General features: G+C 52.3%; 58 protein-coding genes, 1 tRNA gene and 1 pseudogene (1 of these 60 only partly in view). 19 read left to right on the top strand and 41 right to left on the bottom strand.

All coding sequences use genetic code 11. From position 1 onward, the window contains the following. The 16 genes from G556_RS0106260 to G556_RS10430 all read right to left on the bottom strand — a co-directional run. On the bottom strand, positions 1-581 hold the 5' portion of the coding sequence (locus G556_RS0106260; protein ID WP_155941766.1) for an AAA family ATPase. Its footprint begins 673 nt before the window's first position; only the first 581 of its 1,254 coding nucleotides appear in the window; it begins with the start codon at positions 579-581; its stop codon lies off the left edge, out of view. Beyond that, a complete protein-coding gene (locus G556_RS0106255; protein WP_028822163.1) occupies positions 574-891 on the bottom strand; it encodes a hypothetical protein in 318 nt (105 codons plus the stop codon). Before G556_RS0106255 ends, G556_RS0106260 begins: the two co-directional genes overlap by 8 nt. 337 nt (positions 892-1,228) lie before the next feature. Beyond that, positions 1,229-1,459: a helix-turn-helix domain-containing protein gene (locus G556_RS10450; RefSeq protein WP_036916131.1), complete on the bottom strand. Its 231-nt coding sequence runs from the start codon at positions 1,457-1,459 to the stop codon at positions 1,229-1,231. A gap of 264 nt (positions 1,460-1,723) precedes the next feature. After that, the gene (locus tag G556_RS0106240) at positions 1,724-2,434 is read right to left on the bottom strand and encodes a hypothetical protein (protein ID WP_028822161.1); all 711 of its coding nucleotides are present in this window, start codon (positions 2,432-2,434) and stop codon (positions 1,724-1,726) included. Between the two features lie 16 nt (positions 2,435-2,450). Then, positions 2,451-3,518, bottom strand: coding sequence for a tyrosine-type recombinase/integrase (locus G556_RS11880; protein WP_420806060.1), 1,068 nt, complete (start codon positions 3,516-3,518; stop codon positions 2,451-2,453). 53 nt (positions 3,519-3,571) lie between these two features. After that, a complete protein-coding gene (locus G556_RS0106230; protein WP_155941765.1) occupies positions 3,572-3,934 on the bottom strand; it encodes a hypothetical protein in 363 nt (120 codons plus the stop codon). Then, a complete protein-coding gene (locus tag G556_RS11080) occupies positions 3,931-5,544 on the bottom strand; it encodes a site-specific integrase (RefSeq protein ID WP_081675534.1) in 1,614 nt (537 codons plus the stop codon). The genes G556_RS0106230 and G556_RS11080 overlap by 4 nt, the downstream gene beginning before the upstream one ends. Before the next feature lie 134 nt (positions 5,545-5,678). Beyond that, a tRNA-Glu gene (locus G556_RS0106220) sits at positions 5,679-5,751 on the bottom strand. A 639-nt stretch (positions 5,752-6,390) separates the two neighbouring features. Continuing rightward, entirely contained in the window at positions 6,391-7,740 is a 1,350-nt protein-coding gene (gene mgtE, locus G556_RS0106215; RefSeq protein ID WP_028822159.1) for a magnesium transporter, read from the bottom strand. Between the two features lie 323 nt (positions 7,741-8,063). Beyond that, positions 8,064-8,870 carry a hydroxymethylpyrimidine/phosphomethylpyrimidine kinase gene (locus G556_RS0106210; protein ID WP_028822158.1) on the bottom strand — a complete coding sequence of 269 codons (807 nt, stop codon included), beginning with the start codon at positions 8,868-8,870 and terminating at the stop codon, positions 8,064-8,066. Between the two features lie 142 nt (positions 8,871-9,012). Further along, entirely contained in the window at positions 9,013-10,161 is a 1,149-nt protein-coding gene (locus G556_RS0106205; protein ID WP_028822157.1) for an ABC transporter permease, read from the bottom strand. After that, the gene (locus G556_RS0106200) at positions 10,148-11,074 is read right to left on the bottom strand and encodes an ABC transporter permease (RefSeq protein WP_267878595.1); all 927 of its coding nucleotides are present in this window, start codon (positions 11,072-11,074) and stop codon (positions 10,148-10,150) included. The genes G556_RS0106205 and G556_RS0106200 overlap by 14 nt, the downstream gene beginning before the upstream one ends. 12 nt (positions 11,075-11,086) lie before the next feature. After that, a complete protein-coding gene (locus G556_RS0106195; RefSeq protein WP_028822155.1) occupies positions 11,087-11,377 on the bottom strand; it encodes a hypothetical protein in 291 nt (96 codons plus the stop codon). A 2-nt stretch (positions 11,378-11,379) separates the two neighbouring features. Then, on the bottom strand, positions 11,380-11,757 hold the full coding sequence (locus tag G556_RS11720; RefSeq protein WP_233418198.1) for an ATP-binding protein DrrA1-3 family domain-containing protein: 378 nt from the start codon (positions 11,755-11,757) through the stop codon (positions 11,380-11,382). A gap of 78 nt (positions 11,758-11,835) precedes the next feature. Continuing rightward, complete coding sequence (locus tag G556_RS11715; protein WP_233418197.1) at positions 11,836-12,318, bottom strand: ABC transporter ATP-binding protein; 483 nt, start codon at positions 12,316-12,318, stop codon at positions 11,836-11,838. Positions 12,319-12,673: 355 nt separating this feature from the next. Beyond that, the gene (locus G556_RS10430) at positions 12,674-12,886 is read right to left on the bottom strand and encodes a hypothetical protein (protein WP_028822154.1); all 213 of its coding nucleotides are present in this window, start codon (positions 12,884-12,886) and stop codon (positions 12,674-12,676) included. A gap of 42 nt (positions 12,887-12,928) precedes the next feature. Between G556_RS10430 and G556_RS11635 the strand changes: the two genes are divergently transcribed. Together G556_RS11635 and G556_RS0106170 are read left to right on the top strand one after the other, a co-directional pair. Further along, complete coding sequence (locus tag G556_RS11635) at positions 12,929-13,153, top strand: hypothetical protein (protein WP_028822153.1); 225 nt, start codon at positions 12,929-12,931, stop codon at positions 13,151-13,153. A 334-nt stretch (positions 13,154-13,487) separates the two neighbouring features. After that, positions 13,488-16,631, top strand: coding sequence for an AAA domain-containing protein (locus G556_RS0106170; RefSeq protein ID WP_028822152.1), 3,144 nt, complete (start codon positions 13,488-13,490; stop codon positions 16,629-16,631). 540 nt (positions 16,632-17,171) lie between these two features. Here the strand turns inward: G556_RS0106170 and G556_RS11875 are convergent. Genes G556_RS11875 through G556_RS0106160 form a run of 3 tightly spaced genes read right to left on the bottom strand, consistent with a single transcriptional unit; the run spans position 17,172 to position 18,313 of the window. Continuing rightward, positions 17,172-17,537: a DDE-type integrase/transposase/recombinase gene (locus tag G556_RS11875; RefSeq protein WP_420806059.1), complete on the bottom strand. Its 366-nt coding sequence runs from the start codon at positions 17,535-17,537 to the stop codon at positions 17,172-17,174. Further along, positions 17,538-17,945, bottom strand: a complete 408-nt coding sequence (locus G556_RS11870) for an IS3 family transposase (RefSeq protein WP_155941764.1) — start codon at positions 17,943-17,945, stop codon at positions 17,538-17,540. It lies immediately after the preceding gene. 53 nt (positions 17,946-17,998) lie between these two features. Then, positions 17,999-18,313 (bottom strand): hypothetical protein, encoded by a 315-nt coding sequence (locus tag G556_RS0106160; protein ID WP_028822151.1) that lies wholly within the window; start codon positions 18,311-18,313, stop codon positions 17,999-18,001. Positions 18,314-18,539: 226 nt separating this feature from the next. Here G556_RS0106160 and G556_RS11075 point away from each other — a divergent pair, with 226 nt between their 5' ends. Further along, a complete protein-coding gene (locus G556_RS11075) occupies positions 18,540-19,013 on the top strand; it encodes a LytTR family DNA-binding domain-containing protein (protein ID WP_051176737.1) in 474 nt (157 codons plus the stop codon). Positions 19,014-19,054: 41 nt separating this feature from the next. Next, entirely contained in the window at positions 19,055-19,498 is a 444-nt protein-coding gene (locus G556_RS0106150) for a DUF3021 domain-containing protein (protein WP_028822150.1), read from the top strand. Between the two features lie 201 nt (positions 19,499-19,699). Here the strand turns inward: G556_RS0106150 and G556_RS0106145 are convergent, their stop codons facing one another. From G556_RS0106145 to G556_RS0106125, 7 genes and pseudogenes are all read right to left on the bottom strand, one after another. Further along, positions 19,700-20,194 carry a DUF4411 family protein gene (locus G556_RS0106145; RefSeq protein WP_028822149.1) on the bottom strand — a complete coding sequence of 165 codons (495 nt, stop codon included), beginning with the start codon at positions 20,192-20,194 and terminating at the stop codon, positions 19,700-19,702. Continuing rightward, positions 20,195-21,358 carry an ImmA/IrrE family metallo-endopeptidase gene (locus G556_RS0106140; protein WP_028822148.1) on the bottom strand — a complete coding sequence of 388 codons (1,164 nt, stop codon included), beginning with the start codon at positions 21,356-21,358 and terminating at the stop codon, positions 20,195-20,197. 262 nt (positions 21,359-21,620) lie between these two features. Further along, positions 21,621-22,050 (bottom strand): annotated as a pseudogene (locus G556_RS11710) (DDE-type integrase/transposase/recombinase); the annotation flags it as partial. A gap of 40 nt (positions 22,051-22,090) precedes the next feature. Beyond that, positions 22,091-22,357: a Txe/YoeB family addiction module toxin gene (locus tag G556_RS11300; RefSeq protein ID WP_211219442.1), complete on the bottom strand. Its 267-nt coding sequence runs from the start codon at positions 22,355-22,357 to the stop codon at positions 22,091-22,093. Beyond that, a complete protein-coding gene (locus G556_RS0106135) occupies positions 22,354-22,596 on the bottom strand; it encodes a type II toxin-antitoxin system Phd/YefM family antitoxin (protein ID WP_028822147.1) in 243 nt (80 codons plus the stop codon). Before G556_RS0106135 ends, G556_RS11300 begins: the two co-directional genes overlap by 4 nt. Positions 22,597-22,999: 403 nt before the next feature. After that, positions 23,000-23,617 (bottom strand): hypothetical protein, encoded by a 618-nt coding sequence (locus G556_RS0106130; RefSeq protein ID WP_028822146.1) that lies wholly within the window; start codon positions 23,615-23,617, stop codon positions 23,000-23,002. 223 nt (positions 23,618-23,840) lie between these two features. Beyond that, positions 23,841-24,335: a hypothetical protein gene (locus tag G556_RS0106125; protein ID WP_028822145.1), complete on the bottom strand. Its 495-nt coding sequence runs from the start codon at positions 24,333-24,335 to the stop codon at positions 23,841-23,843. Positions 24,336-24,836: 501 nt separating this feature from the next. On the opposite strand from G556_RS0106125, the gene G556_RS0106120 reads away from it, so the two are divergent. Next, entirely contained in the window at positions 24,837-25,766 is a 930-nt protein-coding gene (locus G556_RS0106120; RefSeq protein ID WP_028822144.1) for an Abi family protein, read from the top strand. A 360-nt stretch (positions 25,767-26,126) separates the two neighbouring features. Here G556_RS0106120 and G556_RS0106115 read toward each other — a convergent pair whose 3' ends face one another. Further along, a complete protein-coding gene (locus G556_RS0106115; protein ID WP_028822143.1) occupies positions 26,127-27,176 on the bottom strand; it encodes a virulence RhuM family protein in 1,050 nt (349 codons plus the stop codon). Positions 27,177-27,571: 395 nt separating this feature from the next. On the opposite strand from G556_RS0106115, the gene G556_RS0106105 reads away from it, so the two are divergent. Then, positions 27,572-29,191, top strand: a complete 1,620-nt coding sequence (locus G556_RS0106105; protein ID WP_028822141.1) for an ABC-F family ATP-binding cassette domain-containing protein — start codon at positions 27,572-27,574, stop codon at positions 29,189-29,191. A gap of 174 nt (positions 29,192-29,365) precedes the next feature. Here the strand turns inward: G556_RS0106105 and G556_RS0106100 are convergent, their stop codons facing one another. Both G556_RS0106100 and G556_RS10415 read right to left on the bottom strand, forming a co-directional pair. Further along, a complete protein-coding gene (locus tag G556_RS0106100) occupies positions 29,366-30,049 on the bottom strand; it encodes a hypothetical protein (protein WP_028822140.1) in 684 nt (227 codons plus the stop codon). A gap of 160 nt (positions 30,050-30,209) precedes the next feature. After that, positions 30,210-30,908, bottom strand: coding sequence for a recombinase zinc beta ribbon domain-containing protein (locus G556_RS10415; protein WP_051176735.1), 699 nt, complete (start codon positions 30,906-30,908; stop codon positions 30,210-30,212). A gap of 10 nt (positions 30,909-30,918) precedes the next feature. Between G556_RS10415 and G556_RS11295 the strand changes: the two genes are divergently transcribed. Then, positions 30,919-31,614, top strand: a complete 696-nt coding sequence (locus G556_RS11295) for a recombinase zinc ribbon domain-containing protein (RefSeq protein ID WP_155941762.1) — start codon at positions 30,919-30,921, stop codon at positions 31,612-31,614. Positions 31,615-31,724: 110 nt separating this feature from the next. Here G556_RS11295 and G556_RS0106085 read toward each other — a convergent pair whose 3' ends face one another. The 11 genes from G556_RS0106085 to G556_RS0106030 all read right to left on the bottom strand — a co-directional run bounded on the left by G556_RS0106085 (position 31,725) and on the right by G556_RS0106030 (position 46,461). Then, positions 31,725-32,408 carry a response regulator gene (locus tag G556_RS0106085; protein WP_028822138.1) on the bottom strand — a complete coding sequence of 228 codons (684 nt, stop codon included), beginning with the start codon at positions 32,406-32,408 and terminating at the stop codon, positions 31,725-31,727. Beyond that, entirely contained in the window at positions 32,405-33,760 is a 1,356-nt protein-coding gene (locus G556_RS0106080) for a sensor histidine kinase (protein ID WP_028822137.1), read from the bottom strand. The genes G556_RS0106085 and G556_RS0106080 overlap by 4 nt, the downstream gene beginning before the upstream one ends. Before the next feature lie 33 nt (positions 33,761-33,793). Further along, positions 33,794-34,948: an ABC transporter permease gene (locus G556_RS0106075; protein ID WP_028822136.1), complete on the bottom strand. Its 1,155-nt coding sequence runs from the start codon at positions 34,946-34,948 to the stop codon at positions 33,794-33,796. Then, positions 34,942-35,829 carry an ABC transporter ATP-binding protein gene (locus G556_RS0106070; RefSeq protein WP_028822135.1) on the bottom strand — a complete coding sequence of 296 codons (888 nt, stop codon included), beginning with the start codon at positions 35,827-35,829 and terminating at the stop codon, positions 34,942-34,944. The genes G556_RS0106075 and G556_RS0106070 overlap by 7 nt, the downstream gene beginning before the upstream one ends. Before the next feature lie 80 nt (positions 35,830-35,909). Further along, on the bottom strand, positions 35,910-36,752 hold the full coding sequence (locus G556_RS0106065) for a D-alanyl-D-alanine carboxypeptidase family protein (protein WP_162139761.1): 843 nt from the start codon (positions 36,750-36,752) through the stop codon (positions 35,910-35,912). Between the two features lie 617 nt (positions 36,753-37,369). After that, the gene (locus tag G556_RS0106055; RefSeq protein ID WP_211219441.1) at positions 37,370-40,009 is read right to left on the bottom strand and encodes a DEAD/DEAH box helicase; all 2,640 of its coding nucleotides are present in this window, start codon (positions 40,007-40,009) and stop codon (positions 37,370-37,372) included. After that, positions 40,002-40,922: a HamA C-terminal domain-containing protein gene (locus G556_RS0106050; RefSeq protein ID WP_028822131.1), complete on the bottom strand. Its 921-nt coding sequence runs from the start codon at positions 40,920-40,922 to the stop codon at positions 40,002-40,004. The genes G556_RS0106055 and G556_RS0106050 overlap by 8 nt, the downstream gene beginning before the upstream one ends. A 31-nt stretch (positions 40,923-40,953) precedes the next feature. Next, entirely contained in the window at positions 40,954-43,596 is a 2,643-nt protein-coding gene (locus G556_RS0106045; protein ID WP_028822130.1) for a DEAD/DEAH box helicase, read from the bottom strand. Positions 43,597-43,607: 11 nt separating this feature from the next. Further along, positions 43,608-45,377, bottom strand: coding sequence for a site-specific DNA-methyltransferase (locus tag G556_RS0106040; protein WP_028822129.1), 1,770 nt, complete (start codon positions 45,375-45,377; stop codon positions 43,608-43,610). Beyond that, the gene (locus G556_RS0106035; protein WP_028822128.1) at positions 45,377-45,607 is read right to left on the bottom strand and encodes a helix-turn-helix domain-containing protein; all 231 of its coding nucleotides are present in this window, start codon (positions 45,605-45,607) and stop codon (positions 45,377-45,379) included. Before G556_RS0106035 ends, G556_RS0106040 begins: the two co-directional genes overlap by 1 nt. Then, entirely contained in the window at positions 45,604-46,461 is an 858-nt protein-coding gene (locus tag G556_RS0106030) for an NBR1-Ig-like domain-containing protein (RefSeq protein WP_028822127.1), read from the bottom strand. Before G556_RS0106030 ends, G556_RS0106035 begins: the two co-directional genes overlap by 4 nt. 106 nt (positions 46,462-46,567) lie before the next feature. Between G556_RS0106030 and G556_RS10410 the strand changes: the two genes are divergently transcribed. From G556_RS10410 to G556_RS0105995, 7 genes are all read left to right on the top strand, one after another. Next, positions 46,568-46,840, top strand: a complete 273-nt coding sequence (locus G556_RS10410; protein ID WP_211219445.1) for a hypothetical protein — start codon at positions 46,568-46,570, stop codon at positions 46,838-46,840. Positions 46,841-47,196: 356 nt separating this feature from the next. Then, entirely contained in the window at positions 47,197-47,886 is a 690-nt protein-coding gene (locus G556_RS0106020; protein WP_028822126.1) for a sigma factor-like helix-turn-helix DNA-binding protein, read from the top strand. Between the two features lie 5 nt (positions 47,887-47,891). Further along, positions 47,892-48,128, top strand: coding sequence for a hypothetical protein (locus tag G556_RS0106015; RefSeq protein WP_028822125.1), 237 nt, complete (start codon positions 47,892-47,894; stop codon positions 48,126-48,128). Further along, a complete protein-coding gene (locus G556_RS0106010; RefSeq protein WP_028822124.1) occupies positions 48,125-48,538 on the top strand; it encodes a hypothetical protein in 414 nt (137 codons plus the stop codon). The genes G556_RS0106015 and G556_RS0106010 overlap by 4 nt, the downstream gene beginning before the upstream one ends. Next, complete coding sequence (locus G556_RS0106005; RefSeq protein WP_028822123.1) at positions 48,525-49,661, top strand: DUF2800 domain-containing protein; 1,137 nt, start codon at positions 48,525-48,527, stop codon at positions 49,659-49,661. Before G556_RS0106010 ends, G556_RS0106005 begins: the two co-directional genes overlap by 14 nt. 23 nt (positions 49,662-49,684) lie before the next feature. Then, positions 49,685-50,236 carry a DUF2815 family protein gene (locus G556_RS0106000; RefSeq protein ID WP_028822122.1) on the top strand — a complete coding sequence of 184 codons (552 nt, stop codon included), beginning with the start codon at positions 49,685-49,687 and terminating at the stop codon, positions 50,234-50,236. A gap of 79 nt (positions 50,237-50,315) precedes the next feature. Then, the gene (locus tag G556_RS0105995; protein WP_028822121.1) at positions 50,316-52,283 is read left to right on the top strand and encodes a DNA polymerase; all 1,968 of its coding nucleotides are present in this window, start codon (positions 50,316-50,318) and stop codon (positions 52,281-52,283) included. Here G556_RS0105995 and G556_RS0105990 read toward each other — a convergent pair whose 3' ends face one another. Continuing rightward, entirely contained in the window at positions 52,284-52,469 is a 186-nt protein-coding gene (locus G556_RS0105990; RefSeq protein WP_211219440.1) for a hypothetical protein, read from the bottom strand. Between the two features lie 157 nt (positions 52,470-52,626). Here G556_RS0105990 and G556_RS0105985 point away from each other — a divergent pair, with 157 nt between their 5' ends. The 5 genes from G556_RS0105985 to G556_RS10405 all read left to right on the top strand — a co-directional run. Further along, positions 52,627-53,400, top strand: coding sequence for a phage antirepressor (locus G556_RS0105985; protein WP_028822119.1), 774 nt, complete (start codon positions 52,627-52,629; stop codon positions 53,398-53,400). Continuing rightward, positions 53,397-53,834: a DUF7768 domain-containing protein gene (locus G556_RS0105980; RefSeq protein WP_028822118.1), complete on the top strand. Its 438-nt coding sequence runs from the start codon at positions 53,397-53,399 to the stop codon at positions 53,832-53,834. Before G556_RS0105985 ends, G556_RS0105980 begins: the two co-directional genes overlap by 4 nt. Then, positions 53,831-56,092 (top strand): phage/plasmid primase, P4 family, encoded by a 2,262-nt coding sequence (locus tag G556_RS0105975; RefSeq protein WP_028822117.1) that lies wholly within the window; start codon positions 53,831-53,833, stop codon positions 56,090-56,092. Before G556_RS0105980 ends, G556_RS0105975 begins: the two co-directional genes overlap by 4 nt. A 134-nt stretch (positions 56,093-56,226) precedes the next feature. After that, positions 56,227-56,505 carry a VRR-NUC domain-containing protein gene (locus G556_RS0105970; protein WP_028822116.1) on the top strand — a complete coding sequence of 93 codons (279 nt, stop codon included), beginning with the start codon at positions 56,227-56,229 and terminating at the stop codon, positions 56,503-56,505. Then, positions 56,486-57,236, top strand: a 751-nt coding sequence (locus G556_RS10405) for an SNF2-related protein (RefSeq protein ID WP_036916134.1), incomplete at its 3' end; no start/stop codon positions are given. The genes G556_RS0105970 and G556_RS10405, both read left to right, overlap by 20 nt.

The raw sequence follows: 57,236 nt of genomic DNA, 5'->3' as shown, positions 1-57,236 counted from the left end.
GAGTCTGCCGCATAAAGGCTTAGCGCTGCTTCTACCCCGTCAATAACAACTAATTTCCATGGGAATTGTGCGACCTGTTCGAACACTTCGCTAGCCATTCCTAAGTTGTTGCTAGTAGGTTTTCCGTCAATATTGCGGTTGTTGTGTGGGCTATCTGGGCTGACATATGCAAAGTGTTTAACAATGTCTTCTTTATGTGTTCCTATGTCTATTAGTCTTCTTGTTACGGCTCTTTTGTTTGATTCAAAATCTAGGTATAAAACATCATCGCCTTGACTTATTATGCTTGCCGCAATTGCTTGGGCTATTAGTGATTTGCCTGATTCTGATTCGCCGTTAAATGCGTGGGTTTCTCCTTTGTAAAGTAGGCAAATGCCGTCCTCTCTTGGCGCTATCGTTGGTTTTGGCGCTTCTAAGTTCCCCGCTAATACTTCTTCCATGTTTGCCGGTATCCAAGTATTAGCGGCTTGGCCTTCGGGACATTGCCACCATGATGCCCAAGGGGGTTCTTGCTCGCTGCTGGCCTTTGATAGATCTGGCAGTTGCCAAGGTGGTTGTTGCTGCTGGTTTTGTTTAACCACGTTTCACCGCCTTAGCGCCTGCCAGCTTCTGCCTTGCAGTCTTTAGCGCTTGTTCCCAGCTTTCAGCAACCGAAGTTTTAAGGGCTTTGAACTCAATTTTTACAAGTGGGTAAGCCGCTAGCCGTTGGGCTATTAGGTTTATTGTCCATTCGTGCGGTTGGTCGTAGTCGTGATTATCCAAGGAGAAAATCACGGTTACTTGGGCTTTGGGGTTAAGTTCGCAAAGTAGTTTAGAGATTGCTTCTTTTGCTGCGTCGTGGTCATGAAAGCCTTTTTTGTCGGTGCTTAACCTGACTTCGATTATCGCCATGTTTGCACCTGCACTTTGCAGCTCTTGGAAGACGGCACGACCACTAGCACAGTTTCGCTTTGTGGTGTTTTGGGTAGGGGTATTAACAATTCAAGGGCTATTAATTGCCTTATTCCTCTGGCTAATTCCTTTCTGCTTAGGCGTTGGGCGTATTTGTGCCTTAGCTGCCTAGAAGATGGGAAAGTTAGCGGTTTGGGCGCTTCGTTCGCGTATTGCAGATAGGCGTTTAGCGCGTCTAGGCCTTGCGTCTGGCACTTGGCTAGCGCGTCCTTAACTCTTGGGCTATCTGATTCAACGACTACTAGCCGCGCTTTGGTTTTGGTTTCAAGAAGATAGCTCACTGTTCCATCTCCTTGGCGCTTGGCAAGGTGTTGGAGTTAACGAATTGTTCTAGCGTGCTTGTTCGCACATAGATGCGTCTGCCAAGTTTGACCAGTTCAAAACGACGGTTATTAAACTGCGTACGCATAGAACGTTCATCTATGCCCGCTAATTGTGCTGCTTGCCTACAAGTTAAAAGTTTGTCAGTAGCAAGTGAGTTAGTAGAAGTGCTAGCTGTGTCCTTCATTGCGGTTTTCCTTCGTTCAGGGCGTAAAAACGGCCCTGAACGCCTGGCAGTCTTTGACCGCTTTGGACTATTCAGGTAACAAGCACATTCAAGCTTGAGATTTCTAGTCGTTGGGCAATATCCGCGTTGCCCTCCCGTGGGGCAATTTGGCCTATTACGAGCTAGACGAAAATAAGGTTAACAAGTGCCTTAAACGAACACAAGCGCCTTAGACGAAAAACCTAAAGGCGCTTGTGTTTTTGTGGTAACGCTTGCGTTTATCTGTTAGCGCATATTGCCTATAACAAAGTTGTCTTTTTCCCACCGTGTATAGATTTCTTGAGATGTGGCATATCGCAACAACCTAGCCATTATTTCGGTTGCCCGTCTGTCTTGCACGGGGTTTAATGCGTCGTATTTGTCGATTGCTAGCCGCTTAGCTTTTTCGGTTGCGCCTATAACGGTTTCTTGTTGTCCTTTGTTTAGGCCTGCTGCTATTGCTGCAAGGTTAAATAGTTTCAATCTGCCAGTATGGCGGCGTGCTTGTGTTCTGCGTGTTCTCTTGGCTGGGGTTCTTTTAAAGCAAGCAACACACGCCCAAGCTAGGGCTTTACCGTCTGGCGTTATACGCGCTAGCGGGCTGTAATCCGGCCCCGGTTTGGGTGGTTGCGGGTTGCCGTCGAGTTCTCTTAGCAACTTTGGTAGTTCTAGTGGTGTGGCTGTTGCTTTGCTAGCTTGCTCTATCTGCTTAGCTGCCTGATTCGCTAGCCTTTGAGCTTCTTTGTTGAATATGTCGCCTATTCGGTATAGGGGTAAAAATAAAAAAGGTTCGTTGCCGTATTTGGTGAGTTGGGCCACCTTGTGGCCGTGCCAGCAAGTAATTGTTAGCCGCGTAACACCTTTAGCGCTTAGCATTTCTGCGGTGCCTGGGAAAGCTTGGAAGTTGTTAGCCATTTTCCTGTATCTGGTTGGCTTAGTTAGTTTTTCGTGTGCCATTTTCTTTACCTTTGCCCTAGCTTGCTACGGCGTTAACTACGGTGCGTAGTTGCCCTAGGTCTATTGCTACATATCGTTGGGTCACTGCTGGACTTGAGTGTCCTAGAAGTTGTTGCACGGCGTATATATCGCGGCTTGCTTGGTATGCCCTGGTTGCAAAACGGTGCCTTAGCTGGTGCATAGTCACGCCTTCGGGCAATGTGTTTGCCACTAGCTTGCCAACGTAGTGGGCGCTTAGGTGGCCTCCTTTACCGTTTGGGAATAGCCAGCCCTTAGGCCGTTGCTTAATCATGGCGGCTAACTCGTCTGGTACTGGCACGGCTCTACGCTTGTCACCTTTGCCTAACACGTCTAGCCAATAGCCACCGTAGCTATCAGGGTTTAGGTCGCTTGTGTGCAGCGCTGCCACTTCGCTACGCCTTAGCCCTAATTGGGCTGAAAGTCTTAGCATTAGATCAACTCTTGGGCCTGCTTCGTCTAGTGCTTGGTGGTAGGCGTTTTCGCTTGCTGGTCTTGGTAGCGCTGGCACGGTTCTAACCGGGTCTAGCGCTAGTGCTGGGTTGGTTGGCGTGTAACCGAATTTGTTAGCCCACCTGTAAAAACACCTTAGGCACGTTCTTGCCTGTCTTGCGGTTTCTCTACTCCATGTATGCCCGCCTATCCATTCTGCTAGCTCGCTTGCTGATAGCCGCCACGGGGTTGGCGCTCCTGTTTCGTTCGCTAGCTGGCTTAGCTTTTCTCGGTATTTCTTTAACGTGTTTGCTGAATGACCTTTAGATTTTTGCCATGTAGCAAATTGGTTTAGTGATTTCTGCCACTCGCTTGGCACTTCTATGGCAAGTGGGTGGGCTGTTTCATCGGCTGGGTTATCTTTTATTCGGCCTTGAGCTTGTGCCCACCTGTAGAAGTTCCTTAGCGCTGCTTTGCGGTGGTACCTGCTGTTTGCGCTTAGGTCTTTAGCGGCTAGCCAGCCATTAATGTCTTTTCGGGTTACTTGCCATGGCCCTAGCGGGGTTATCTGTTTGGCGAATTGGTTTAGCCGTTTGATTAATTCGTGTTGGGTAGAACTGGCTAGCTTTTGCATTTGCTTTGAACGCTGCCAACCTTCTAGCGCTGCTTGCCATTGGTCTTTGGTTTCTAGTGCCATTTGGTCACCTCGTTGGCTAGGTCTGCTGCTAGTTGTAGTGCTGTGCTCCACGCTTTTAGGTCGTTGGGGCTTAGGCCTGTGGCCGCTGTGTTCCCGTCAATGTAGACGTTAAGCGCGGCGGGGTGGTCTTTGAGCTGGTCGCCTTGCAGCTTTTGGGTCTGAACTAGCTCAACGGCTAGGCCGTGGCTATCTGCAACTAGTTCGGTTGCGTGGTCTATAAGCTCGCTTGCGCCAAGTTGATCGGCTAGCGGGTCTTGGTCTGCACTAATCAAGATGGGGTGCTTTTGGTTACACCAAGGTGGGCATGTGGCTAAATAGATGGGGCTAGCTGGGTTTGCTTGCTGGTTGGTCATGCTATTGCCTTTCCGCCTTGAATTAGGCGCAACGCTGGTCTTTGAACTGTTGGTGTTTGGGTGTCTTCGTGGTCTGGCTGCTGGGTTGGTGTGGTGGTTGGCGGTTGGGGCTGTGTGGGTTCTGGTGGTCTGTTGGGGTTAAACGCTTCGTCTAGTCGTTCGGCTAGCACTTGATCCCCTTTATCTGCTGCGTGTGCGTAGATCATGGCGGCTCTAACGGTTGAGTGTCCTAGCCGCCTTTGCACGTCTCTAACGTTTCCACCTGCTTGGTATGCCAGCGTTGCGCCTGTGTGCCTTAGGTCGTGCCAACGTAAATCAGGTCTGCCTACTTGTTCGCGTGCTTTTCGGTAATAGGTGCTAACGGTCGCTTGCCTGATTGGTTCGCCTGTCTCGCCTGCCCATATCAATGCGTCTGGGTGGTGGCGGGTGTAGGTGTCCATGTGTTTGGCTAGCACGTCTAGAACAAAACTAGGTAGGTAGACGGTTCTAACGCTGCTTGCGGTTTTGGGGGTGCTAAATGTTCGCTGCCTGGTTAGTGTGCGTTCAACTCTGATCGCCCCGGTTTCAAGGTCAACATGTTTTCTTGCTAGTGCGAACAGTTCCCCGCGCCTTAGGCCGCTCCATGCTGCCACTATTACCGCGCTAGCTAGTTGTTTTGGCATTAGGTCGGCTATGGCTTGAACCTGCTCAACGGTTGCCGGGGTGCGCTCCATTGCTTTGCATTGGCCTGCTCCCCTGATTCGGCAAGGGTTAAAGTGCAATAGTCCATCTGTGATAGCCGCGTTAAAGATTGTTCTAAGGGTGGCATATGCCTTAGCTGTGGTTGGGGCTCCTGGCTTAACGTGGTTTTGGTCTTGGCCGTCTTCTTGGTTGTCTTGGGCCTGCTGGTAACTGTGGTGGGCTAGCCAAGCTTTAGTTAGGTCAACGGGTAGCCTGCCACTTGCTGAAAGCTGCCAACCGTTTTCCATTCCCCAAGCTCTAATCTGTTTGGCGTACCCGGTTTTATCTTCGCCTTTAGAGCGAGGGCGCTTATAGGCCTTTGCTTGTTTGGGGCAAGCTTTAGCCCAAGCTTGTTTGAGTTCTTTAGGCAGCTTGCCGCTTGGTTTAACTTTCCAACCGTTTGCAAGTCCCCAAGCTCGTGCTGGGTGGGTGGTTGGTTCATCACACACAACCGGCTTAGGCGCTTCCCTTGCAAGGCTTGATTGTTCTGCCTTAGCTGCCACCAGTGTTAGCCACTTGCGAATGTGTTGGGGGCTGATTTGGCCTAGGGGGATGGGTGCAAGGCTAAAGCCGTCGTAGTCTGCCAAGATATAGCGGTTAATCATGCACTTGTAGCGCTCACGGCTGTTTCTAGCTAGGTCTACCCGGCTTTCTAGCCAGTTGGTTGCGTATTGGCCTAGCGGGTTACCTAGCGGGTTAACCCAGATACCCCTAGCCCTGTCTGCGAACTCACCAGCTAGCCAGTTGTTTGCTTCTTGGCGGGTTTCAAAAGTCATTGGCGCTTTGAAAGTTTGCGCTTCAACTTTATATCTGGCTTGCCACCTGCCAGACGGCAATTGACGAATTGAGCCAAGTTGTGAACGTTTTGGGGTTGTTTTGCGTCTTGTCATTGTTGCCCTTAATTGCCGGGCCACAACCTGCCACCACCTAAGGAGGTGGCACGTAGTGGCACGCGCGCTTGGCCAAGGGGGTTCTCAACGCTCCCATAACCGCTAAAACACCTAGTCAAATGGTGTTTGCGTCGTATCCCCGAGCGGATTCGAACCGCCGTTGCCGCCTTGAAAGGGCGGTGTCCTAGGCCCCTAGACGACGGGGACGCAGTAGCTCATACTAACCGATAAGTTTTCCAAGCTCAATCTGAACATAAAGAGACGGTTGCCACCGTCTTCCCCGAGCTCAAAGCTCACGTTGGCAACCGTCTATTCAAAGATTAGGTCTTAACCACCCACGTCGCCACCCCAGAAGGTTCGCTAAAACCACAACAACGCTCTGACTAGGGACTTTACCGATTCAAACCTAAAGGAGGCCTTGAGACATCAGACTCAACGCACGAACCGTAGCCTGGAGGCGCGCAAACACCAGAACACGTCTTTAGGGGAAAAATTAAATTCTGCTCAATAAAATGTTTTGGCTCGCGCCAAAACATTTTTACTGGCCCACACAAAGCCAATAGCTCTATGCACATGGGGTGCATAGAGCTATCGACTCGTCTTACGACATGTTCGAGATTAGAGCAATCTTGCTCATATAGGCAAGACGAAAACAAGCGATTAGCCTAACGAAACGCCTAATCAGAGCAACATTGAGAGTTTGCTCTTTCGATTTTCCGCTTAACGTAATAATTTTCCACAAATACCCGAAGACAGATTCAAAAACTATTCACCGAGTCGATTAAAAAATTAACTCGCTTCGGCGAAAATTTCGCCTAGAGACAGCCTTTTAATTCAAATCAACGACTAAATGCCGATAACTGCTTTAGCAATTAAGAAGTAAATGATCAGGCCGGAGGCGTCCACCAACGTCGAGATGAACGGGTTCGCGAAGACAGCTGGGTCGATGCCCAGTTTCCTGGCCACCAGTGGCATCGAGCCGCCGACCGTGGCGGCCAACGTGCAGACAGAAAGCAGCGTCAAGCCGATCACGACTCCGATCTGCAGGTCGTAGAAAATCGACGTCACGACGAAGCCGAGTAGGCCGAGCAGAAGCCCCAGGAACGCGCCGACGCGGATCTCCCTGGTTATCACCTTCCAGACGTCCCCCTTCCGCACATCACCAAGCGCGATTGCCCTGGTGACGGTGGTTGCGGCCTGGTTGCCCGTGTTGCCGCCGGTACCAATTAACAACGGCACGAATACAGACAGAACGACCATCTGAGCAATCGTCGCCTCGAACGCTTCCAAAACGTGGATAGTGAGCGTTCCACCGATTGCCAAAACAAGCAACCAGACCACCCTGGCCTTAACCAGTTCAAAAATGGGAGTCGCCAGGTAGGGGCGGCTCAACGGTTCCGAGCCCGAGATACGAGCTTGGTCCTCGCTGGTTTCTTCCTCGAGAATATCTAGCGCATCCTCGATTGACAGCACTCCAACCAAACGATTTTCCTGATCCACAATCGGCAGAGCCAGGCGGTGCCGATTCGCACAACGGCGCGCGACTTCCTCAGCGTCTTCGGTAGCCAAACCCTTGTCCGCGGTCTTCATGATCTCGCCGATTTGTGTGTCAGGTTCGACGCGCATCAAGTCCCTGAGTGAGAACACACCCAAAAGCTCACGACCCTCCCCGACCACCGGAATCGTATAGACGGTTTCGACGTCGTCCAAAACCGTACGAATTCTCTTCATTGCGTTGCCAGCTAATTCATTTGGCTTAAATGAGACGAATTCGGGGTTCATTCGCCGTCCGATGGATTCCTCGGGGTAACCGAGGATGATGCCGGTCAAATCGCGTTCTGCAGGGGACAGGCCCTCGATCAAACGAGTGGCAACTTTCGCGGGCAGCTCATCGAGCAACTCGGCACGGTCATGCGGATCCATCGACTCCACAACGGCCTTCACTTCTTCGTCCTGCAGGGCCTTCACCAAGTCCGCCTGCAAAGCGGGGTCGAGCAGCTCGAAGACAGCTACCGCGACGTCTTTTGGCAGAGTCCGGTAGATGAGGGCTCGATCGTAGAAGTTTGACCGCTCCATCACGGCCGCAGCCTGCCGCGGCGTCGCTGATGAGAGGATACGTCTGACTAGGTTCAGATTCTCCTTCTGCAAAGCCCTGCGGACGCGGCTTTCCAGACTGTCGATATTTTTTAAGTACATGGCAAACCCTCCTGCTTTGCGAACCAAACCAACCGGCTCAAGTTAACCACAAAAAGCTCGCGCTCACGCCAAACAGCTAGACCGCGGAGGGCAGCACCCACGAATGTTAGGGCACAACGTCGTCCTTAGCGATAACCAGCGTTTCGACCGGCGAGTAAGGAGTGCGGAACACACTTCTTAATATCAAGAATTTCTCCGTCGGTTAGGAAGGGGTGCGTCGTGCGCACGCACTTCTGCCAAAAGACGACGAGCTGCACGAGCAGTTCGGTGGCGCGATCTTTCGCTGCGATATCATCCAGTTCTATATTCGATCGGCTGATCAGCTAGTTAGCACCCTGCCATACGGTGTCGAAAGGCGTGTTGGCGCTGACCCTGGCGTTTATTCCGCGGGTGACGAACTTCTTCGCGTTACCGACGGCGGTCTTGATGTCCGCACCCTTCGCCAGCTCCGCGGTGATGGCCGCCGCGATAGTGCAGCCAGCGCCAGAAACACGCTGATTGCCAACCTTGGGCGCGCTGAAACGGGTGATTTCCTTGCCGTCCCAAAGCACATCGATGGCTTCGTCACCCGGCAGCTCTACCCCGCCCTTAGCGACGACGTAAGGTACGCTCTCGCCGATTCGTTTGGCGGCCTCTTCGAGTTCCTCGACAGTGTTGATCTCGGCCATACCTGACAGCGCCTTCGACTCGAAGACGTTCGGCGTGATGACGCTGGCCAACGGCAGGACCTTCTCACGCAGTGCATTGTCGGTGTCGAGGGCCGCGCCCGGTTCCTGCCCCTTGCAGATCAGCACGGGATCGACCACGAGATTCTTCCACTTGCGCTGGGCCAGGCCCTGAGCAACCGCGTCAATGGTCTCGGGGGTGCCGAGCATGCCGACCTTGGCGGTGTTCATGACGTCGGCGTCGAAGCAAGCCAGCGCAACCTCGATCTGCTCTTCGATTATTTGTCTCGGCACCGGGTGGAAGCGGTGACCCCAATTGTTCTTGGGGTCGAAGGCGACGATGCAGGACAGCGTGCCCACTCCGTAAACACCCAGCTGCTGATAGGTCTTCAGATCCACCTGAAAACCGGCGCCGCCGGTGGCCTCGGAACCTGCTATTACATACGCAACTGGTGGTGTAGGCATTTTGCTCCTAAAAACTGCCTCGTTAAAGCTTCATCTTCGATTTTAGCCCCAAGATCGACTAGCCAGACATTAGGACGATCATGCCCCTTTGGGCAGCCCAGAAAGTCAGTCGACCTGATTCATCCAGAAAGCCCTTAAGTGCCTACGCCCTGCGACGAAGACGCCCAATGGCTAGCGAAACCAACCACAGCGCAATCGCGAACCCGAGGAGCACCCCGATGTTGACCCAAAAGTGTGTCGCCGCAGAACCGTCAAAGCTGGTCGTCTCGGCCAAAGCGTTGTTATTTTCGACGTAATAAAACGATGGCAGCGCACGCCCGAACATGGCGACGGAATCCGGCATCATCCGCTGCGGGATAAACGCCCCACACAGGAACGCGCTGGCCAGCGCGACCACATTCACGATCGCGCTAAGAGCTTCCTTGTTATTTGTGATCTTCGAAATCAAGAAGGAGAGCGCCAGCACCGGCAGCCCGAAAGCACAGGTGTTGAGCGCAAACAGCCCCGCTCTTCCGGTGTCTGCGACGGCAGGCACCAGCACAGAGACGAGAGCGATGTTCAACGCAACCAACAAAGCCGCGACAATCGCGCACCCGGCGATCAGGCTTGCGTCCACCCGAAGCGGGCTTGCCGACGATATCTCCGTGCGCTTGCGAACATTCACCTGCGAAAACGCGGCGAGCACCATAGATAAGACGTAGATGGCTCCGGCCATGAGCGTGTAGCTGCCGAAGTTATAAAGGGAACTGACGTGGTAGAGCGTCTTCTGGTCGAGTTGGCTGGTGAGCACGACGTCGCTTTCCAGTTCGACGCTGGATTCGATGGCTTTTATTAGCTCGCCCTCGTCTTTGATCGTCTGCCCGTAGCCACTTGCCAAGCGCAGGAAACGGGTAACAAGCACCTCCGCTGAGGCGCTATCGGCACTACCCCGCGACTTAACACCAATCTCGGGTTTCTGCCCCGCCAGTATTTTTTCGCTGAAGTCGTCAGGCAGATAAACGGCATACGCCAGCGCCTCGTAATAGAGGGCATCGTCTATTTCCCGCTCGCTCGTGCCGACCTCTGGCGTGGTCGTGTGTTCATCAAGATAGGCTCTAAACGCATTCGTAATCGGCGTCTCCTGGCCCTCGTTTATGACCACGACAGCGGGCTTCCAGGCCGCGAAGGCGCCCGAGCTGATCGGTGAGGCTTTGAACACCGTCAACCCCATCGCGGCCATGATCGCCGTATACAAAATGACGAAGCCCAGGTTGCGGGCAAGCACATGCAGGAAGCCTTTAAAGACTGTCATAGCGTTGCCTCCGCAGAACTAAAAGCGACGCGCCAAGCAGCAACACGGAGATGCCGAGCAGCAGCAAGACGTCGAGCCAGAACCCCTCGAAACCTGGGTGGTAGAAGAGGTTGTAGAAGCCATCGGTGATGAGAGCAACCGGGTTTACTTTGTTCATCAGTGGCACGCTTTGATCGATCATGTAGCGCATTCCGCCACCCATCATTCCCGCCATGACGGAACCCATCATCGTCAGGCCGATCAGCACCCCGATCTTCATGTTTTCGCCGCCTGGCACAAGCGTCGAGATGGCCGTCCCGAAGGAGAGCCCGACGAGCGCACCGACCGTAGTGAGTAGGAATGTTAGGGCCCAGTTCTGCCCGAAGTCGATGCCGAAGATGAAGTGGCACACGGCCAACAGCAGGATTAGCCCTACGAGCTGCACGAGGTAGCTAGAGATGATTCCCGAACCGATCAGCTTCGCCTTGTGAGTTGGCGCAACGGCGACGCGTCGGCCGATCACCCCTAGCGGCGGTTGGGCATTGTTCATCACGGTCATCGAGAACATTCCACCGTAGAGCGCCGCCATAGCCACTAGCGAAAAGAACTCGGCCATGATCAGATCCAGGGACTTCGGGCTGCGGTCGTTCAGCACGAACCCGCTGGCCTCGAGATTGCGCTGCACTGCTTGGGTGATTTGCCCCGCGTCGATACTCTCTGGCGGAGTTCCGGAGCTGATTTGAGCGCCAACCTCAGCGTCGGCGAGTTTTGCGATCATGTCGACGCGCTGAATTATCTCGTCGAGCACTATTTTCAGAATGCTTTGATCCATCCCGTTCGCGGAGATCGTGAGCTTCGCATCGGGTTTTTCATCAGTGCCAGGGACGGGCATCCCCGTCACCTCGACTACGCCCGAGACTTTTTCGTCTGACAGCAGTTGCTTGCCCTATTCCAGTGTGCCCACGTTCTGCACTTTGAGCACTGGCTTTTCCGCGCCGGTGATGCCCGAGCTGCCAGGAGCGGACAGCTCCTCGAAAGCCGCCTTGAACGGGCTGTCTTGATAGGTCTGCGAGTTGACGACCGCCACTGGGACCGTGTCGAAGGATTCCTGGTTGATGATGTCGCCAAAGGCCATTTTGAATAGGATGCCCAGCAGAATCGGGAACGCGAGCGTCCAGAACACAAGGGCTTTGTTGCTGACCAGAACCTTGATGTTGCAGGAGATCAGATGCGTCATGGCTAATCCCGAAGTTCCTTGCCGGTGAGCTGAAGGAAGACGTCATTCAGCGTCGGACGTTCGGAGTAAATCGACTCGTATGCCACGCCCCTTTCGCTCAGCTGTCGGATAAGCGTTGCGACGTTGTTTTGGCCGTGCCGGTAGACAACCTGGACGCTGCCGTTGCGGCTCGTGACGGACTGGACCTTCGGATCAGCTTGCAGGCTCTCGAGCAGTGGCGCCGGAATCTCGGCGCCTTGCAGCGTGACCTTCTCTTCGATGTCCGATAGCTGCTTTAGCTCGTCGACGGTGCCTTGGGCGATGATCTCGCCCTTGTCGAGGATGATGATGCGATCGCAGATCTGCTCGGCTTCCTCCATGTAGTGCGTGGTGTAGACCACGCTGGCGCCGTGGTCGCGCAGTTCGACGATGCCGTCCAGGATGTTGTTGCGGCTTTGCGGATCGACGGCGACTGTTGGTTAGTCCAGGAAGATCAGGTCTGGTTCGTGCGCGATTCCGCAAGCAAGGTTGAGGCGTCTAAGCAGACCACCGGACAGCTGCTTTGGACGAAACTTCATGTAGTCCTGCAGCCCGACCAACTGGACGGCCGCGTCTATCATCTTCTTCCTTGAGGTCTTGTCCGAGACGTATAGGCCACAGAAATACTCGAGGTTCTGCGCGACAGTTAGCTCGTTGAATACGGCGACGTCCTGAAACACGACGCCGAGGCGACGTTTGACGTCGTAGGCGTCCGGGCGCATTTCTTTCCCGAAGATTTTTACGGTTCCGCTGTCGAAACGTAGAAGCGAAAGGATGCAGTTTATTGCGGTTGATTTTCCGCTGCCGTTTGGCCCCAGCAGCCCGAGGATTTCACCCTCGCGAACCTGCAGACTCAACGCGTTGAGGGCACGTAAATTCTTGTAACTCTTGGTTAAACCTTCGACTTCAATAACATTTGCCATGGCTGTCTTCCAACGTTCAAGATTTCTGCTTTGAGAGTACCAAAATGCAGGCTTTGTTATAGGGATTTTGCCGACTAAGAAAGCAAAGATTGACCACGCCCTTGCAAAACCATCTGATCGGTTTCACGGAGCTAAATAATCGAAAAATGTTGCTAGCCGCCAAACGATAAAATCGTTTAGACGAACGAGCCATATTCAAAAAAATTACCTCGTGCCAATGACGTATAAAGATGAGCGCCTCAGCGGTGGAATAATCATGAGACTCTTAGAGACGGTGATACTCCCGCCGTTTCAATCGACCGTTAGCTACCTATTTCCGCTTTATAACGCCGCTTTCTCTAAGTAAGGTACATTTTCAGTCGCATAACCGATTGAAGAATTCTTCCTCGCTAATGACCTCGATAGGTGAGCCATTGTTGCGTAGCTGCGATGCCTTGAGAAGTTTCCGAGATGCAGACGATCCTTCAACCCAAGAACGGGGATTCGGGATGCCCACCACCAACAGCGTAGTTTTCTTCGTCAGGTTCTTATCCGCTAACCCACCCACAGTAGTTACGAGCTGTTGCACGGCAGCGCGCTGGCCGTGTTTTAAAGTTCCAGTAAAAACTACGTGTTCGCCTTCAAGAGCACGCGAGTTTCCGTAGCGCTCTATCAACTGTTCGGCGGCAAGCTGGTCAGCAAATATGGCGGAGCGCTCGCTCCTTCGAGCGCTGCCAGGCTGCCCGAGTTCTCTTGGTGTTGGGCTGATCTATTTCCTCAGGATCCTGGCGTGACGGGCAGACACAAAAACGCCGTTTTACGCAGCGAACAGCATTCTTTTGGAAAGCAACCGTGACGTGCTTAATTTTGAGCATCTAACAGCTGTGGGGGGCGCAAAATTCACCTACCATAGCTTCAGAGTAGGCATTGACGTGCGAATAGAAGGGGCAAGGAAGGGCGCGCAGCGATGAGAAGCCTAGATGAAATTGAACTGTATCTTTTGACGTGCGCGCAACTGATGGGGGCTAAAGCGAGTGATGGTGGAGATAGAGCTCGTTTAGTTAGAGAAAAAAATCTCGGACATTCAAGGGAACTATTCTCTTCAATGGTATTACCGGTATTACCTGCATGAAGATCTGCAATACGGCGACCTGCATGAATATCTGCAATACGATGGTCCTGAAAATTCATTGCCTGCAGCAAAGCTAAATCTACTGAAAGCGTTTTTGCTACAGGCGTCGCGTCTGACGGGGGAAGCTGATGAGTTCCCACTATTGCCTGAAGCTGAATTTCTACGAGACAACCTTGATTCATGGAAGAATCAAGCTCAAGGCATCTCAAGGGAGCTTAGCGATAATCAGGCAAAGTGGTTTCTAGGTAAAAATCAATTAAACGACTCACAGGTAAAAGCAATCGCTAAAGCCCTCGCTTATCCGATTTCTTTTGTGCAAGGCCCTCCCGGCACCGGGAAAACGATGATGATCGTTCGCCTCATCGCATTGGCTGTCGAAAAGGGAATGAAAGTCGCAGTTGTTTCCACCAACGGAGCTGCTGTCGAAAATGTTTATGAGAAGCTCGAAAACATTTGTTCTGGTGGGGAAGAGGAATACGGTAGCCGTCTTTACGAGGCTGCAAAGAAAAGCGTCAAGTTGGGCAACTCAAACGAGCGTTGTGATGGAGCCTCGTATGTCTATCCAGGGTTTAAGAAGGTGACCTGCGGAAAAGGAAATGCAGGGAGACGATTCGATTCCTTTGAAAAGAAGGATAAGGAACCGCATGACTATGAAGGAATAGACACCCCGAATGACAAGGGGCAGCGCTCGGGATGGGAGAAGAAGCAGCGGTTCAAGGACTTTACCGACGATTTTCCGGTCGTGTTGTGCAAGATTCACTCACTTAAAAAGTGTTTCATCGACGGGGCTTTGCCAGACAATAAATTTGATCTTGTAATTGTAGATGAAGCATCACAAATCGATTTGATCGTCGGGCTAGTTGCGTTGAGTTCCGCCAAACGCATGGTTGTTGTTGGCGATGAAGAACAGCTCGCCCCGATATACAAAAATCGCGGAGATCTTATCGGGCGTCCTTTGCAACAGAACAAAGACTCGCATGAATCCGCATGGAAGGAAGACAGCCGGTACACTGCTCCCCGCTGGGAAGAAGGCCGGAAGCAACTTCAGAATTTCAAAGGTTCTGAGCTGGAGATCTGCCTTGATGGAGACAGAAACAGCACTCGCCAGGACGAAAGTTTTCTTACTGTCGCGAAAAAAGTGTTTGCGCAGCTGTATGGAACTCAGGACGCTGAAACCTTCCTCAATGTTCATTATCGATGCCACCCAGGGATCTTTGGTTTTTCGAAGAGACTCATTTACGAAAAGGCAAAGTTCACGTGTGGCTGCCAATGGGAAGAAACTAACGCAGATAATAAATCGATCCGTCTCCCCGAGCAAAAGAATTGGCCTGTATATGCAGACGTTGTTTGCCCCATATCAATTACGTGGTACTCAGGTGACTATCGGGAGAAGCTAGCTTCACAAGGAGATCCGAAAGAAAGTGCAAGCCCGCAGAATAAACGCCAACTAGAAATCTTGAAATTCGATCATCTTCGTCACATAGCAGAGTTGCTGCAAAAAGGTGCCGATGAAGGGAAAGACGCAACTGTCTGTGTTCTTTCTCCTTACAAACAGCAGGTGGAAGAATTTTCGAAAATGCTAGCTGAGTTACTTAAGACCTCAAACAGCTGGAATGGGGATGAACACAAAGAATCTGAAGGAGGTGAGGACACTCCACCGGAGCTTCCGTCAGGATTCGAATTCACATTAAAACAGATGAATGATGGAGTTAAACGCCTTACCGTTCACAAAGCCCAAGGCCAGGAATATGACGCGGTTTATCTGCTCCCAGTCGACGATGGTCAATGGGAAGGCCAATGGAGTCAGGGAAAAAGGCTAATCAACGTCGCCGTATCTCGAGCGAAGAATGAATTACATGTAATCCTGTCTACGAAAATGTTGGATTACGAAAGACAAGTTGAGCTCACAGGCAGTTTTACGCCAGTAAGGTACCCCGTGCCTAAAGATCCTAACGAAGGCGAGCTCTACTTACGACTACTTGAACGATACGTTAGTTGTACTCAAGGAAAAAATTATCAGCACGAACTATTCGGGATCCGCCAAACAAGCGTTCGGTCAATCCTCGATGATCTGACTCGCTACCAAACACCTGACGATAAAGACAAAGAAGGATCAGCCCCAGAAGACTGCGTGCAAGTTGAGCTGGCAAAAGTGTTAGCCAAAATCAATTCGTCTCTAGATACCGAAGTCGAACTTTACCGAGAAGTCGTAATTGGTAAAAAAGAAGACGTTAAGGCGGGGTCTGAAAACACCGAAGATCCGCACAAAGCCCCGGATATACAAGAAGAAAAAAATCAAGCCCATCTAACACTGGCCGGAGAAATAATCGACGCCAAAAAATTGATTGACAAGGTTAGAGGAAAAAGGTTCGATTTTTGCTTGGCCGACAAGAAAACAAAAAGACTTTTACTCATCATCGAAGTAGATGGCGAAAACCATCGAGATCCAAATAATGAGAAAATCAAAGAAAGCGACAGATTAAAGAACGAATTCATCGAAAAAATCGGCGGAGAGGTCTTGAACCCAGAGAATTCTTTCACCCAACCAAGCAAGTATCCGATTCTGCTCAGAATCCCGACGGATGGAACCTCCAAATGGGAAACGGATGATCTGCTTGAAGCTGGACGCAACCAACAACGAGCAACTTGTGGAAAACATCAAGATTTCAATCTAGATACCCTAAAGCTAGCGAATCTTGAGGACTACCAAGCCCGCACGATAGAAGCGTTGATCAAATTATCTCAGAAGAAAGCTCACGAAAATCCCATAGCCCTCGTCGTTGAGCCGGAAGAAGAAAACGAGACTGGCCCTTCACGGGAAGGGGGCGAATTCAAACGGCTTCTCCAGTTCCAGGAAGAGTGGAAAAAATTGGAAGCTAAGTGGGGCGAAAAGGGAGTTTCGGTTCCCGAAGTTATGAAGTGTGACGCTGTCTTCGCTGAAGTGGAGCAACCTTGGATGGATTTGCAAAAAGCCCTAGAAAAACAAGGGTTCTTAGAGAAATGCATTGACGAAGAGAACCGTTGGAGGCCAACGCCAGCAGGTAAAGCGCTCGGATTACGTAGGTACGTAGATCAAGACAAAACAGGCAAAAAATTTTCCAACCTCGAATACTCCAGAACGGCCAGGGTTTACTTGCGCTACAATTTACATTCAATTCTCGGGGATCCTAGAAAAGAACGCTTGCAACCCGATAATCGCTAAAGTGGGGGCGAAAAATACACTCTCTTGCGCCGCACTCGCTAACGCAAGAGGGTGTGTGGTTAAATGTCTGTGTTAGCTAGTTCAGCTAGAGGGGCTCTAGCCAGGCTAGCTAGAGGTTATCGGTGGCGCGTCGCAATAATCCAAAGAGCTAAGCACCTACCAGAGGCTCCTGACCAGAACTTAGCCATGCTACTGCTAGGTCTCGGCTATCTTTAAGTCTGATTTCAAATTGCAGCAGCATCTTTTCTTGTCAACTGCTGCAGTCGCAAAACATGTATCAAACATTTTCTCTAAATTAGGTTTGCAACCAGGCGAAGAGAACAGACGGGTACGAGCCATATTGAAGTTCTTGGCACAGTGAGTCGCCCAGCAGTCACGGCCAATAGCGACGTCCGTGGCACCGTTTTGAAATGCCGAAACCGCTTATCGCAGCCTAAAGGTGGCAAAAGTCACAACTGCAGATGTAAACCTAATGCCTCGCCAAGGGCGAATTGTTGTCTCATGGATAGCTGGCCGACTTTCTTGCTGATCCGGCGGACATCAACCGAACATAATTTTTCTGCCTGTGAAGCGTACTGAGTGTAATGTCGCGATTTCAACCTCTATTACATCGTTCCACCGGCGGGTGTGGATGAGCTCATTTTTATACGAGCCGTTAACGTTTTCTGCTAACGCGTTATCGTAAGAATCACCAATGGTTCGGGTTGAGAGCCTAATCCCGGCATTAGTGAGCGTGTCGTTATAGACGATGCTTACGTATTGGGATCCATGATCTGAATGATGTAACAGACCCGCAGTTTCCTTAGCTGACAAGACCGCCTGATTGAGCACCTGCAACGGTAGGGATTTCGTACGCATCGAATCCGATAGCGCCCAACCAACAATCTTGCGGGAAAAACACGTCAGTTACGAACGCCGATACACAAATCCCTTACTCGTGCGAACATAGGTAATATCTGCTACCCACAAACGATTCGGGGCTGGCGCTCTAAAATCACGCTTTACCAAATCAGGACGGGTATCTTCCCTACTTGCTTTCCGGGTAGTTATCGGGCATTTGCCCTTCATCTTCCCTCTCACACCTGCTATACGCATCAATCGAGCTGTTTGCTCACGACCAATACTGATACCCTCACGGCGAAGAGCATGCCACATCTTGCGTATCCCATAAACGCTGTAATTATCACGGTGCACCTGTTTGATCCGCTCAATAACAACCACATCACGCAAAGCGCGAGCACTTACCCCACGAGATTTGGATTGCCGATAACCACTAGAGGTAATGAACCCCCCCGCACGATAAGCATTCAACATCGTGCAAATGAACTCAACCGAAAAACGATCCCTGTACCGGTCAATGAAAGCGATCAATTCCGACGTTGCGGGTCGAGTTCTGACGCGAAAAAAGCCGACGCCGCTTTGAGTACCTCGTTCGCATCACGCAGCTGCTGATTCTCACGCTGCAACCTAGCATTCTCAACAATCACGTCCTCCTCTAAACGGTGAACACGACCCTCACGACGACAGCGCTGCACCCACTGGCGAGCAGCATGCCAGGAAACACCAAGCCTTAGCGCAACCACCTGACACGCTTTCTGCAAGGACAAATTCTCCGCAAGAACCCGATCCTCAACAAGACGAACCACACGATCCTTCGCGTCCTGATCAAATCTCTCAAGCATAATCCAGATTTCCCCATCTACTCAAACGGAACAAAACCTGGGACGGTTCAGAGGGCGGGGGGGGGGAGCCTCGAAATCTGCCAGCTTGGCGCGGATTTTATACCGCTTAGTTCAGATTACTTGTACTGCCGGCAACGAGGCTTTTAACTGTAAGTAACAGATACTTAAGCACCCTGGTTTTACGCAATATTACCTGTAAGCGCGAGAGGAAAGGAGTCGGACCGGAATGAAATTCACGCTCACGATTGATCCCACCGTAACCGAAACTATCGTGACGGTAACGGCGCGGGAGGTCGATGCTGAGGTGCAAGCGATTCAAAAGCTTGCTTCCGGTAACCTAGATAGCTCTTTCTCCCCCGCAGTCGAACGCCCGCTTCGCCGCCTCATCGGGATAAGCGGTAACGATGCCACGGTGTTGGAAGTGCGCGCGATACTCGCGTTCTTCACTAAAAAGAAGGCGGTGTTTGCCCACACCAGTAACGGTGATTGGCGGATTAAAGCCCGAATGTATGAACTCGAAGAATCTCTAGCTGCAGACGATTTCGTACGTATTTCACAATCGGAGATTGTCAATATTGCCTCGATCAAGAAACTTGATCTTTCTTTCTCGGGAACGATCAGTGTGCAGCTAAAAGATGGCTCTCGCTATTACGTTTCCCGCCGACAACTTCCAGCTTTCAAATCCAAACTCGGAATCTAATCCCCGCAGAAAACCTCTAACTCACACGAAGGATAAAACCCATGGAAACTAAAAAAATAGTTGGTCTCACCCTGGTAGGGGCTTGCATTGGGATCACTATCGGCACCAATATTGAACTTATTTTCTCTTCTCTTTATTCCTCTAGCTATTGCCCTGGAGCTCCAGAATTCTTAAACAGTTTTGGAAACGAAAACGTGGCAGTACTAATTGAGCGACTTATTTATGCAGCCTACGGCATCATTAGCAGTTTCGCGGGGCTGCTTTACCGTAACGAAACCCGACCAATAGCCCTCAATACCGCAATGCATTTCGGAATCGTACTTATCTGCGGGATCGCAGCTGGCAGCTACCTAAAATGGTGGGGATCTATCTTCGATATGCTCGGGGTAATTCTCACAATAGTGCTTATCTATCTGCTGATTTGGTTGTTCAATTGGCTAGTGGCTCGCGCTGAAGTCAAAAAGGTGAACCAAAAATTGCAGTAAAGCCTCGCCCCAGGATTCCCGTTTACTCAAATGGGTAAACGGGAAAATCAAAAAATATTGTTTCCGAGCGCTGCTAGACCGGGCGATTACAAGAGGCAAGAGGCCATAAATTTCTCGGTCTACGCGGCTTGGGAGCTGCGATTTATTTGCTGGAAGCGTTCGGCTACTTTTTTGAGGTCGCGATAATCTCCCTCGCGAAAACTATCTAAGTACCAGCTGAGCGCCGGTCGAACGGAACATAGTAAAGGTGTCGCAGTATTCTACGTCAAACGCTTTACAGACGTCAGGAATTTTTACTGATCTTCGAGAATCAGGTTCTGGGCGCTCATTAGTTACTACTGTATATCCGTGAGCTGCAGCGAAAGCGATTAAAAATGGATCTGCGCAGTCCGCAAACTTCTGTGTCGCTGCAGGTTTATAATCTTTACCTTTTGCCCAAGTCGTAATTTGATTGACAAAATTATAAATAGCCTGATCACCATCGATAGCAGTAAACATCCCTTTATGTGGATGCATCTTTACCCAATCTGCAAGTTCGTCATCCCCGGTAGCTAGTTCATCATAAACCGGTTTAATACTGCAGATTTTCCCGGCCATATAGACACGCTCTAGCCATTCCCAAAATCCCGGAGCGATATCGAATCCGTAATACCGGTTTTTGGCTTCGATAAAAACATTGCTATCCAGCACATACATTTAACTCACCGCCAGCTTTTCGGCCAGGTTACGGAAAGTTTGAGGCTTTTTAGTGCCGAGCATCCGAAAGGCATCCCGATAAAGAGTAGTCCCCTCTAAAGTAGAGACAATCACAGCGCGGGTAAATGTAGGAGAGTTGCGCAGAGGCAGAGTTTTATAAAAATCTCCGCCCCCGGTTTGCTTCCCCTTGCTTTCTCTTTCGGCTATCGCGCTCAGCTCCCGGCCATATAGTTCCTGATACTGGCTCCAGCTAAGAAAGTTGGCATCAAAAAGGCTGTGCAGCACCACCAGGACGCTGCAGCCAGCTTCTCGCGCAAGTTTAGTAACAGATTCTTCGGTGATCTTGGTATCGCGCATGCCCTCAAGAACATCCTTAGGAAGTAGGATCTCCCCCGCGAGTTGGTTACACCAGCGCTCCTCAGATTTTGCGCTATTGGAATCGTTGAGAGATAAATCCGCGTCGGACAATGCGCTATGACCAAGCCAGATATGCCCTAGTTCGTGTAAAAGGGTAAAGATTCTCGCAGAATAACCGTCAGCTCCATTGACAAAAATAAGAGGCGCAATCTCATCGCTTAAAGAAAAACCCCGAAACTCCTCGACACGTAGTTTTCTATGAGTATTGTTTCCTACCACTCCGTTAGTAAGCACCAGGATTCCGAGTTCTTCGATCTTGTCGACCAAGTAGCGATACAAACTGGACATATTGCCAATTCGTTTTCGAGAATCAAACCCAAAATCAAGGAGATCACTGATTTCAGCTGCTACTTCGCTCACGTTATTATTCACGCCTACGGAACCCACAAAAAACAACTTTTCTGCCCCGTTGCTTAGGGCATAGTCGCGATACCAATCCTGGGTGCGTTGCGCATTGTAAATAGTGTCGAGCAAATCCCCGGAAGGCTGGCGAATCGCAAAGTCTTTAAGCGTACGCATATCGGCTATAGGCAGGTCTTCTTCGGGAGGAGTATCAAGAAAAAGAAAAGCGAAAGGCGTATTAGTTTTGGCAGCGAATTTTTCTGCATCTGTAAAAGTAGGAACGCTAACTCCAGATATCCATTCAGGCAATTTCGGAAAAATTTTCTCGAGGTCTGTGACGGTTTTCCTACTGCGCGCCAACGCCCACTCGTAAAGAGGAGGCGCTATACGCAGTTTCGCAGACATTACGCTTCTCCCCCGCAACTTAGAAAATGAACAAAACACACCAGACGGTTTCCATTCTACTGGCAACAGAGCATAGCTGAAGGTATTTTCCGTCGTGGTGACCAAACTTGTTGCCCCCCAGTTTCTATCTTCCTCTCTATGCCAGACCCAGTAATATGCCTATTCACTTTCATAAACAGCAGCACAGATGCCAGCAATGAAGCGCACTGGGTTTTGTTCCGCTTCTTATACGGGGGGTCAGTTGACTGACCCGGTGTTGATTATAACTTGCGATAATCTCCTCGGGAGTGACATAGCACAGGGGCTCATGGAGACGGATATTTTTCCACCAATACACCCAGTTCAGTGTCGCCCATTCGACTTCGTCGCACGATCTCCAAGTGTGGGAATAGATCAATTCGGTCTTGTATAGCCCGTTAACGGTTTCGACTAGTGCGCTATCGTAGGAATCTCCAACAGTTCCGGTCGATGACCTGATACCGGCGCCTGCCAGCTGTTGGCTGTATTTAATGCTTGTGTACTGCGGCCCCGTGGTCTGCGTGATGAATCAGGCCTGCCAGATTATCTTTAGCGCAGTTAATCGCCTGCTCTAAGGCCTCTAACGGTAAAGCCTCAGTTCTCATAGTCGCCCGTGTTGACCAGCCAACAATCTTGCGAGGAAACACGTCGGTCACAAACGCGGTATACACGAATGTGGTTGACCGCAAGGTGGATTATTTTGTTTTATGCGTTTTATTCATAGTATGCCCACATCCGCAACACAAGAACTGTTTTTTGTTCTGGTAACACTTTGTAGACCAGACGGCGTTGGATATTGATTCTTCGTGAATAGTAGCCGGATAGGTTCCCTACAAGCTTTTCGTAGCGTGGCGGATTAACGAACGTATCTTGAGCCAAAACTTTTAATAGTTTTTGTGTTTTTGGTTTAAGACCACTACTGGTGAGTTTTTTGGCGTCTTTTTGCGCTGCTCTTGAGTAGACGATTTTCCAGCTACTCACCATTCCAGCCTATCGCTAGCGGCTTCGATACCTTCTTGATCGGCCTCGATGATCGATTGACTCATACCTGGGATCGAATTTAGGTAAAGGGTTTCTTGGATTGCGCTCCAATCGTCTTCGCCTATTAATACGGCGTTGCCGCGTTTGCCGGTGATGGTGATGGTTTGAGATTCTTCGTTGGCTTGATCTACGAGTCGGTATAGGTTGGCTCGGGCTTTGGTAACACTTATGGCAGTCATTTTTCTTCCTTCTTCAGTTAGTACGGTTTAACGTACATTAATGATGTGTAGCTGTAACTAGGTGAAAAAACCCACCTGAATAGTGGGGTAAGCGGCCAAAATGTGGTGCTCTGATTTAACATCTTGCCTAGTCAACGCGGCGTGTTGTGTGGTTATTAATGTTTTTATATTAATTGCACGATTTACCTAGCACCACAGGCCTACTTCAACGCATTGACAAGCAGAAATGCCGCTCACCGCGCTACCTCGAACGCCCTACCCTTTGTCTCCAAAGCAGCTGCTTGTGCGATGCTTAGACGCTCATTTTGATACAAGACCAGTTTTGGGTGCAACAGGTGCGTTTTGGGTGCGGACAATAAAGCTTGGGTACGTGATACCGGAAAATTCCCCCACACAGCCGATGCTAGAAAGAGTGACCTGCGAGGAATAGGAAAAAATCTTCAATCTCTATATTGGTGGCTCTTTCTACGATTTTTCCCGAAGTTTTGGTAGCGAGAAATAGAGTTCTCGCCCCACCTTCCCCCTTAATCTCGTCCTTAAGGCCATCTTCTGTTCGCTTGCGGTGATCTATCGTCGGGTTACCAAGCCATAACTTGTTCTTAGGCCGATTCTCCCACAGACTTACATAGCCGAACCGAATTTGTTGATTGAGTCGAATAGCAGAATTAGCTGCTTTAGAAATAGACGCTGTCGAAGCACCTTTGGCGTATGTTCCCCCAGCCTTACACTCGATCAGGCTTACGACCTCATTCGGATGAAAGAATCTTCCTTCAATCACTTCGGCGTCTTTTCTCATGACAATTAAATCAAATTCAGTGCCACATCCCACAACAAAGCTGTTTGGCTGCGAAAGTACGACCGCCAACCCAACACTTCCGATGAATTGATTAAATTCGTCTCGAATAATATCTGCAAAAAGCGCTCCCGATTGTTTTCCACTCAGCTTGTCTAGAGACACGTCAGGCAGCTCTGCTTGATACAGGGCATCATTGCCTTGTTCAAGGATCGATTGCTTGGTCATCTCAAATCTTTGATATATGCGTTCTGATTCACAAATATTCGAAATTTGCTGATTGTACATGTACCCTCCACGGCAAGGAACGCAGCATTTCCTCTGCCTTTATTCTAGGTCAACACCTAGGGCAACGAACACGCTCGAAACTTTCTCGCTCTGCAAACCTGTGGCGCCGTGACGATGATGGGCTGATCAGACCTTCCACTCGATACAGCAGATCGAACTTTCTTTAACCGTCAGGTATCTGACTAACACGTTCCACGCTTGGTCGCTGTATTCGAGTGGTGGCCGGGTTGCTAGGTAGTCTCGGGCTGCGGCGGGTAGTGAGGTCAGCGATCTGGTAGCTGATTGTGTGATGTTCTTGTTCTTGCTGTTGGTAGCGCTGTTCGAGTTGGCGCCAGCGAGTATCGTATTCGTTTGGGTCGCGCGCAACGCTGGCGTTTTCGGTGATGAGCTGGTTCATCAGCGCCACGGTTTCTTTTATCCGTGCCGTGTGCCGGGCTTCGAGTTCTGTCACGTTATAGACCGTGTCGTCGAGTAGCTGCATCGCATCATCGAGCACGGCATTATTGTTGACTCGTTCGGTGAGAGCCTGGACGAAGGCATCTTTGATTTGTTGCTCGGTGACGGCGGGGCTGTGCAGTAGTAGCCGGGCTTGTATTTCTCGTTGGACAAGATAGAGCGGATGGTGCTGGCTGGTGAATATTTGAATCTGGTTGCCCACAGCGAGGGTTCTGTTCTGAGAGACAAGTAGACAATTAAGTGCATCGGTTGATGCGAGAAGCTCTCAGAAGAAGGCCAGAAACCCGCAAGAAGTTAACCCCTGTTAAGAAGAATGGTGACAGGCCTGCTTAGGGTTCCTGCTTGATTGTCGACGATCCCAAAAGTGTTAAATCTGTTTACTTCGTGGGAGTCCATAGGGATAGTTGTTTCAGCGGCTAGGCGCCGCAGAATGCTTGTCGTAGGCTGATATCAATCGTTCAGCCTGCTGTGACTTTTGGTTGCAGACGGGCTGGATTTCTTTTTTTGATGCTTCTAGGAGCACACGTATTGACTAAGCAGGTGAAGTCCAGTCGTCACAAGAAAATCGAGGTTGACACCTAAAGCTTTTGTGCTGGCATATTTTGCGTATCTGAGTTAGAATCGTTCTAACAAGACCGGTTCCGCTGCCCGCTTAGGTGGGAGTCCAGGGCCGGTCCTTTTCTTTCAGGTGGGAGGTGCAAAGGTGGATCAGGTGAAACCTTTCCTCTCATACAAGCAGCAGATAGAACTGCTTGCCCATCGTGGCATGAGTGTTAAAAACCTTGATCAGGCAGCTCAGCAACTTGAAATATTAAATTACTATCGCCTGTCTGGCTACTGGCATTCCATGCGAGCCCTTGATCGCGAAACTGGTCAAAGCCTTAATGTTTTCCGTCCAGGTGCCTCTTTCGAATTGGTTCTCGATCTTTACCACTTTGATGAGCAGTTACGGGACAGTGTTTTTATTGTTCTTGGACGTATCGAGCTAGCGATGCGGGCATTAATCGGGCATCAGCTAGGAGCTGTCAATCCGCTTATCCATCTTGACGCTACGCGCATGGGTGCCCCAGCCCGTCAGCGTTATCGCAATAGTAGCGGGAACGCTCACGAGGTGTGGTTGACGAAATATGAAGCTGTGCTTCAGACATCGAGAGAAGAGTTTGTTGAGCATCACCGTCGCCAATATGGAGGCAAACTTCCTATCTGGGTGGCCGTGGAAGTAATGGATTGGGGAATGCTTTCACATCTGTACCGGATGGCACCTAACCGGGCACGCAATGAAATAGCTGCCAGGTGCAGGCTTCGCGCACCCCAACTTGAATCATGGCTAAAGTGCCTCAATATTGTGCGTAACTATTCAGCCCATCATGCTCGCATGTTCAACAGGGTATTCGATGTCAAACCCAAACTGCCGAAAGACCCGTGCCTTAAAGCCGTGAGCCGGTGCACTAACCGTGCTTTTGGGCAACTCACTCTTGCCCAGTGCCTGTTGCATGAACTGCAGCTGTCAGGAACCGAGACGCTACCTAGCGTCTTGAAGAAATTCCCTCATAACGATCTTGTGCCCTTCAGTAGGCTCGGCGCACCAGAAAATTGGCAAGAAAATCCTCTCTGGGCAACCAAAACCTCCTAGTCCTTGCAATAAAACCCACACTCATACCCGTCAGCGCTCAAAGGCAGACTTTCAGCCCACTTTGGGTATTAGCCCCACTTTGTATCAAAATGAGCGTCCTAGTGGAGACAAAGACGTCGGATTTGATAACTGTTACGTGAGAACGAGAACCTTCCGCTGAGTAGGAGGTTTTTGTTTTCAAGATCAATTCGGCAAGTTTTGTGGGCCTCATTACCCCATCACGGGTAATTTTCTTCTTTCGGATTCCGAAGCACGTTTTGGCTAGCGGGGGCGATTCTTGCCTTCCGCCAGCTAGTTCGACACTAGGGAGTTCGGACAATGTCAACGAGTTATCTGTCTTCACGTCTTCTTGAATTCAGCTTATCCGTCGGAATCAGGAATGTCATGATCGGCCTTTTTGGCTCTTGATTCAAGCCCTTTAATGGTTTCCAGATAGTCCTTCTCGACCTGTGAAGGTGTCTGTACCTGATATTTACGGTACTCAGCAGTTGCCTTGTCAATCGCTTTCTGGTGGCTGACTTTTCCTGCCCCTTGAAGCTGCTGTTGCCCAGTTGCTGCCAGGATATTGTCAAGATGCTCGACGTAGTCGCTCATGTACATCGGATGGTGATTCATAGCCTGCACTTCAGCAAAATCGAAGTAACCAGAAACTAGACGATTTAGCACCTTTAATTCGTCTTCCGTCAAATAGTTCTTGGCCACCTTGGTCTCTGCAAGAGTAGGCTGATTGCCCTTGAAAGTCGTTAAGCCCATGAAAGGTTTGGAAGCATCGGCTCGGCTATAAATGATTTCCGCCGCTGTGTGCCCGTGGGTAGCGTAATGCAACTTGTTCTGAACCATCTTGAAAAAAGCGACCGATTCCGCGCTCTTCGGGTCATAGTCAACACTAGTTGCGTATAGATCCAGCACTTGTCGGTACATCACTTTCTCCGACGAACGGATATCGCGGATCCGCTCGAGAAGCTCGTACCAATACGATCCACCACCAAGGTTCTTAAGTCGCTCATCATCTAGGGTGAAGCCCTTGATGAGGTACTCTTTCAGTCTCTCGGTTGCCCAACGTCTAAATTGCGTAGCAGTCTTGGATTTAACCCGATATCCCAGGGAAATAATCATGTCTAGGTTGTAGTGAGGCAGCGTCCTCGCCACGTTGCGGCTACCCTCACGGCGAACCTGTCGGAAATCCCGACAGGTTGCCTCCTCATCAAGTTCACCCTCAGCGTAGATGTTTCCAATGTGCTCGACAATGTTAGACCTTGAACTTTGAAAAAGCTCCGCCATCTGCTGCTGCGTAAGCCAAACCGTCTCACCCTCAAGTCGGACCTCGATACGTACAGTGTTCTCTGGGCTCTGGTAGATCAACATCTGTCTATTGGGCTCGTCAGTTCGACTATTGTCTTCTGTGGCCATGACGCTCCCTTCCGCACGAGTGATGAGATCGACCACTAGGCAATTTGCAGTAGCTGGTCAGCAACCGAATCGCAGCGCATTTACCAATAATTGTAGTTTACGAGCCACGGTGTTTTGAGAGACGACAGATCAGGTGGTTTATATCAATTTTTCAACGTGCAATTGGAATTATCCGAGCGCTGGATATTTCAGCTATTTGATTAGGGCTGGAGAAAAGAGCGGCGTAACTGCGGTTCTGTGGCTACCAAACAACGAGTCAGCTAGAATCAATGAAAGCGGCGTGCTTGACGCCAGTCGTGTTTTTAGCATCAAGGAGTTATGTTCCGATGACTTTGTGATCTCTGCTCAGCCCAGCTGAGACGCTACCCATCTACCGTTGCGTCCTGGAGATCATTATGTCTGCAATCAACCTCGATAATATTTTTTTTTCTTACTCATCTGTACCGCTGTTAGATCACATCAGTTTGCATGTCGGTGACGGCGAACGCGCCTGCCTGATCGGGCCCAACGGGTGTGGCAAAACCACGCTGCTTCGCATCGCATCAGGCGACCTAATGCCGGAGACAGGAACAGTCAAATTCGACGGTGTGGAGCCCGAGCTTTTCCGCGTTCCGGTTATTGAAGAATCCAACGGAACGGTCGAAGACTATCTCGATTCTGCACTTAGTTCGCTGCGAACTATTGCTACCCAGTTTTATGCTGCCTCTACCCGACTGGAGAGCGATTTTGCTCCTGGTGAGGTGAGCCGGGAATATGACCGATTGCTTGCCCAAATGACAAGCCTCGACATTTGGACGCTAGATGCTCGGGTCGTTGAGGTTATGGACGGAATCGGTCTAGGGCTATTCATGGGGTCAATGCGTAGTCTGGGCACACTGTCTCCTGGCCAACTCGCTCGCCTTGAACTGGCAGCCACTGTCATCATGAAACCTAAAGCGTTGATTTTAGATGAGCCCACCAACCATCTCGACGGCGAAGGAATCGGCTTCCTTGCAAAAACAATCACTAGCTGGAACGGCCCAGTGCTGATGAGCAGCCATGATCGGGCTTTCATCGAAGACACCGCAACGGTTATTTACGACATGGACACGCAGGTGTGGGATGCGCTGGCTAAAGCTGACGGAAGCGCCGAAGTAAAAGGCCTTTATCGGTGCGCGGGAAACTATTCCAACTATTTATCCGAGGAATCAGAAGCCCAACGCAAATACGCCGATATACATGCACTCCAAAAAGCCGAAAAACGTAAGTTACGAAAGCACAAGCAGGAAGCCAGAAAGATTGCTTCTGGTGGTGTACGGCTAGCCACAGCCGAGGGGAAAGCAAAGAAGTTTTTTGCAGACCGTGCAGCCGCTACAGCTGAACGCAGGATGCGTAACGACGACAAGAGGCTGCAGGCCTTAGCCAGCCAAGAGGTGCGCAAACCTCGCAACTATGACTTGTCGTTCCAGTTTGAACAACCATCAGATCGCGTAGGGATCGCGGTATCCGCCAGGCAAGCAACGGTAAAGCAACGGCTTGCAGCTGTCAGTTTCGATCTCGCTTACGGCGAGCACTTGCTTGTCACTGGTCCAAACGGATCTGGGAAAAGTACGTTATTGAACTGGATTTACACCGCACAACCACCTGCCAAGGCCGAGACAAGCGGGACGATCACGCGCGGCAAACCAGTCAGCCTGGTCCCCCAGCGACTACCCAAAGAAAACGACCCAGGATTCAACACCGATGTCTGGCTTAAAGGAATCGGCGAAGCTGGCAAAGGCATCTTGCGCCCGTCAATGTGGTTCACGCCCATCTCAGAGCTGTCGGCAGGTAACCAACGACGGGCACAAATCGCAGTGGCGTTTGCCTCGATCCCTGCCATCCTCATCATCGACGAACCAACTAACTACCTCGATCTAGCTTCCATGGAAGCCCTTGAGGAAGCATTAACAAAATGGACGGGCACATTGATCATCGCCAGCCACGACCGGTGGCTCATCAGTCACTGGCAAGACAGAAGAATCTGTATCCGCTAACGCGGTCGATTTTTCACACCCCCTTGGGGCGTACTCGCTAACGCAAACGCCGACTTATCAAATCCGACGTGAAAGCAGATACTTACACACTCATTTTGATACAAGCCAGATTTTGGGTGCAAGGGTGCAGTTTTGGGTGCAAAACAAGAACTTTGGGTGCGCGGTCTAAACACTTCAGCACTGATGCATATTTATTTGCTTAGACCCTCCCGCCAGAAAGATAAAGAAATCCTCGATCTCTTTATCCGTGGCCAACTCTACAATTTTTCCTGAAGTCGAAGTCGCAAGGAAAAGAGTTTTCACACAACCGTCCGGCTTAATTTCTGTCTCCAGACCGTCCTCTGTTCGTTTGCGATGGTCTATCGACCCCTTACGTTTCGATCGGTTTTCCCAAGCACATATATACCCAAACTTAATAAGCGGATTCATGCTGGTAGCGAAATTCGCCGCTCTAGAAATTGAAGATGTTGACGCACCTGCGTCAAATACCCCACTAGCCTTACACTCGACCAGACTTACGACATCCTTAGGATGAAAAAACTTTCCTTCAAACGCCTGTGCGTTCTTACTCACTACCAGCAAGTCATATTCAGACGAGGAACCAATTACAAAGCTGTTTTGCGGAGAAAGAGCTACAGGCAAGTCAAACTTATCAATGATTTGGCTAAACTCGTCCCGCACGATTTCTGCGAAAAGGGCTCCAATCTGCTTTGTAGATAGCTTCTCGCGACTTTCATCCAGAATTTCTACCTGTTGCAAGGCTTCCTTGCCTTGCTTTATGAGAGATTGCTTGGCTGTTTCGAATCTTTGATAGACCCGCCCTGATCCATAAGCGGCAGAAATTGGTCGGCTGTACACGTCCCCTCCAAAGTTAACAGCGTTACATTTTAAGAAACAGGAAGGGAACACCGAAATACAACTATCCCCTAGTCTGCTTCGAGACTAACACCTAAGGCAGCTGACATGCTCGCAAACTTGCCCTCTACAGAGCGGTGATGTCTTGACAATTATGGGCTGGTCAGACCTTCCACTCGACACAGCAGGTCAAACTTTCGCTAACCTTCAGGTATCTGACGAGCACATTCCATGCTTCGGCGCTGTATTCTAGTGGTGGCCGGGTGGCTAGATAGTCGTGAATAGCTACGGCTTGTACTCGGCGGGTAGTGAGGTCAGCTATCTGGTCGCTGATCCCTTGGTGTTCGTGTTCTTGCTGTTGGTAGCGCTGTTCGAGTTGCTGCCAGCGGGCATCGTATTCGTCAGGGTCGTGCGCGGAGGTGGCGTTTTCGGTGACGAGTTGGTTCATTAACGCTACGGTTTCTTCCATCCGCGTAGCGATCTCAGTCTGGCGGTTTTCGAGTTCTGTCGTGTTGTAGACGGTGTCGTCTAGTAGCTGCATCGCATCATCGAGCACGGCATGATCGTTGACTCGTTCGGTGAGGGCGTGGACGAAGGCTTCTTTGATTTGTTGCTCGGTGACGTGTGGGGTTGTGCAGTGGTAGCCGGGTTTGTATTTGTTGTTGCATCTCCATATGTAGCGGCGGTATTTGCTGGTTGAATGCCAGATTTTACGGCAGAAAACTCCCCCACAATCAGCGCAGATGATTTTGCCTGCGAACGGGTGCGTGTTGGCTTCACCTTTACCTGCGCGCCTGGCGAGTTCGGCTTGTACCTGTTCCCACACAGCCAGGTCGATAATCGGCTCATGATTGCCGGTCATTGAGCCGAGAGTGTGGGATCAAGTCCAATACGAACTAGCCACTCGGCACGGGGACATCAAAACCTCAAAAGTTGGTTTGTTCTCTACCCGACTGAAATGTGGTGAGTGTGGGGCGTGGTATGGCAGGAGAACGTGGGCGTCGACCACGAAATACAAGTACATGGTGTGGCGGTGCAACGCCAAATACGACCACGACCAGCCCTGCCAGACCGCCACGCTGCGTGACGAGCAGATTCAGGACGCGTTCCTGCAAGCGTTGAATCAACTCATCAAGCAGCATCAAGGGCAGAGCCGACTACCGGAGACGATCACCGCCATGTTCGACACTGCTGGTCTCGAGGCTGACTCCGTTTCGCTAGATGAGAAGATTCGTGACCTTGCCGATGAGACTGAAGAGCTGATTGCGGAAAATCAGCGGGCTTCGCAAGACCAAGACCTCTATCACGCCCGCTACGCAGCGTTGGATGCGAAATACCAGAAAACCATTGCCCGCAAACAGTCGGTTGACGCTGAGATCGCTGCCAGGCAGGCGAGGCTCACCGCGATCAAGACCGCCTACAAGCAGTTAGACGACAAGCCCGTCGAACGATTCCAGCCGTCCCAGTGGGCAGCACTGATAGATCACGCCGTGGTTGGAGAGAGTGAGATCAGGTTCGTATTCAGAACCGGCATGAAGACCAACATTTCTCTCGGCGATTCGCGTTAGGGCTCCAGGCAGAATCGAAATCAAGATCAGAAACGATACGACATCCTAAGAGATAAGTCTTACGTGCTTGCTAAAACCGTTCGCTCTACCAGTCCCAAGTTCACCGGATGCTAATTAACCGAGCGCAGCCCGTGTTCGAAGCAGAAGACGACGATTTGGGTGCGGTTGCGAAGGTTTAGCTTGCGAAGGATTTGGCCTACGTGTGTTTTCACTGTGGATTCTGATGCGTACAGAGTTTGGCCGATTTCTTTGTTTGATAGGCCTTGGCCAACGAGAAGCAGGACTTCGCGTTCTCGCTCGGTGAGTGAATCGTATTCCTCTGGTAGCGCGGGTGTCATGCGAATGTCGCCGGTGAGCAGTTTGTCGAGGTTTTCTGGTGACAGGACGGAATTACCGGCGTGAACGGTTCTGATTGCTTCTTGGAGCATGTGCGGGGATACATCTTTGAGGAGGAAACCGCTTGCCCCGTGGCGAATTGCTTGTGCTGTGAGCAAGTCAAAGTCGAATGTGGTCAAGATGATGATTCTCGGTCCTGCTCCGGGTGATTCGACTCGTTCACCGCGCAGAATTCGTCTGGTCGCTTCGACTCCGTCCATGTCGGGCATTCGGATGTCCATCAGCACGATGTCTGGTTGCAGTCTGGTGGTTTCTTTGATGGCTTCGAGGCCGTTGGTTGCGTGCCCTACAACTTGCATGTCGGGTTGAGAGTTGACCATGATCTCGATTGCGTGCCGAAATAGCTCTTGGTCATCAACGAGTAAAACGCTGATCTGGTTGGTTGCTATTTGGCTCATGCGGTTTGTCCTTGCGAGTGGGCGAACGACGTCTGTGCTGGGGGTCGGGTCGGGGTTTGTACGCCTTGGAATGGCAGCCAGGCTAATGTTGTCACGCTCCAGCCGGACGGTGTTTGCTGTGAGGTGATGTTCAAGGTTCCACCCACTGAGGAAAGCCTGTCGCGCATTCCGGCCAGCCCGAAACCGAAGACTAGTTTTGGTTCACCATTCTGTGGGTTAGCGGCGTTTGTGACAGAAATCGTTAGGCCGTTGTGCCAGCTTAGTGCGATATCAATGACGGCGGAGTTGTCGCCATGCTTGAGAGCGTTGGTCAGTATCTCTTTGAGCACCAAGGTGGCGACCTGGTTGATCTCTGGTGCCAGCGGACGTGGTGTTCCGTCAATTGTAGTTCGCACGTCGATACCAGTGCTTTGAATTGATTGGATGATCGGGGCGAACGGGTTGGTGTTTGTGTGAGCAGTGTCGTGCACGACTGCTCGAACTTCTTGGAGTGACGTTTTGGCGGTTGTCGAGATGGTGGACAGAATCTGTTTGATTTGTTCGACATCGTCAACGCACGATGCTGCTTGTGCTTGGGCGGCTATTACGGCCAAGGAGTGTCCCACCACGTCGTGAACATCTCTAGCAAGCTGTGCTTTAGCCTTTTGGGTTTCAGCAAGTTCATCGGAGAGTCTGGCACGTTCTTCAGCCGCTAAACGTTCCTCGTGTTCTTGTCGCTGTTGTTCCTCTGCGCGCAGAGCACGGATTTGGCTGCGCCTAATCAGACCCAAGAGCCACGGCAAAATGACTAGGCAAACAGCGGCGACGATATATACCGCGCGTGGCGTCGTACCAGGCCTAATCTCACTCACTAACCTCCACAGCGGACCAGACAAAGGCGACGACGAAGTCAGTGAATCACCCCCGGCCCTGCTCGATACGACCAAGGCACCCACAACGAGCCCGATAGGGGCAGTCACTCCGGTTACTATTACGATCAATCGTGAACCGTAACAGGAGACCACCCACATGGTGTAGACCACGCCTGCCTGCGCCAGGGTGAAATCTGTCTCAAACATCACTTGGATGATCAAGGCTAGCCAGTTCAATGCGTACCCAAGCAACGGAACGTAACGAACAACGAGTACGCTCAACGCAACGAGCATGACGATGAATACCAAGGTCAGATCGTGATAGGGGCCTGGATCTTGCCCGATAGATGCGACGAGCCCCAGCAGAAGTAGCAATCCGGTCGCAACCATTCGTGGAATCAGCCCATGTCCTTTGACCACAGCCCGGTCGCTACCCACAGCAGATCCCACATCTTTTTCGTCGGGCATGAGAGTGGGTGCTTCTTGCTTGTCAGAAGCCATCTCGCACCTCACCTAGAATCGTCGAGCCAATCTTTATTGTGCCATTGTCCTGCTGTAGCTTCGATGAACAAGTGGCAGAAGGACGACAGCAACAACGGTGTACAACACGAGGATGAAAGGGATCTGCCGAAAAACTGCGCCCCCTATTTCGTAAATGTAGGGGATACGAGCGCAGTTCATGATGTTGGTCAGTTGATCAGGCGTCAGAGTGAAAAATGTCAGGAAAGGCAGGGCTCGTCCGACAAACGGAGAGACAAAGAACAGCACAAAAGGAACAGCAACAGCCAAACTCATTTTTCGTGTTCGGGACGCGACCAACATGCAGATGGAAGCCGAAAGAAGACTGGCAACAAACCCACCGACAAGAACCAGGCCGTACATTTGGCTAAACGTCACCGAATACACAGCGTAAGGTTGCGAGAACTGATAAGCGGTATCTGCGCCGCTGACTCCCATGACCGCAAACGATATGGCGGACAGCAAAGCAATACCAGCCCAATAAACCCCTGTTGTGATGATCAACCCTGCAAAGATCTTTGTTCGAATGGCTTTACTTCGTCCGTATGTGGTGGAGAAGAAGACGGCGTCCGCATGGTTGCGGAACTCGTCGGCAAAGATACCGGAGGTAATGAAACTTATAACTATGATGAGGATCAGGCTGAACGTTGTGCCATATAAAAGCATGGTGTCCCAGGAATCGTACGCTTCATAATAGAAGGGAGTCTCAATAGCGTCGTATTGCTTCTGCAGGTATTGTGCCTTCGCTGGGGTGTCACCATACTCGTGGCTCATCACCCGAAGGTTTTCCTGGTAGATGTCATAAATCGATGCTATTTGTGAAGGCTCAGCAGATAGTACGGCTTTGTAGTCATCAAATTCGCTGAATTCACCGACGAGCATCTCGCTTGTCAAGTAGATAATGTCAGAGCGGGACTGCCAATCAGTACTACTTTCTTTGGTCGCAATCGTGCTGATCGTCTCTGGGGTGAGTTCGCCTTGCCACTGGTTCTTATCAGCAACGAGGGAGCGGGCAGCAGAGATACCGGTATGGGTTTCACTACTGGAATCTACAAACTGGAAACTACTGATCGCAAAACCGCTGAAGACCACTGCGAGCACAACAACAGCAGCAAACAATGCGCGGTTGACTCGGTTGTTCACGATTTTCTTCAACTCGTACATCAGCATGATTGGATTTCCTTTGCTTTCGTGCCGAAATAGATCAAAAATGCGTCCTCTAAGGTCACGCCTGTTTCTTGAGCTTGCGGTGTTGGCGGATAGCCAGAGAGCACGCGTAGCTCGGTGGCACCGTGGGGAGCTGTTTTGACGTTCGCTACTAAGAACTGCTCAAGATAGTGACCCACTTGGCTTTGGGGTACCGTGAAAACCCACGCTCTCTTTTCGAGGGAGGCGACGATTTCTTCAGATGTTCCCGTAAAGATAAATTGCCCCTGGTTCATAAGGATGATGGTGTTTGCGATGAATTCGATGTCAGAAACAATGTGAGTGGACAGCAATATCAGTATGTTTCCAGAGAGTTCGCTAATGAGGTTGCGAAAACGGATTCTTTCACTGGGGTCGAGCCCTGCTGTAGGCTCATCCAAAATCAATATTCTCGGGTCATTCAGCATGGCTTGAGCAATTCCGACACGTCTGACCATGCCGCCGGAAAGATTACGCATTCTCGTCTTCGCAGAGTCTTTCAAGCCAACCTGTTCCAGGAGGTCGAATGTTCTTCGTTTCGCAAAATCGGCTCGTAACCCTTTGAGGCTTGCGATGTACATCAAGTAGTCCATGACATTGAGATCAGGATAGAAACCAAAATCTTGCGGAAGATAACCTAACTGTTGCCGGTACGCCTCACCCATCGTGAAAATATCTTGGCCGTCAAAGGTGATACATCCACTCGTAGGCCGGGTCAAGGTGCAGACCATCCGCATCAACGTCGTTTTCCCGGCCCCATTGACGCCAAGAAGGCCATAAACGCCCGTTGTCAAAGTCAGGCTCACATTTTTGACAGCAGCATTCTTCCCATATCGTTTCGTGAGGTTATGTAGTGATAGCGCCATTAGCATTTCTCTTTCTCGTAGTGGGCATTCTCCGGTGTGACAGCCAGATATGCCCGTTTTCCTGGTAGCTCCTAATCGAGTCATAGATCTCGCAAGATACGTAGAGTGTCTTGGATATGCCCATCACCCGGGTTGTTGATGTCGTCGTAAGGACAACCCATCGTGACGATGACGTACTGCTTTCCTGCTTTTTCAGCGAGCACGACCCAACACAATCCGGCTTTCTTTGTGGTTCCAGATTTTCCGCCGAGAATGCGAAAGTCACTTCCCGGTGCGAGATTGACTTTGGACAACACCGAATGTTCAAGTCGGATTCCACTCGGATGCACGGACGTGTTGCTTGTTATGAACGTCGATGTGGTGAAAAGCACACGAAAATGCCCGTTCTGTAGTGCAGCTTCAGTCAAATAGGCAATATCTCTGGCCGACATCCATTGACCGAACTCGTCTCGACCTTCCACGTTGGTGAACCGGGTGTTACGTAACCCGAGTTCTTTAGCAAGTCGATTCATGTCAGGAACCAGCAGTTCAGAGCTACCAGCCACATTCGTGGCTAACGCATTAGCTGCTTCCCCACCAGAAGCCAAAATCGTCCCATACAGCAGATCCCGATATGTCGTCCGTTCCCCGGGAACAAAACCAGCCATGGCAAGGTCATTCCTTACAGCCAACTCGTACGATGCATGATCTACTGGCGCAGATGCTGACAAATCTTCCAAGTGCTGCAATGAGGCATAAACGGTCGCAATCTTCACCAAAGACGCCGGAGCCCTCTTCTTATCGCCCTGGATGTTGATCACTTCAACCTGATCTGACAAGTTATAAACGAAAACGCTCTCGGAGTTATAGGGCGATGCGAAATGCTGTAACGCGTCCTTGACCACCGACGAAACGGTGATCATCGCAACGATGGCGACTGTCAAAACTAGACAGCCAAGGCGTCTGCGTTTTCTTCGATACTGCATCCCAAGCGCTCCTAGAGAATCCACTAGTCGCCTACAAATAGCGACCTGTTAAGCACTCTAAGTTCGCGACTTCCCGCTATACATCGTCACAACGAGCCGAACTGCCGCACCAAAGTACATCGCAAATAAGACTTTGGTACGAGTAAATGTGGTACGAGTTCGGCTCCGACCAAACCCAGGACGGGGAAATCATGATTCAGATGAATCACTGCAGTCAGGAATTACTTCACTCAGTTAAACTTCGCCTCGGCAAAACACCCTACGTGCTCCCGCAAAACTTGTACCCGCTAACGGTGGCAAAAATTTACACCCCCTTGCGCAGCACTCGCTAACGCAAGAGGGTGTTTATCATTTTCGACGTCCTAGTGGATACTTAGACGTCGAAAATAATAAAAGCCGCATGAGCCCTTGAACCCCTGTTGAGCAGGGGTTTTGTCGTTTCTGAGGCTGTTCGTTGGGGTGCTGGACGTCCGGTGATCTGGTGCTCGTCGCCATGACGTCCGCGCCGCAGGTGCACGTTTCTGGTTGAGGGGGTCTGCTGGTGGGCTTGCGTTAGCGGGTACCTAGTGCGGGGGTTAGAACATAAAAGCTGGCATCGAGAAGGCTTCTGGCACGTTGTATCTGATTTCGTTGGCTTCTTTGCGGACGTTGATGTTCGAGCTTTCGAGGAGAATCGGGTTCAGGTAGGGCTTTCCTTCGTGAAGGAAGATCGCATTGAAGACGTTGGTTCGAATGTAGGTGGCGCTCTCGCGGGTGAATCCGAGTCGTTGGAGAAGGATGGTTTCCTGCTTTGTCGTGCCGTATTCGATGTACTCGTACCAGTCGTTGTCGAACTGCTCTTTTCCGTGGACCTTCTTGTATTCGTTGGAGAATTTAAGAAAGTAATTCGATAGCTCAAAAAGGATTACTTGCTCAATAGCTTCAAGCGTGTCACTAAAAACAAGGTTTCGGTGTTCTTTCGAATCTAGGTAGCGATTCGGTTGCCGATTGATCCACACAATTCCAGTTTTCCGGTGATGCTCGATTGCACGATTCATGATGGAACGCAAACCGTGTCCCTCCATCCACTGCAACAGGAGGACGGTGTACCAGGACAGCATAGCGAGTTGGTCACTTCCCTTGGTTGTTCTCCCTAACGTCTCGGGATTGTAAATTCGCCATTTGAAGATTGAGGCAAGCCGCTGAAGAAACGCGAGGGTCTCGTCGTAACTGAACTTTCCGTTTGGAGAAAGTTGTGGATACTGGAGTCCAGCTTGGATTGTGTACGTCAGCGCTTCTGCCTGGTCAACGGAGACATTGATATCGTCATCTTGTTGCCCTTCTCTTTGCGCGAAGGACTCTCGGATTCGGCTGACGGTTTGGTCGTCGAGGTAGTCGGAGAATTCTTCACGCACCAGGCTTTGACGTCCGGTAGTGATGTCGCGCAAGAGCATGAGACCGAATTTGCGTTTCATATCATAACGCTCATAGCTCTCATTCCCTTTGGAGAATTCGATGCGACCTTCCTGTAGATCCTTGACGACACCTTGCTTCATTTTCTTGCTGATAATTTGTGAGTCAGTTTGCACAGATAACTTCTGTGCAGGAACGTTCGCTTGTAGGAGTTCCTTGGCCTTTTGCTCGGATGCAAGTTGGTCGCCCACGATGATGAATACGTTGCCGTAGAGGTTGAACTCGATACGCCCGACTCGGCCGATCAGGTTCTTGAAGTCGACTGCTGTCATTCCTGCTCTGCCGATTTTGTTGGTTGTGATGACGAGGTTGTCGGCGGGAAGGTTGACTCCTTCTAGAAGCGTGCTGGTACAAAATATTGTCGAGATTTTGCCTTCGCGGAACAGACCTTCGATGCGTTCGCGGATTGCTGGTGGAAGGTAGCCGATGTGGTAGCTGACGCCTCTACGGATAAGACCGCTGAGGTAGTAGTCCTCGTGGACGTCGCGTTCGATGTCTTTTGCGAGAGCGTCCAAGTCTTTATCATTGAGGTCTGCCATACCCTGGGCATAGGCACGCGCCGCTTGCACTGCGTGATGTCGGGCAGAATGGAACACGATGGTTTGCCCACGGTGATCTGAACCTTGTGATGATTCACTAACAAATCGGGTTATGCCCTGTGCGGTAGCGTCCTGAGCTTGAAGTGAGGCTAGGTGCGTGAATTCTTGGGTGTGGTCGTTGTAGCTGGAGATGGTGTTCTCGTGCAGGTTGACGAGGTATTTGAATTGTGCGACTGGCGAATACTGGGTTGCGACCGCGTTGGTTTCATTCTCGTCAGAGTTAGGGTCAACCAGCCTTAGGAATACCTCTGGGTTGGGAATGTTGGGTGAAGCGAAGACGAAGTGTGGTGGCTTGTGGCGGTGTTGAAGGATTGTCACGGTTTGGTAGTAGAACGGGGCGCGGCTGTTCTTGCCTGAGAGTTTGTGTGATTCGTCGAAAAAGACGTACTCGAATTCGATCGTAGGTTTGCCGATCAGAAGGTAAAGCAGGCGTTCTGGGGTGAGTACGAAGATGAAGTTGTGATCGCCTTCGAGCACGATGTCACCGGCGGCACTGACGATTCGGTAGTTGTGCCGTTCAAGGTCTTCGCCAAGGTCAGCGATCAGTTTCGAGCGGGTCTCGTTGATCAGCGCTTTTGACGGCACGATGATCGCAAAGTTGGCCTTCACCCCGGATTTGATCTGGTTGGTGATGAAGGTGCGCATGATGAAGGACTTGCCCAAGGATGTTGGGGCTGAGAAGGAAAACTTGCCGTCGGTGAGGCGGTCGTAGATTTTCTTTTGCGGCGCGAAGAACTTCATCGTTTTGTCACCGGGCACGGTGAGGTACTCGGCCTGGTAAGCATTGAATGCGGCGTCAAGGATGCCCGCATCGGAAGTCACGCCCAACTGCTTCAGGCCTGGGTAGTTACCTAACGTGGTGAAGATTGCAGGGACATATGCTTTCGTTCGCGCATCTTGTGGGTAGAGGATGTGGCACAGGAGCGCGATTTCTTGCGCCCACACCCTATGCCGGTCACGGCTGGTGGGGTGGGTTGATTTCGACAGCAGGTCAGCGAATCGCAGCGCTGCTTCAAGATCCACATCGTACGGTTGACGATCCGCCAGCCCCAACCGATGTAAGCCGTAGTTGTAGAGCAGGTTTGCGTACAGCTGTTTGAGAAATTTGTTGGAATCAATGTCGGAAAATACGAGCTCGCCGACGGTTACTTGCTTGTCAGACATGGCTACCACCTGGCCCGCCCACGAGCCCATCCATGATCGTTCCCGCATCGACGTCTACTTCATTGAGGGGCAAAACGTAGATGTAGAACGAGTAATTATCGAGGTTTCGTGTGTTGATCTCGTTGGCGATCATTTGGGCGTGCGCGGCGATATCTCCCTGCATTTTCTGATCGAGCGCAGACCGATACTGTTGGTTGCCATAGTTTTTCGGATCTAAACCGATGTCGTAGCCCAAGAACATCGAATAAGCGGTATCGAACACGGGTGCCCCGCCAGGATTTGGGATCAACAGATCCTTCACGTACCCTGCGGTCGTTTCGTCGAGGGTCTTGGTGAACACGGTATTCTCAGCGAGCTGAACTTCGCGTGTTCGGTGCTGTTCAATATCTACGACGCGGTCGAATGCTGCAGTGATGGCATCACCGATGTTGCCGACCACACTGGAGGTTCCAAACACGATGCTGCTGGTGGTTCGCTGACCGTCTGGTGTGAGCAGGTGGATGGCGTCACAGCGGCTGTGGATCTGACCTCGGGCCTGGTTGAGCTCGATCTTACTCAGCACTTTGGGTGCTTCGAGGATTTGTTCGAGCAGGACGTAGAGCAAGATTTCGCCCAGCCCCATGCCGTCTTGTTGTGAACGCATCCGGTTCACCGCGTCGAGAGCGACCTCTTCGAGATCGTCTCGCTGCTTATAGCCTTCGTATTCGGCGCGCGAGAAGACGTAGCGTCCAACGTTGCGTTTGAGGAATTTGACGAGGGCTGTGTGGTCGAAGCGGTTGTTTTGGACAGACAGATGGAACAGGCGTAACTGTTCGTCGTTTCGAAGACCTAACATGTTCGAATGCGCCACCTCGGTGAACGTGGACGCGAACGTGTCACCGCGCAGCGTTGGCGTGATCGTTGCCTGTGTCATCTCGTCTTCTCCCAAAAGGTGTCCTTCCCGCCTACAGCTTTTCGAGGATACGCACGAGCTCCGACAAAGTAACCGCCCCGTCAGGTGGAGTGACGCCATCTTCGAAGACCATGTAGTAGCGATAACCATTGCCAGACATGTTCGCCCACGCCCGCCCGAGCCTGATCTTGCGGTTAGAATCGTCGTTCTTCAAATGCTCGCCCTTGGTCTCGACAACCACGATGGTGCCGCTGGTGGTCATCACGACGAAATCTGGGTAGTGGTTGAACGGCCCGTTGAGGCAAAAGCCCTTGCGTTCAATGACACGGTGCCACCAGCGAACGTTGTCCATTCCAGAGAAGCGACCAGCGAGTTCGAGCTCAAAGCCGTTCATCTTGTCTTCGGCCTCATACAGGGAGCCGCCAATCAGGGAGGAAGCATGAACGGGCTGGATCGCTTTCGGGAACGCATAGAGCGGTTGAACATCAACGCGGCGGGTCTCGATGTCCTCATAGAACCTCTTGACCTTGTGCGCTTCCAAAAGACCGTCAATTTTCTGTTTGACCTTGCTTGCTACCGCATGCGGGTGTTCTTGATAGGTCAGCAGTTGCTCGGTGTCGAAGGCCTCAACCATCCGCACGATGTATGCGCGCAAGTCAGAGTCAGTGATCGAATTGATCGGTTTGATCCGTTGGTAGATCGCTTCAGCTGTGTTACGTTTTTGTCCTTCGATGCTCAGTTTCGAGAAGTGTTCGCGCATGAACTTTTGGTCGGTGCTCGACATCCGGAAGGCTTTAGGAACCTCGGAGTCCTTTCGCACGTCGATCTTGTACATCTGTTCATCTGCCGTCGACAAGTCGATATCGATGTCTTTCGTAGCCAAGTCGAAGTCACCTGCTAGTGCCTCGTGCTTGAGCTCGTTGTATCCCTCATGAGCGGTCGGGAACAATGCTGATCCGGGTTCTTGGATGACGAATTGGGGAAGGCGAAGGGTTTCGATCTCGTCAGCGAATTCGGGGTTGACGAAGCTCGTGTCCACAGCATCCTCCAAATCCGAGGGAACGTAACCCTCACCCATCTGGGCGGCTTCTTCGGCCTCCTGCTCATAGTCCGCACCCTGCTGAGCCGCCTGCTCGATCATCGAAGCAACCGTCAGATCCGGCGAAGGCTCTGGTGAACTAGCGGATTCTTCGCGCGCATCCAGATCAGCTGCAACCTGTTCTTCATCGAACTCCAGGAACTCTTCAACGTCCATACCTTCCACTGAGTCTGACGACGTAGGGGCGGGTTTACTGGACTGGTTCGCGCCAGTGAAGTCGAAAGCAACTTGATCGGCTGCACGGAAGTCACGCTTGGAGAATCCAGCACTGTTGAGACCCGCAACGATCTGTTTGAGCGTGGCCCCGAAATCGTTCGAGGAGGTCAACACGTAACTCATGTTCAACAACGTGTTCGGCTGCTTCTTCGCGTGGGGTTGGCGCAGAACACGGCCAAGGATCTGCTCAACATCGACCTGACTGGTCTTGTTCGCCAACGACGCCAAAATGTAGGCAAAGGGACAATCCCAACCTTCCTTCAACGCGTTCACCGTGATGATGAACCTGATCGGACACTCCTCGCTCAGCAGGTCCACGCCCTTGAGCTCGTTCACGTCGGCGGTCTTGATCGCGATCTGCTCGGCAGGAATACCCGCCTTAACCAGCTTGTCACGCAACCGCTCAAACGAAGTCGCATCCTCGCTCGTCTTCGGCTGAGCCTGGAACAACACGATCGGGCGAATATAAGCGCCACCATTCTCATACTGCTGTGTAGCGGCGACCTCTAGAGAACGGCGAAGATCGATCGCATCCGTAACAACATCCTTCTGTGAGGACCGGTTATACGCGATGACCGGAAGTTTAACCATGCTCTCGTTCTTGAGCGAGAGCGCATCCACATACGAGATCACGTTCGCTTGCCGCTTCGGGGTCGCGGTCAAATCAAGAATGAACGCAGGGTTGAAATTCGTGAGCATCTCCTGGCTTAACGTGCTCGTCGCGTGATGCGACTCATCCACGATCACCACAGGATTCAACTGGTTAATCACCTGAAACAAAGCCGTCTCATCCGCGTTCTCGATCGGCTGCTCCGGGGCACCAAACGCAGTCGCGAACGAGGCGAGATTCCCATTGGCCTGGTATGCCTTGCGCCCGTCCTTTGTCCGTGAGCGGAACGAGTCATACGAGAGCACCATCACCGACAACTGCTCAGCCACCGTCGACGGGCTGAAATTCTGCCCCGCCAGCAACTCTTCCTTCGAATACACCTCAACCCGGCCACCAAAATCAGTATTCAGCTTCTGCCGATACGGGTGCGAGGAATTCTTCAACGCCGCCAACGTCTGCGTCAAAATCGAATCCGACGGCACCAGCCACACCACAGCCTGTTTCCGCGTCGGCGGCAAAGCCTCAAATATCGGCTTCACCGACGCACACGCCAAAAACGTCTTCCCACCTCCAGTTGGGACCTTGTAACACACGTGCGGGACGCCATCGATCACATTCTGGTAGCCCGGCATCTGCGGGGTGCCAACCTCGATCTGGCGAGACTCCCAAAACATCTTGAAAGCTTCGCTCAGAGTGGGCTGCTCGTTGACCTGCGTGAGGTAATCCTTTAGATCGGCGATCACCCGGTTTTGATACTTCTTCAACTCCATAACCAAACTCCTTAGAGACGGCTGATATCCCGAGGGATCTTCTTAAACGTGATATTCAGCGAGCGCAGCTCCTTATCCGACAACAAACAGGTATCGGCATAAATCACATACGAACTAGCCGCACACTCAGACGGGATCGAAGCCAGATAGCCACGATCCAAACTCGTCACACGATCCGGCTCGAACACGAAAAACAACGACGCATCCTCATGCCGACCCAGGAAATACGGATGAGCACTGGTCGGATTCGAGAACGGCTGCCCAGTTTCGGTGAACCACACATACTCACGGACCCGCTCAAGAGGAACGTCGGAATTCAAATCACCATCAATAAGCAGCGGCTCGCCAAGTTCATAGAAGGAGAAAGATTTATCCAACTTTGCCGACAACAAATCTCCTTCCAGCTGTTGTTTGATGACTCTCTTGACGCGTGTGGCGGTAACACTATCTGCATAGTCTCCGAGCTCCACGAGAATAAAGTTACGTTCTCCTGCATCCTCGGAATTTAGTTCGAGGACCGCATGGGCCGTAGTTCCGGACCCGGCAAAGGAGTCGAGTACAACCGATGTTCTTGAGGTCACGCGTTGTAAATATTGCTTAACCAAGTCGACAGGCTTTGGGTATTGAAAAGCAGATTTACTGCCGAGAAGATCTGCGATTTGCTCTCCGCCGCGAGTGGTAAAAAGCTGTTTATCTAGCCAAACTGTGGGGACGCTAGATGAACTTGTCTCATAGTTAATTACTTCGAGGGTTGGGATTTTAGGATTGTCGGAAACACGACGCGTTTGAAATTCACCGGACTTAATCTTCTTAATCACTCCGCCAGAGAGGTATTGAACCGTCCATGCATTCTTCGTTTTGTCTGTCGACGGAACGACTTTAATGAATCCTTTTTCCCAATCACTCAAAAGTCGATCAGGGATCAACCTCCAGACGCAAGGGATGCCTTTCGCTGTAACTGGCCAAACTGCTTCGCACCCTTGAGGTGCTTCCGAATAATCAAACTTGAATTCAGAAAGGTCGCCACTAAAAGCACCAGTAGACACACGCTCCTGCAAGGAAGGACCGACTCCGACTATTTTCCCCGCGCTATCAATGAAAATCGGATAGGTCTGGTTTGGTCGCTGAACCTGATCGAAGGTAGCTAAGTTCATTCCATGGTACGCCGAACTATATTTCTTCTTTCCTTCATCGTATGTATTCGGATTGAACTCGACCGGCGCAACAACTACTAGGTATTCATTACTGATACTGAAACCTTTTGAAGGTTTACCACCGGAGGTTTGTACTGTAATCGGTACGACTTGTTTTGTTGAGAAAACCTCCTGCAATACAGGTAGAAGGTTTGGAAGCTCGTGCATGCTAATGCTGACCGCCATCACGCCTTCGGGAGACAGTAGTTTTTGCAAAAGACGAAGCCTTGGATACATCATGCATAGCCATTTGTCGTGGCGTGAGAGGTCTTCGCCTTCTTTGCCGACGACTTCGCCAAGCCATTTCTTGATTCGTGGGTCGTTGACGGCGTCGTTGTAGATCCAGCCTTCGTTGCCTGTGTTATAGGGAGGATCGATGTAGATACAGTCGACTTTTCCTTCATAGCGTGGCAGGAGCGCTTTGAGGGCCTCGAGGTTGTCGCCGTGAATAATCATGTTCTGTGAGCCGTTGTCCGCATCGTGCTGGCCGTGCTCGTCATATGAGTATTGGCGGTCGAGGACGCGGTAGGGAACGTCGAGGTGGTGGGTGATCACCTTGTCTTTGCCGACCCAGTTCAGTTCTGGCATTAGCGTTCCTCCTTAGGCTCGTGAATGTTGTTGGTATGTGGTTCTTCTGCGGCTTGACCGGTACGAACCCATTCATCGATTTCTGAGAGTTTGAACTTCCAGACCCTGCCGACCTTGTAGGCAGGAAGATTATGGGTCGCGATCCATTTCGTGATGGTCTCCCGGCGCACACCAAGGTGAGCTTGTGCTTCTTTCATGGTGACCCAGTTTTCTAATTCAGCTTCGCTCATCGTTCCTGCCTTATCGCGTGAAGATCCGGGTTAATAACTGTGGCATCGACATTGAAGGTCATGCTTTCACGAGGGAAGCAGTTCTCGCCATCCGCGTTGTGCATTTCCCAGTGGCTTGAGGCCACCCCTTCATAGCCTTGTGCCCGAAACGTGCAAGAAATCTTGATGAACTTTCCCGTCGCCGGTGGGCTGTCAGGAATGGTGATTTGTGTGGTGCCGACGGGTCGTATTCGCGGGTTTGTTGGATTCGTACAGACGAGTGTCCGACCGGTCCAGTCGATGCTGCCAACGTTGCGCAATGTCCAGGTGTGAGTGAACTCGTCCCAAAATCCTGGCTTGTGTTTTTGCAGTGCGGGCGGTTCCGTCACGTCGACGCGATCTCCTTGATAGAGCGGCTGCGGTGCAGGGTTTATTTCGCCTGGTTCCTGGCCTTCAAGGCGAAGTCGGTAGCAGCGTTCGAGGACATCGCAATGGTCTGGATCATGGATGATCGCATCAAACCAGTCGGTCAGTGCCCAGATGAAGGCGTCAGGTTCAATTTCCATGCTTGACGGAAGACCGGCGGAAGCGCCGATTTCGCGGCATCGATCTTCCAGCGTGTATGTGGCGCGACGGGGTGGGGTGATGTGACCTAGCAAGAACTTGTGCAGTGCCTGTTTCTTGATCTGATTCGGTAGCGAACCGCGAACTGGGTCAGATACTTCTTGGTCGCCGCGAAAGAGCGCCGTCCAGTACGGAGTGGAATAGACTGCGGCGCTTCCTGCTGCCTCAAAAACTGCGCGTGCGAACTTACTCTGCGATTTTATCGGAGCTTTTGGCTTGTAAATTGCGCGGCAAAAGGCGCTCAGGGTCAATGATCCACCTCCGTCACACACCGTCTAGAAGAAACTCTAGAAGATCTAGAAATTCCTGCCCTTTCATCGTCCGTCGTCTAGAAAATTCGTCCACTTTGATTGAAGTGTGAGCAAAACACGAGCCGACGAGACGAGCAACATCACTCTCATTATCGCACGCCGACTCGCGCGAACGCTCATGAACACGCACCAACTGGTGGTGGGTGTCGTAGCGCGAGCGAAGGAGGTGAAGAGCGTGGGTAGGAACCGCAAGCAGACATCGCGTGCTGTGGCACGCAAGGCATCAGCTGTGCTGCGCGATGGCCGTTATGGCAAGGACTCGAAGTCTGTTGCCGCGTCGGCGTTGGCGCAGACTAAGCCGTCCAAGCACGGCAAGTAACCGCGCGTTACCCCGTCCGGTTTTGACGTCTGTCATGACCGTACGGGTGAGGGCGAGGTGCTTGCGGTGGCCACCGGCACTGACGTTCTCCAAGCCTGAGCGTGATTGTTCGGGAGCTCATCTGGCGGATGAGCAAAGCCCTATGGCGGGTGCAGGCCGTGGGGTTAGACAAACAAATCACTAGTGAGACCTGCTCTGGGAGCGCTCGGCGGGTCACCTCACCCAACCCCTCTTTGCTGAGGGGCGGGTGGGGTGGCTCGCCTTTGTCGTCTTCCTAGCAGTTCTTACCAGTGATCTGAGCCAAACAGATCAGGTCTCCAAATCACCGGGATTCCCGGAGAAATGGAGATCCTTCGATGAAGGTCACCTTCAAGCACGAAGCAGACAACAACAAGAACGAGTCCGTCACTGACGCTTTCGACATTGACCCTGGCGAGTTTGCTCTCATGATCGTTACCGACCGCCAGCAACGCGCCGCAGCTACTGGTGTTCCGCTCGACCAGGTCAAGCCCCGCACGGCACAGAAGATTCTCGACGAGTTGTGGAACGCAGAAGAAGCGGCCACGCATAAGGCGGTTCGCGCCGATCGCGGCAAGGGTAAGAAGAAATGCACGTGCGGGGCTGGGTGCGCTCCTCGACGTGGATGCCGTCTGCCGAACAACGCATCGTTTTCGTATGAGCAGATGCTCGAGATCAATCTTGACCCCGCTTCGCCAGGTATGAGCGCTGAAGATCAGGTTATTGAACGTGAGGACAGTGTCCAGCGTGCCTGTGAGCTCAAGGTGATGCGTGGCGTCATCGCTAAGTTGGATCCCCAGCATCGTGAGGTGATGACTCGTCTGCTTGCAACCGACAAGCTCAATCAGGCGCAGGTGGCGCGCGATATGGGGTTGAGCCGTGCTCGGGTATCGCAGCTGGTGGCAGAGGTGAAATTGCTGATCCGGCAGGCGGTTGAGGAGGCTCGATTTAACACTTCGGGCGGTGTCGGCAGTGGGGTGAAGGGAGAAGCCAACCGGGCTGCTCCCACCAACATGGAAGAAAGGTAAGCCCGATGGCTCGACATAGTCTCAAGCTTCATATTGCCCGGCGTATCCCTGACGATCCAGGAATCGTCGCCACCAAGAATGTGACGCTGCGTGAACGGCTCATGCGCCTACTGCTTGGTACCCCGCGCAAAGTCATGATTCTTGTCCCTGGTGATTCGGTTAAGCAGATCGACATCACCGAAAACACCGATGACGACCTCATGGCTCTGGCTGATGCTCTCAAGGCTGGTGAGTCCAAATGATGATGCCGGAAATTAACGCCTTTATTCGTGATGGGAACCAGGCGCTGCGGTCGCTTGCTGATTTGCTTGCGCGGGCTCAGCAGATCGTTGAGGAGAGCTTCGAAGACCACGCAGGAATGCCTGGTGAACGCCCGGAGCTTGCCCTGCAGATCAAGGAACCCTTCGAAACCATCCCAGCCACGCATAACCAGCCAGAACTACTCGCGGACGAGCCAGAGGTTGAACCTGAACTGATAGTGACGCTCGAAGAAGTACGTGCTTTTCTTTCCGAGCTCTCAGCGCAAGGCCACACCGCAAAGGTTCGTGAGCTGATCGTCGAGGCTGGTGCCGACAAGCTCTCAGCGGTGGATCCGTCGAAGTTCGGCTGGCTGCTTCAACAAGCGAAAGGGATTGCTGATGGCACCGTCTGATCACGCACTCCTCTCAGCTTCTGGTGCTCACAGGTGGCTCAACTGCACCCCCTCCGCTCGTCTGGAATCCGATGAGCCGGAGTCGACGTCGGCTGCGGCCGAGCAAGGCACCGCCGCCCACGCCCTCGCCGAGCACAAACTCCGCCGAGCACTCAAGCAGCGCTCGAAACGTCCAGTCTCGACCTGGATTGATGACGAGATGGAAACCTTGACAGACGACTACGTCGCTTACGTCCAAGAACACATCTCCATCGCCCTGGAGACCTGTGGTGATCCGCAGGTGCTGATCGAGCAACGCCTGGACTTCTCCCACATTGTTCCTGGCGGTTTTGGCACCGGGGACTGCGTGATCATCGCCGAACCTACCTTGCAGATTATTGATCTGAAGTACGGGCAAGGCGTGTTGGTTGAAGCCGCGAACAATCCGCAGTTGATGCTGTATGCGCTCGGAGCGCTTCACGCCTTCGGGATCCTGTATGACATCGAGACGGTATCAGTGACGATCTATCAGCCGCGCCGGGGCAACGTCGACACCTGGGAAATCTCTGTTGCCGAGCTCGAACACTGGGCTGAAACCGAGGTCAAACCTAAAGCCGAGCTCGCCGCTGCAGGTAAGGGTGAGTTTTGTCCTGGCTCGTGGTGTCAGTTCTGTCGTATCGCGCCAACGTGTCGAGCACGAGCCGAAGCCAATCTTGCGCTTGCCAAGCTCGAGTTCACTCCACCAGCAGAACTTAGCGATACAGAGATCGCTGACGTGCTGGCCCGTATACCGCAGCTCAAAACATGGGCGGCGGATGTCGAAGCCTACGCCCTGTCGAAAGCCGTCAACCAGGGCGTGGTCTTTGAGGGGTTCAAGCTCGTCGCCGGACGGTCGGTACGCAAATACACCTCCGAAACCGACGTTGCTGCAGCGGCTGAAGCGGCTGGTTACAAGGACATCTGGGATCGCAAGCTCATCACTCTTACAGCAATGGAAAAGCTGATGGGTAAACCCGCCTTCAACGAGATCCTCGGTGATCTCGTGACCAAACCTGCAGGCAAACCCACATTGGTGCCTGCATCCGACAAACGGCCGCCGCTCGACCTGGTGAGCGCGGCCACCGATTTTCAACCAAACAAGTAACGAACAGAAAGAAGAACAAGATTATGACTACTCAGAATCCGACCCGTATTGTGACCGGCGAAGTACGCCTCAGCTATGCGCATGTGTGGGAGCCGAACTCGATCCAAGGAGGCAAGCCCAAGTACTCCGTCTCCCTGATCATCCCCAAGACTGATACCGCCACGATCACTGCGATCGAGCGCGCGGTGGATGCGGCGATCGAAGCAGGTATCGGGAAGTTTGGTGGCAAGCGACCCAACAAGGCAGCCCTCAAGCTCCCGCTGCGCGATGGAGATATCGAGCGTGACGACGAAGCCTACAAGGGCGCCTACTTCCTCAACGCCAACTCCCTGACGGCTCCACAGATCGTCGATCAGCATGTGGCACCAATCCTGGACCGCGCCGAGGTCTACTCAGGCTGCTACGCACGAGTATCCCTGTCCTTCTACGCGTTTAACACGAACGGCAACCGAGGAATCGCCTGCGCACTGGGAAACATTCAAAAGACCCGTGACGGTGAAAGTCTCGGCGGCGGGCGTGTCTCGGCTGAGACCGACTTCGGTGCCTTCGCCACTGATGAAGACTTCCTTAACTAACCATCCCCACACGTGGAGGGAACCAGCACATGCCGTTGGTTCCCTCCACATTTTCCTCTGATGCGAAAGGAACCCCGTCATGCGAACACTCTTTTGTGATATTGAATCTTTCAGCCCCGCCCAACTCGCCAAGACAGGCGTCTACCCGTATTGCGAGCACCCAGACTTCGAGCTTCTCCTGTTCGGATATTCGGTCGACGGTGGCCCAGTTAAGGTTGTGGATCTCGCAGGCGGACAATCTATGCCCGACGAGGTGCTGGCGGCTTTGGTGGATCCGGGCGTGGTCAAGTGGGCACATAACGCCGCTTTCGAACGAGTCTGCCTGTCTGCCTGGATTCGCCGCCATCATCCTGAGCTTCTCGGTGAGGGGTTTCTTGACCCAAGGCAGTGGCGCTGCACTATGATCTGGTCGGCCTACCTTGGTCTGCCGATGAGCCTCGACGCGGTAGCCACGGTTTTGAAACTTGACGTTCAAAAGGATGGTGCGGGTAAGAAGCTGATTAAGCAGTTTTGCACACCCGCCGCACCCTCAGTCTTGAATGGCGGTAAGCGACGTAACCCACCATCAGCGGATCCGACCGGGTGGGCGCGGTTTATCGACTACAACCGGCGCGATGTCGAGGTTGAGCTCGCCATCCACGACAGACTGGCGTTTTTTCCGATGCCAGAGTCCGAATGGGACACCTACGCTCTTGATCAACGCATTAATGATGCCGGGATTCTTCTCGACCACACGCTCGTGGACAATGCCGTTGCCGTGGATGAACATCACCGTAACGCGTCGCTTGCGCGGGCACAGACATTGACTGGGTTGGAGAATCCGAACTCGCCAATCCAGCTCAAACAATGGCTCCAAACCAATGGCTGCGAACTCGAATCACTAGCGAAAGCCGACGTTGATGCCGCCCTCGATACCGCGACTGGCGCGGTGAAGGAAGTCCTCGAACTGCGCGGTGATCTGGCGAAATCTTCGGTGAAGAAATACCAGGCGATGCAAAACGTCGCAGGCAGTGACGGCCGGGCACGCGGGCTCATCCAATTCTACGGTGCAGGGCGTACCGGACGCTTCGCAGGACGCCTCGTCCAAGTCCAAAACCTGCCAAGGAATTACCTGACAGATCTCGACCAAGCACGCACGCTCGTCAGAACAGGCAACCTCGACGCACTTGAGCTGCTCTACGAGTCCGTGCCCGACACCCTCAGCCAACTCATCCGCACCGCCTTCATCCCCAGCACCGGCCACAGGTTTATCGTTGCGGACTTTTCCGCAATCGAAGCGCGCGTCATCGCATGGCTCGCAGGAGAAACAACCACCCTGGACGCGTTCCGCGAAGGTAAAGACCTCTACTGCGAAACCGCTTCCCGCATGTTCGGCGTCCCAGTCGAGAAACACGGCGTTAACGGTGAGCTTCGTCAGAAAGGGAAAATAGCGGTGCTCGCCTGTGGTTATGGCGGCTCCGTCGGCGCGCTTAAAGCCATGGGAGCCCTCACCATGGGCTTAGTCGAGCACGAGCTCAAACCGATCGTGGACGCATGGCGGCAAGCCAACCCACACATCGTTGGGCTCTGGGCAGACGTCGAAGAAGCAGTCATCGCCGCGATCACATCTCGCCAGCCAATCCGCTTGCGTAACCTGCGATTCTCCGTTGAGTCTGGGATTCTCTTCATCGAACTGCCCTCCGACAGACGGCTTGCTTACGTCCAGCCGCGTCTGGGTGAGAACCAGTGGGGTGGAACATCCATCACCTACACCGGAACCACCACAGCACGCCGCTGGGGACAGTTAGAAACCTATGGCGGGAAACTCGTCGAGAATATCGTCCAAGCGATCGCTCGTGACCTGCTCGTCACCGGCATGCACGCCGTCGCCAAGTCGGGGCATCGGATTGTGATGCATGTTCACGACGAAATCGTCATCGACGAACCCGCCACCAGTAAGGCGACGGTTGAAGATATTTGTGCGCTCATGGCTAGCGTGCCCGATTGGGCTACCGGTTTACCGCTAGAGGCTGACGGGTATGAATGCTCCTATTACCGCAAAGACTAGCTAACTTTTATCACCCAACAGCAGTGATGGTTTGGTGTTGAGTAGTTCGTTTAAATATTGGCCGATTTGCTGGTTTTCTTCGAACTGCTCCGTGTTAGCTTCGAGTTCTTCCATGTATTCAAGTAGACACATCAGGCGCATGTTTTTCGCCATCGCCCACACCGTTCCCTTATCAATCTCACTCATGCCATCCATGTTCACTCACGCAGCACTGTTTGTCTGCGGGGTATACCCAGCATGGATTTAACACTTTTAGGTTCGTCGGCAGTGGGGTGAGGCCCTAAACTCCTTGTGCCGCCCGGCACGACTTTTTCTCGACGGGGTCTCGGGAAGGAACCCCGCCATGGGAAGCCAGATTCAAACATTTACCAACGACGTGTTCGGCACCATCCGCACTACCACCACTGATGGTCAGATCCTTTTCTGCGGCAAGGACGTCGCCACCGCGCTCGGCTACGTTAACGCCAGCAAGGCAGTACGCGATCATGTTCGCGCCGATGGGGGTCTAAAACGTTACCCCATCGTCGATGCCATGGGACGCGAACAAGAAGCCACCTTCATTACCGAAGGCGACCTCTACCGCCTCATTATTTCCTCGAAGCTCCCGGCAGCGCAGAAGTTCGAATCCTGGGTGTTCGATGAGGTGTTGCCGACGATTCGTCGCCACGGCATGTATGCATACGACGAACTGCTCGCTGATGATGAATTCCTGGAGCATGCCATCGCCACGCTGCGTGCCGAGCGGGCCAAGCGCCTGGCAGCAGAGCAAGCCTTGTTGGAGGCGGCACCGAAAGTCTCGTACTACGACGTCGTGTTGCAGTCCGATTCGTTGTTGACGACGACGGCGATTGCGAAGGACTACGGACTTTCCGCGAAGAAGCTCAACCGGATCCTACGTGACATGCAGATCCAGTTTCATCAGTCTGGCCGGTGGTTCCTCTACGCCAAGTACGCCGAGCAGGGATATACCCAGTCGAAAACCCACGAATACGGCGAAGGACAGACCCGCACCCACATGTACTGGACGCAAAAGGGACGCTTGTTCATCTACGACCTTTTGAAGAACCAGCTCGGCATCCTCCCAATGATCGAGCGTGAAAGTCAGGTGCAAGCATGACCGTCACGACACTCGATATTGGGCTGTCGAAGAAGAACACCGAAGGCTATCTGGACCTGACGAGCTACCACGCGCTTAAGAAGCTCCAGCGTGAACAATTCGGCTACCGGCCCTTGATTTATATCTGCTCGCCCTACTCCGGCGACACCGAGGCGAACGTTGAGCTCGCCCGCCAATTCTGCGGGCTCGCAGTAAGCGCGGGCAAAATCCCATTCGCCCCGCATCTGCACTATCCCCAGTTCATGGACGACGCCGATCCCGATCAGCGTGAGCTAGCAATGTTTTTCAACCGGGTGCTTCTCGCCAAGTGCGAAGCACTGTGGGCATACGTCGGACACGTCAGCCCTGGTATGCGCTTAGAGATCGGGTGGGCACGTGACCTCGAATTGCCGATCAAGTTTTTCGATTCTGATTTCAAGGAGGTCACCCCATGACCACGCCCTTCACTTTGTTTTCCGCCACGGTTACAGGCGTGCAGAACAATAACCACTACCCGCATCGACACGAGGTCACTGATGCGGCCTCGCTATCGGGGGTCGTGGGTTTTGATCATGTGGCGGCCACGTACGTGAATGATCGCCGCTCAACCGCAGCCTTCATAGCGTCGGACTGCGTGGTCATGGACATCGACAACGACCACACCGAAACACAGACCGAGTGGATTACGCCTGAGAAGCTTGGCGAGTTGATGTCTGGGGTCGAGTTCATGACCGCCACCTCCCGCAACCACATGAAGCCGAAGGGCGTGCTTTCGGCTAGGCCACGTTTCCACGTCTACTTCCCAATCCACACGATCACGAACGCCGACGAATACGCCAGGCTGAAACACCGCCTCGCGAGCCGGTTTGGATTCTTCGATCGTAACGCTCTGGACGCAGGCAGGTTCATCTACGGCACCCCTAACCCACACGTCACGATTCACGACGGTAACCAGCTGCTTGATGAGTGGTTGGATGCGGCTGACGAGATCGATGTGTTTGCTGCCTTCGATCAAAGTACTCTCGTGATTGGTGAAGGCTCGCGCAACGCTACGTTGTCGCGCTTCGCCGGGCGAGTCCTCATCCGCTACGGCGATACCGACCAAGCACGAGACCTCTTCGACCGCAAAGCCAACCTCTGCGAACCACCACTCAGCGAGGGTGAACTGCAGACGATCTGGAACTCGGCGTGCAGGTTCGCCACGAAGGTCGCCTCCGACCCGAGCTATCTGCCGCCAGAGGCTTATGAGGCGTTGGCGGGTTTGCGCCCGGATGATTTTTCCGATGTCGGTCAGGCAGACACATTAGCTGGCGAGTATGCGAACAAGATCCGCTACTCGCTCGCCACCAAGTGGCTTGTCTACGACCATGGCGTGTGGGATGAGAACGACCTGTCCGCACAAGGCGTGGTTCAGGAATTGACCTCCCGCCAGCTCGAAGAAGCCGACCGCCTGATCGCGTCCACGTGGGAGACCATGACGGCAACCGGCGCAGATCTAGTCATGGCCTCCGCCTCGTCGAAAGCACGCGGCATCGCCAAGCTCACGCCTGTGCAAGCGACCGCGTTCCGGGCATGGGATGAGGCAAAGAACTACCACAAGTTCGTTCTCTCCAGGCGTTTATCACGCAACATCACGGCCACGTTGAAAGAAGCCGGGCCAATCTTGCAGGTACGTATCCGCGACCTCGACGTCGACCCCTACCAGCTCAACACCCCGTCAGGTACATGGGATCTACGCGACAGTAGTAGCCACGAGCACAACCCAGCCGATCTGCTGACCAAACAGACCGCTGTCAGCCCCAGCAAGGAGGGCGCACAGATCTGGGCCGACGCCCTGGACGTGTTCTTCCAAGGAGATCCTGAGCTGATTGGTTACGTGCAGCGCATTGTCGGCCTGGCAGCTATCGGGCAAGTCTTCGTCGAAGCCCTCGTCATCGCCTACGGGGACGGCCGCAACGGCAAATCCACCTTCTGGAACACCATCGCCCGAGTGTTGGGGACGTATTCGGGCACGATCTCAGCCGACGCGCTCACTGTCGGGGTACGCCGCAACGTCAAACCCGAACTCGCCGAAGCCAGAGGCAAACGGCTCTTGATCGCGGCTGAAACCGAAGAAGGCATGCGCCTATCAACCTCGAACGTCAAACAGCTAGCCTCGACCGATCAGATCTCGGCAGAGAAAAAGTTCAAGGACCCCTTCGCCTTCACACCCTCCCACACGCTCGTGCTCTACACGAATCACCTGCCGCGTGTGGGAGCCATGGACGCAGGCATCTGGCGCAGGCTCATCGTCATCCCGTTCAACGCCACCATCGAAGGCGATACGGACGTGAAAAACTACGCCGACCACCTGTTCGAAAACGCAGGCGGAGCAATCCTTTCCTGGATCATGGAGGGCGCGCGTCTCATCCACGCCGAGGGCTACAAGCTCAAAGCCCCGCCTCAGGTGGTTCAAGCCTCGCAAGCATATAAGGAGGACAACGACTGGTTCGCCCAGTTCCTTGAGGACTCATGCGACGTCAAGGACGGATTATCGGAGAGGGCTGGTGACCTCTACCAGACGTATCGGGCGTGGGCGCAAAACACCTCAGGATGGGCGCGCCCGATGGTCGACTTCAACGCTGCGGTCGAACAAGCCGGATTCGTGCGGAAAAAGACCAAACACGGCATGTACGTCTACGGGCTCGCGATCGCATCCGAATTCGGCAACTAACCCCATGGTGACGAGCTGTGACGAGCCATTCCCTACCTTACGCATGTGAAATTACATTGTGTTTTTCTCTATATAAAAGGTTAGGAACGACTCGTCACATGCCGTCACCCCTGAATCGAACTCAAGGAGTGACCATGAACGAGAAAACAATCGAAGCGAAGCTCAAGAAAGCCGTTGAAGCCTCTGGCGGCTTGTGCTGGAAGCTTGTCTGCCCTGGAACCACGGGTGTACCTGACCGGATATGCCTGATGAGAAACCGGGCTGTTTTCGTTGAGCTCAAAGCACCAGGCAAACAGCCACGCCCAATCCAACAGCATCGGATGAACCAACTGCGCGACCAGGGATTCCAGACCTTCGTTGTTGATTCGGTTGACGGCATACGGGAGGTGCTTGATGCATTATCAGCCGCATAACTACCAGTGGCAGGCGACCCAGTTCATCATCGACCACGACGAGGCCGCGATTCTCCTTGGCATGGGGTTGGGTAAGAGCGTCATCACGTTGACGGCGATCTGGCAGCTCATGCTCGACTACTTCACCATCTCCCGAGTGCTGGTTGTCGCGCCGCTACGAGTAGCACGCGATACGTGGCCTGCAGAAATCGCGAAGTGGGATCACCTTGATGGGCTCACGGTGGCGGTGGCTGTTGGAACCAAGCAAGACCGGCTGGCGGCGTTAGCCAAGTCTGCGATGGTAACCGTCATCAATCGTGAAAACATCCCATGGTTGGTGAACCAACTCGGGGGTAGCTGGCCGTTCGACATGGTCGTCATCGACGAACTCTCCAGCTTCAAAAATCATCGAGCCAAAAGGTTCACTGCGCTGGTGAAAATGCGGCCCTTCGTTAAGCGCTGGGTCGGGCTCACCGGCACGCCCGCGTCGAATGGGCTGATGGATGTGTGGGCGCAATTCCGGCTCCTCGACGGCGGCGAGCGTTTGGGTAGGTTCATTACCCGTTACCGCGAGCGCTGGTTCGTGCCCGATAAACGCAATGGGATGCAGGTGTTCAGCTACAAGCCCCGTGTGGGTGCTGAGGATGAGATCTATAGGGCGATTGGTGACATGACGTTGTCGATGAGAACCACCGACCACCTGCAGCTACCAGAGTTGACGGTGACGGCAACGCCTGTGGTGTTGGAGCCGA

This window comes from Propionimicrobium lymphophilum DSM 4903, assembly GCF_000423485.1.
Taxonomy (GTDB): domain Bacteria; phylum Actinomycetota; class Actinomycetes; order Propionibacteriales; family Propionibacteriaceae; genus Propionimicrobium; species Propionimicrobium lymphophilum.
Note: the sequence above shows the minus strand (reverse complement) of the source record. Positions and strands in the feature narration are given on the sequence as shown.

What these genes read in the sequence shown, in the direction of transcription:
- G556_RS0106195 (WP_028822155.1), bottom strand. Translation starts at nt 11,377, where the DNA reads ATGACGCATCTGATCTCCTGCAACATCAAGGTTCTGGTCAGCAACAAA.
- G556_RS0106075 (WP_028822136.1), bottom strand. Translation starts at nt 34,948, where the DNA reads ATGCTGATGTACGAGTTGAAGAAAATCGTGAACAACCGAGTCAACCGC.
- G556_RS0106015 (WP_028822125.1), top strand. Translation starts at nt 47,892, where the DNA reads ATGGCTCGACATAGTCTCAAGCTTCATATTGCCCGGCGTATCCCTGAC.
- G556_RS0106205 (WP_028822157.1), bottom strand. Translation starts at nt 10,161, where the DNA reads ATGACAGTCTTTAAAGGCTTCCTGCATGTGCTTGCCCGCAACCTGGGC.
- G556_RS0105990 (WP_211219440.1), bottom strand. Translation starts at nt 52,469, where the DNA reads ATGAGTGAGATTGATAAGGGAACGGTGTGGGCGATGGCGAAAAACATG.
- G556_RS0106005 (WP_028822123.1), top strand. Translation starts at nt 48,525, where the DNA reads ATGGCACCGTCTGATCACGCACTCCTCTCAGCTTCTGGTGCTCACAGG.
- G556_RS0106045 (WP_028822130.1), bottom strand. Translation starts at nt 43,596, where the DNA reads ATGGAGTTGAAGAAGTATCAAAACCGGGTGATCGCCGATCTAAAGGAT.
- G556_RS0106255 (WP_028822163.1), bottom strand. Translation starts at nt 891, where the DNA reads ATGGCGATAATCGAAGTCAGGTTAAGCACCGACAAAAAAGGCTTTCAT.
- G556_RS0106145 (WP_028822149.1), bottom strand. Translation starts at nt 20,194, where the DNA reads ATGTATGTGCTGGATAGCAATGTTTTTATCGAAGCCAAAAACCGGTAT.
- G556_RS0106140 (WP_028822148.1), bottom strand. Translation starts at nt 21,358, where the DNA reads ATGTCTGCGAAACTGCGTATAGCGCCTCCTCTTTACGAGTGGGCGTTG.
- G556_RS0106135 (WP_028822147.1), bottom strand. Translation starts at nt 22,596, where the DNA reads ATGACTGCCATAAGTGTTACCAAAGCCCGAGCCAACCTATACCGACTC.
- G556_RS0106055 (WP_211219441.1), bottom strand. Translation starts at nt 40,009, where the DNA reads ATGTCTGACAAGCAAGTAACCGTCGGCGAGCTCGTATTTTCCGACATT.
- G556_RS0106160 (WP_028822151.1), bottom strand. Translation starts at nt 18,313, where the DNA reads ATGCTTGAGAGATTTGATCAGGACGCGAAGGATCGTGTGGTTCGTCTT.
- G556_RS0106130 (WP_028822146.1), bottom strand. Translation starts at nt 23,617, where the DNA reads ATGACCAAGCAATCGATCCTTGAACAAGGCAATGATGCCCTGTATCAA.
- G556_RS0106070 (WP_028822135.1), bottom strand. Translation starts at nt 35,829, where the DNA reads ATGGCGCTATCACTACATAACCTCACGAAACGATATGGGAAGAATGCT.
- G556_RS0106115 (WP_028822143.1), bottom strand. Translation starts at nt 27,176, where the DNA reads ATGGCCACAGAAGACAATAGTCGAACTGACGAGCCCAATAGACAGATG.
- G556_RS0105995 (WP_028822121.1), top strand. Translation starts at nt 50,316, where the DNA reads ATGCGAACACTCTTTTGTGATATTGAATCTTTCAGCCCCGCCCAACTC.
- G556_RS0106150 (WP_028822150.1), top strand. Translation starts at nt 19,055, where the DNA reads ATGGAAACTAAAAAAATAGTTGGTCTCACCCTGGTAGGGGCTTGCATT.
- G556_RS0105975 (WP_028822117.1), top strand. Translation starts at nt 53,831, where the DNA reads ATGACCACGCCCTTCACTTTGTTTTCCGCCACGGTTACAGGCGTGCAG.
- G556_RS11870 (WP_155941764.1), bottom strand. Translation starts at nt 17,945, where the DNA reads ATGTTGAATGCTTATCGTGCGGGGGGGTTCATTACCTCTAGTGGTTAT.
- G556_RS0105980 (WP_028822118.1), top strand. Translation starts at nt 53,397, where the DNA reads ATGACCGTCACGACACTCGATATTGGGCTGTCGAAGAAGAACACCGAA.
- G556_RS0106050 (WP_028822131.1), bottom strand. Translation starts at nt 40,922, where the DNA reads ATGACACAGGCAACGATCACGCCAACGCTGCGCGGTGACACGTTCGCG.
- G556_RS0106085 (WP_028822138.1), bottom strand. Translation starts at nt 32,408, where the DNA reads ATGAGCCAAATAGCAACCAACCAGATCAGCGTTTTACTCGTTGATGAC.
- G556_RS10450 (WP_036916131.1), bottom strand. Translation starts at nt 1,459, where the DNA reads ATGAAGGACACAGCTAGCACTTCTACTAACTCACTTGCTACTGACAAA.
- G556_RS11075 (WP_051176737.1), top strand. Translation starts at nt 18,540, where the DNA reads ATGAAATTCACGCTCACGATTGATCCCACCGTAACCGAAACTATCGTG.
- G556_RS0106230 (WP_155941765.1), bottom strand. Translation starts at nt 3,934, where the DNA reads ATGACCAACCAGCAAGCAAACCCAGCTAGCCCCATCTATTTAGCCACA.
- G556_RS0106210 (WP_028822158.1), bottom strand. Translation starts at nt 8,870, where the DNA reads ATGCCTACACCACCAGTTGCGTATGTAATAGCAGGTTCCGAGGCCACC.
- G556_RS0106240 (WP_028822161.1), bottom strand. Translation starts at nt 2,434, where the DNA reads ATGGCACACGAAAAACTAACTAAGCCAACCAGATACAGGAAAATGGCT.
- G556_RS10415 (WP_051176735.1), bottom strand. Translation starts at nt 30,908, where the DNA reads ATGACCGGCAATCATGAGCCGATTATCGACCTGGCTGTGTGGGAACAG.
- G556_RS0105985 (WP_028822119.1), top strand. Translation starts at nt 52,627, where the DNA reads ATGGGAAGCCAGATTCAAACATTTACCAACGACGTGTTCGGCACCATC.
- G556_RS0106000 (WP_028822122.1), top strand. Translation starts at nt 49,685, where the DNA reads ATGACTACTCAGAATCCGACCCGTATTGTGACCGGCGAAGTACGCCTC.
- mgtE (WP_028822159.1), bottom strand. Translation starts at nt 7,740, where the DNA reads ATGTACTTAAAAAATATCGACAGTCTGGAAAGCCGCGTCCGCAGGGCT.
- G556_RS11080 (WP_081675534.1), bottom strand. Translation starts at nt 5,544, where the DNA reads ATGACAAGACGCAAAACAACCCCAAAACGTTCACAACTTGGCTCAATT.
- G556_RS0106010 (WP_028822124.1), top strand. Translation starts at nt 48,125, where the DNA reads ATGATGATGCCGGAAATTAACGCCTTTATTCGTGATGGGAACCAGGCG.
- G556_RS11880 (WP_420806060.1), bottom strand. Translation starts at nt 3,518, where the DNA reads ATGCAAAAGCTAGCCAGTTCTACCCAACACGAATTAATCAAACGGCTA.
- G556_RS0105970 (WP_028822116.1), top strand. Translation starts at nt 56,227, where the DNA reads ATGAACGAGAAAACAATCGAAGCGAAGCTCAAGAAAGCCGTTGAAGCC.
- G556_RS0106105 (WP_028822141.1), top strand. Translation starts at nt 27,572, where the DNA reads ATGTCTGCAATCAACCTCGATAATATTTTTTTTTCTTACTCATCTGTA.
- G556_RS0106020 (WP_028822126.1), top strand. Translation starts at nt 47,197, where the DNA reads ATGAAGGTCACCTTCAAGCACGAAGCAGACAACAACAAGAACGAGTCC.
- G556_RS0106080 (WP_028822137.1), bottom strand. Translation starts at nt 33,760, where the DNA reads ATGGCTTCTGACAAGCAAGAAGCACCCACTCTCATGCCCGACGAAAAA.
- G556_RS11715 (WP_233418197.1), bottom strand. Translation starts at nt 12,318, where the DNA reads ATGGCAAATGTTATTGAAGTCGAAGGTTTAACCAAGAGTTACAAGAAT.
- G556_RS0106035 (WP_028822128.1), bottom strand. Translation starts at nt 45,607, where the DNA reads ATGAGCGAAGCTGAATTAGAAAACTGGGTCACCATGAAAGAAGCACAA.
- G556_RS0106040 (WP_028822129.1), bottom strand. Translation starts at nt 45,377, where the DNA reads ATGCCAGAACTGAACTGGGTCGGCAAAGACAAGGTGATCACCCACCAC.